The 57,671-nt window shown below is 61.9% G+C and carries 44 protein-coding genes and 1 tRNA gene (2 of these 45 running past the window's edge); 19 read left to right on the top strand and 26 right to left on the bottom strand.

Annotated elements, in window-relative coordinates; all coding sequences use genetic code 11:
* The 3 genes in view from AMK00_RS18570 to AMK00_RS18560 are tightly spaced (at most 48 nt apart) and all read left to right on the top strand, a layout consistent with a single transcriptional unit that may run on beyond the window.
* Nucleotides 1-2,261, top strand: partial view of a sarcosine oxidase subunit alpha gene (locus AMK00_RS18570; RefSeq protein WP_064811347.1) — the 3' portion only. 733 nt of this gene lie to the left of the window's left edge; the window shows 2,261 of its 2,994 coding nt (coding positions 734-2,994); its start codon lies beyond the left edge, outside the window; the stop codon is at nt 2,259-2,261.
* Nucleotides 2,254-2,802, top strand: coding sequence for a sarcosine oxidase subunit gamma (locus AMK00_RS18565; protein WP_064811346.1), 549 nt, complete (start codon nt 2,254-2,256; stop codon nt 2,800-2,802). Before AMK00_RS18570 ends, AMK00_RS18565 begins: the two co-directional genes overlap by 8 nt.
* Nucleotides 2,803-2,850: 48 nt before the next feature.
* A complete protein-coding gene (locus tag AMK00_RS18560) occupies nt 2,851-3,249 on the top strand; it encodes a VOC family protein (protein ID WP_064811345.1) in 399 nt (132 codons plus the stop codon).
* Between the two features lie 16 nt (nt 3,250-3,265).
* Here AMK00_RS18560 and AMK00_RS18555 read toward each other — a convergent pair whose 3' ends face one another.
* From AMK00_RS18555 to AMK00_RS18490, 14 genes are all read right to left on the bottom strand, one after another.
* Complete coding sequence (locus AMK00_RS18555; RefSeq protein ID WP_064811765.1) at nt 3,266-3,754, bottom strand: MaoC family dehydratase; 489 nt, start codon at nt 3,752-3,754, stop codon at nt 3,266-3,268.
* Nucleotides 3,755-3,843: 89 nt separating this feature from the next.
* A complete protein-coding gene (gene glgX, locus AMK00_RS18550; RefSeq protein ID WP_064811344.1) occupies nt 3,844-5,820 on the bottom strand; it encodes a glycogen debranching protein GlgX in 1,977 nt (658 codons plus the stop codon).
* Nucleotides 5,821-5,832: 12 nt separating this feature from the next.
* Nucleotides 5,833-7,464 (bottom strand): alpha-D-glucose phosphate-specific phosphoglucomutase, encoded by a 1,632-nt coding sequence (locus tag AMK00_RS18545; protein WP_064811343.1) that lies wholly within the window; start codon nt 7,462-7,464, stop codon nt 5,833-5,835.
* A gap of 6 nt (nt 7,465-7,470) precedes the next feature.
* Nucleotides 7,471-8,913, bottom strand: a complete 1,443-nt coding sequence (gene glgA / locus AMK00_RS18540) for a glycogen synthase GlgA (RefSeq protein ID WP_064811342.1) — start codon at nt 8,911-8,913, stop codon at nt 7,471-7,473.
* A gap of 3 nt (nt 8,914-8,916) precedes the next feature.
* The gene (gene glgC, locus AMK00_RS18535) at nt 8,917-10,179 is read right to left on the bottom strand and encodes a glucose-1-phosphate adenylyltransferase (protein ID WP_064804961.1); all 1,263 of its coding nucleotides are present in this window, start codon (nt 10,177-10,179) and stop codon (nt 8,917-8,919) included.
* A gap of 18 nt (nt 10,180-10,197) precedes the next feature.
* Nucleotides 10,198-12,405, bottom strand: coding sequence for a 1,4-alpha-glucan branching protein GlgB (gene glgB / locus AMK00_RS18530; RefSeq protein ID WP_064804960.1), 2,208 nt, complete (start codon nt 12,403-12,405; stop codon nt 10,198-10,200).
* Nucleotides 12,402-14,864, bottom strand: coding sequence for a glycogen/starch/alpha-glucan phosphorylase (locus tag AMK00_RS18525; protein WP_064804959.1), 2,463 nt, complete (start codon nt 14,862-14,864; stop codon nt 12,402-12,404). Before AMK00_RS18525 ends, glgB begins: the two co-directional genes overlap by 4 nt.
* Nucleotides 14,865-15,137: 273 nt before the next feature.
* The gene (locus AMK00_RS18520) at nt 15,138-16,358 is read right to left on the bottom strand and encodes a TadE/TadG family type IV pilus assembly protein (RefSeq protein ID WP_064804957.1); all 1,221 of its coding nucleotides are present in this window, start codon (nt 16,356-16,358) and stop codon (nt 15,138-15,140) included.
* 114 nt (nt 16,359-16,472) lie between these two features.
* Entirely contained in the window at nt 16,473-17,351 is an 879-nt protein-coding gene (locus AMK00_RS18515; protein WP_064804955.1) for a transglutaminase family protein, read from the bottom strand.
* 4 nt (nt 17,352-17,355) lie between these two features.
* On the bottom strand, nt 17,356-19,773 hold the full coding sequence (locus tag AMK00_RS18510) for a circularly permuted type 2 ATP-grasp protein (protein ID WP_064811341.1): 2,418 nt from the start codon (nt 19,771-19,773) through the stop codon (nt 17,356-17,358).
* A 39-nt stretch (nt 19,774-19,812) separates the two neighbouring features.
* The gene (locus tag AMK00_RS18505) at nt 19,813-23,136 is read right to left on the bottom strand and encodes a transglutaminase family protein (protein ID WP_064811340.1); all 3,324 of its coding nucleotides are present in this window, start codon (nt 23,134-23,136) and stop codon (nt 19,813-19,815) included.
* 111 nt (nt 23,137-23,247) lie between these two features.
* Complete coding sequence (locus AMK00_RS18500) at nt 23,248-24,630, bottom strand: sensor histidine kinase (RefSeq protein WP_064811339.1); 1,383 nt, start codon at nt 24,628-24,630, stop codon at nt 23,248-23,250.
* On the bottom strand, nt 24,627-25,304 hold the full coding sequence (locus tag AMK00_RS18495) for a response regulator (RefSeq protein ID WP_064811338.1): 678 nt from the start codon (nt 25,302-25,304) through the stop codon (nt 24,627-24,629). The genes AMK00_RS18500 and AMK00_RS18495 overlap by 4 nt, the downstream gene beginning before the upstream one ends.
* A 93-nt stretch (nt 25,305-25,397) precedes the next feature.
* Nucleotides 25,398-27,266, bottom strand: a complete 1,869-nt coding sequence (locus AMK00_RS18490; protein WP_064811337.1) for a TPR end-of-group domain-containing protein — start codon at nt 27,264-27,266, stop codon at nt 25,398-25,400.
* A gap of 326 nt (nt 27,267-27,592) precedes the next feature.
* Between AMK00_RS18490 and AMK00_RS18485 the strand changes: the two genes are divergently transcribed.
* The 5 genes from AMK00_RS18485 (at nt 27,593) to AMK00_RS32630 (ending at nt 32,298) form a co-directional block, all read left to right on the top strand.
* Nucleotides 27,593-28,639 (top strand): ABC transporter substrate-binding protein, encoded by a 1,047-nt coding sequence (locus AMK00_RS18485; RefSeq protein WP_064811336.1) that lies wholly within the window; start codon nt 27,593-27,595, stop codon nt 28,637-28,639.
* Nucleotides 28,640-28,931: 292 nt separating this feature from the next.
* Nucleotides 28,932-29,876, top strand: a complete 945-nt coding sequence (locus tag AMK00_RS18480; RefSeq protein WP_064804945.1) for a Bug family tripartite tricarboxylate transporter substrate binding protein — start codon at nt 28,932-28,934, stop codon at nt 29,874-29,876.
* Nucleotides 29,873-30,364 carry a tripartite tricarboxylate transporter TctB family protein gene (locus AMK00_RS18475; RefSeq protein ID WP_064804943.1) on the top strand — a complete coding sequence of 164 codons (492 nt, stop codon included), beginning with the start codon at nt 29,873-29,875 and terminating at the stop codon, nt 30,362-30,364. Before AMK00_RS18480 ends, AMK00_RS18475 begins: the two co-directional genes overlap by 4 nt.
* A gap of 89 nt (nt 30,365-30,453) precedes the next feature.
* Nucleotides 30,454-31,971 carry a tripartite tricarboxylate transporter permease gene (locus AMK00_RS18470; protein WP_064804942.1) on the top strand — a complete coding sequence of 506 codons (1,518 nt, stop codon included), beginning with the start codon at nt 30,454-30,456 and terminating at the stop codon, nt 31,969-31,971.
* Nucleotides 31,972-32,127: 156 nt separating this feature from the next.
* Complete coding sequence (locus tag AMK00_RS32630) at nt 32,128-32,298, top strand: hypothetical protein (protein ID WP_094299101.1); 171 nt, start codon at nt 32,128-32,130, stop codon at nt 32,296-32,298.
* A 117-nt stretch (nt 32,299-32,415) separates the two neighbouring features.
* On the opposite strand, the gene AMK00_RS18465 is transcribed toward AMK00_RS32630, so the two are convergent.
* On the bottom strand, nt 32,416-33,504 hold the full coding sequence (locus AMK00_RS18465; protein ID WP_064811764.1) for a DUF475 domain-containing protein: 1,089 nt from the start codon (nt 33,502-33,504) through the stop codon (nt 32,416-32,418).
* A gap of 346 nt (nt 33,505-33,850) precedes the next feature.
* Here AMK00_RS18465 and AMK00_RS18460 point away from each other — a divergent pair, with 346 nt between their 5' ends.
* The 3 genes from AMK00_RS18460 (at nt 33,851) to AMK00_RS18450 (ending at nt 35,174) form a co-directional block, all read left to right on the top strand.
* On the top strand, nt 33,851-34,081 hold the full coding sequence (locus AMK00_RS18460) for a hypothetical protein (RefSeq protein ID WP_064811335.1): 231 nt from the start codon (nt 33,851-33,853) through the stop codon (nt 34,079-34,081).
* 25 nt (nt 34,082-34,106) lie between these two features.
* A complete protein-coding gene (locus AMK00_RS18455) occupies nt 34,107-34,310 on the top strand; it encodes a hypothetical protein (protein WP_123876223.1) in 204 nt (67 codons plus the stop codon).
* 150 nt (nt 34,311-34,460) lie between these two features.
* The gene (locus AMK00_RS18450; RefSeq protein ID WP_064811763.1) at nt 34,461-35,174 is read left to right on the top strand and encodes a hypothetical protein; all 714 of its coding nucleotides are present in this window, start codon (nt 34,461-34,463) and stop codon (nt 35,172-35,174) included.
* 1 nt (nt 35,175) lies between these two features.
* Here AMK00_RS18450 and AMK00_RS18445 read toward each other — a convergent pair whose 3' ends face one another.
* The 5 genes from AMK00_RS18445 to cpdR1 all read right to left on the bottom strand — a co-directional run bounded on the left by AMK00_RS18445 (nt 35,176) and on the right by cpdR1 (nt 38,628).
* Nucleotides 35,176-35,670, bottom strand: coding sequence for a hypothetical protein (locus AMK00_RS18445; RefSeq protein ID WP_088396255.1), 495 nt, complete (start codon nt 35,668-35,670; stop codon nt 35,176-35,178).
* 339 nt (nt 35,671-36,009) lie between these two features.
* Nucleotides 36,010-37,032 (bottom strand): porin, encoded by a 1,023-nt coding sequence (locus AMK00_RS18440; protein WP_064811333.1) that lies wholly within the window; start codon nt 37,030-37,032, stop codon nt 36,010-36,012.
* A gap of 693 nt (nt 37,033-37,725) precedes the next feature.
* The gene (locus AMK00_RS18435; RefSeq protein ID WP_237350418.1) at nt 37,726-38,007 is read right to left on the bottom strand and encodes a hypothetical protein; all 282 of its coding nucleotides are present in this window, start codon (nt 38,005-38,007) and stop codon (nt 37,726-37,728) included.
* 99 nt (nt 38,008-38,106) lie between these two features.
* Nucleotides 38,107-38,181 (bottom strand) — tRNA-Val (locus AMK00_RS18430).
* Nucleotides 38,182-38,265: 84 nt separating this feature from the next.
* Nucleotides 38,266-38,628 (bottom strand): response regulator CpdR1, encoded by a 363-nt coding sequence (cpdR1, locus tag AMK00_RS18425; protein WP_003542883.1) that lies wholly within the window; start codon nt 38,626-38,628, stop codon nt 38,266-38,268.
* Between the two features lie 188 nt (nt 38,629-38,816).
* On the opposite strand from cpdR1, the gene AMK00_RS18420 reads away from it, so the two are divergent.
* On the top strand, nt 38,817-39,698 hold the full coding sequence (locus AMK00_RS18420; RefSeq protein WP_064811332.1) for an N-formylglutamate amidohydrolase: 882 nt from the start codon (nt 38,817-38,819) through the stop codon (nt 39,696-39,698).
* A gap of 268 nt (nt 39,699-39,966) precedes the next feature.
* Nucleotides 39,967-40,740: a histidinol-phosphatase gene (hisN, locus tag AMK00_RS18415; protein ID WP_064806333.1), complete on the top strand. Its 774-nt coding sequence runs from the start codon at nt 39,967-39,969 to the stop codon at nt 40,738-40,740.
* Nucleotides 40,741-40,810: 70 nt separating this feature from the next.
* Here hisN and AMK00_RS18410 read toward each other — a convergent pair whose 3' ends face one another.
* A complete protein-coding gene (locus AMK00_RS18410) occupies nt 40,811-41,785 on the bottom strand; it encodes an alpha/beta fold hydrolase (protein WP_064811331.1) in 975 nt (324 codons plus the stop codon).
* Nucleotides 41,786-42,183: 398 nt separating this feature from the next.
* Here AMK00_RS18410 and AMK00_RS18405 point away from each other — a divergent pair, with 398 nt between their 5' ends.
* Nucleotides 42,184-42,654, top strand: a complete 471-nt coding sequence (locus AMK00_RS18405; RefSeq protein WP_064811330.1) for an Hsp20 family protein — start codon at nt 42,184-42,186, stop codon at nt 42,652-42,654.
* A gap of 72 nt (nt 42,655-42,726) precedes the next feature.
* Here the strand turns inward: AMK00_RS18405 and AMK00_RS18400 are convergent, their stop codons facing one another.
* On the bottom strand, nt 42,727-43,731 hold the full coding sequence (locus tag AMK00_RS18400) for a bile acid:sodium symporter family protein (RefSeq protein WP_064811329.1): 1,005 nt from the start codon (nt 43,729-43,731) through the stop codon (nt 42,727-42,729).
* A 92-nt stretch (nt 43,732-43,823) separates the two neighbouring features.
* Between AMK00_RS18400 and AMK00_RS18395 the strand changes: the two genes are divergently transcribed.
* The gene (locus tag AMK00_RS18395; RefSeq protein WP_064811328.1) at nt 43,824-44,678 is read left to right on the top strand and encodes a LysR substrate-binding domain-containing protein; all 855 of its coding nucleotides are present in this window, start codon (nt 43,824-43,826) and stop codon (nt 44,676-44,678) included.
* 47 nt (nt 44,679-44,725) lie between these two features.
* On the opposite strand, the gene AMK00_RS18390 is transcribed toward AMK00_RS18395, so the two are convergent.
* The gene (locus AMK00_RS18390) at nt 44,726-45,778 is read right to left on the bottom strand and encodes a threonine aldolase family protein (RefSeq protein ID WP_064811327.1); all 1,053 of its coding nucleotides are present in this window, start codon (nt 45,776-45,778) and stop codon (nt 44,726-44,728) included.
* 544 nt (nt 45,779-46,322) lie between these two features.
* Here AMK00_RS18390 and gltB point away from each other — a divergent pair.
* The 3 genes from gltB (at nt 46,323) to AMK00_RS18375 (ending at nt 53,564) form a co-directional block, all read left to right on the top strand.
* Entirely contained in the window at nt 46,323-51,044 is a 4,722-nt protein-coding gene (gltB, locus tag AMK00_RS18385) for a glutamate synthase large subunit (RefSeq protein WP_064811762.1), read from the top strand.
* Between the two features lie 224 nt (nt 51,045-51,268).
* A complete protein-coding gene (locus tag AMK00_RS18380; RefSeq protein ID WP_064804925.1) occupies nt 51,269-52,723 on the top strand; it encodes a glutamate synthase subunit beta in 1,455 nt (484 codons plus the stop codon).
* Between the two features lie 214 nt (nt 52,724-52,937).
* The gene (locus AMK00_RS18375) at nt 52,938-53,564 is read left to right on the top strand and encodes a hypothetical protein (RefSeq protein WP_064811326.1); all 627 of its coding nucleotides are present in this window, start codon (nt 52,938-52,940) and stop codon (nt 53,562-53,564) included.
* Between the two features lie 24 nt (nt 53,565-53,588).
* On the opposite strand, the gene AMK00_RS18370 is transcribed toward AMK00_RS18375, so the two are convergent.
* Nucleotides 53,589-54,821 (bottom strand): SGNH/GDSL hydrolase family protein, encoded by a 1,233-nt coding sequence (locus AMK00_RS18370; RefSeq protein ID WP_082240363.1) that lies wholly within the window; start codon nt 54,819-54,821, stop codon nt 53,589-53,591.
* A gap of 91 nt (nt 54,822-54,912) precedes the next feature.
* Entirely contained in the window at nt 54,913-56,136 is a 1,224-nt protein-coding gene (locus AMK00_RS18365; protein WP_064811325.1) for a lytic murein transglycosylase, read from the bottom strand.
* 204 nt (nt 56,137-56,340) lie between these two features.
* Between AMK00_RS18365 and galU the strand changes: the two genes are divergently transcribed.
* Nucleotides 56,341-57,228 (top strand): UTP--glucose-1-phosphate uridylyltransferase GalU, encoded by an 888-nt coding sequence (gene galU / locus AMK00_RS18360; protein ID WP_064804918.1) that lies wholly within the window; start codon nt 56,341-56,343, stop codon nt 57,226-57,228.
* A 57-nt stretch (nt 57,229-57,285) separates the two neighbouring features.
* Here the strand turns inward: galU and AMK00_RS18355 are convergent, their stop codons facing one another.
* Nucleotides 57,286-57,671, bottom strand: partial view of an outer membrane beta-barrel protein gene (locus AMK00_RS18355; protein ID WP_064811324.1) — the end only. The gene runs 1,153 nt beyond the window's last position; the window shows 386 of its 1,539 coding nt (coding positions 1,154-1,539); the start codon falls outside the window, past its right edge; the stop codon is at nt 57,286-57,288.

The following is a 57,671-nucleotide window of genomic DNA, read 5'->3' as shown; positions in this document are numbered from 1 at the left end:
CGACCGCCTTCGGCTACTACAACCATAATTTCGTCGGCCTCGCCGAACGCGTCACCGATCATATCGCCAAACCATCGAGCGATCTGCCGCGCGAGCGGCTGTGGCAGGTCCGGGCCAAGCGGGTGATCCTCGCCACCGGCGCGATCGAGCGGCATATGGTATTTCCGAACAACGACCGGCCCGGCATCATGCTGGCGTCGGCGGGGCGGATGTATCTCAATCATTACGGCGTTGCCGTCGGAAGCAATGTCGGCATCTACACGGCGCATGACTCCGCCTATGAGGCGGCTTTCGATCTGAAACGGGCCGGCGTTTCGATCGCCGCAATCGTCGATTGCAGGCAGGCGCCGGGAGCGGCGGTGCTGGCAGAGGCGCGTTCGCTCGGCATCGATGTTCTCACAGGCCAGTCGGTCGTCAACACGGCAGGGCGGCTGCGCATCTCATCGATGACGGTGGCGCGCAACGGCGGCGGTTCGGCGCGCAAGATCGCGGTCGATGCGCTTCTGGTTTCGGCCGGCTGGACGCCATCCGTGCACCTGTTCTCGCAGTCGCGCGGCAAGGTGGCCTTCGAAGCGGAAAGTCAGCGCTTCCTGCCCGGCACCTATGCGCAGGATTGCCTGTCGGTCGGCGCCTGCAACGGCACCGACGACTTGCAGCGGACGGTCGAGGAATCGCTTGCTGCCGGCGAACTGATGGCGCAGGCCGCCGGCAAGAGCGGCGGCGGGAAAATCACGATCTCGGCCGAGCAGCCCTATGACTGGACGGGCGGGATGATCGGCGCCGCCGAAGGCGCTGGGCCGAAGACGAACGCCAAGGCCTTCATCGATTTCCAGCACGATGTCTGCGCCAAGGATATCCGCCTTGCCGTGCGCGAAGGCATGCACTCGATCGAGCATATCAAGCGGTTCACGACCAATGGCATGGCCTCGGACCAGGGCAAGCTTTCCAACATGCATGGCCTGGCGATTGCTGCGGAAATGCTCGGCAAGGAAATCCCGCGGGTCGGTCTCACCACCTTCCGCGCGCCCTACACGCCGGTGACCTATGGTACGCTGATCGGCCATTCGCGCGGAAAGCTGTTCGATCCGACGCGCAAGACGCCGCTGCACAGCTGGGAAGAAGCCCATGGCGCTGTTTTCGAAGATGTCGGCAACTGGAAGCGCGCCTGGTTCTATCCGCGATCGGGCGAGACCATGCATCAGGCGGTTGCGCGCGAGTGCCGGACGGCCCGCGAGTCGGCAGGCATCTTCGACGCCTCGACGCTCGGCAAGATCGAGGTTGTAGGCCCGGATGCGGCGAAATTCCTCAATCTTATCTACACCAATGCCTGGGACACGCTGAAGCCCGGCAAGGCGCGCTACGGCATCATGACGCGTGAGGACGGCTTCGTTTATGACGACGGCGTCGTCGGCCGCCTGGCGGAGGACCGTTTCCATGTGACGACGACGACAGGCGGAGCACCGCGTGTTCTCCATCACATGGAAGATTACCTGCAGACGGAATTCCCGGATCTGAAGGTGTGGCTGACCTCGGTGACCGAACAATGGGCTGTCATCGCCGTACAGGGGCCGAAGGCGCGCGCGATCGTCGAGCCTCTCGTCGAAGGGGTCGATCTTTCGAACGAGGCCTTCCCGCATATGAGCGTTGCCGAGTGCACGGTCTGCGGCGTACCGGCGCGGCTCTTCCGCGTTTCCTTCACCGGTGAAATCGGTTTCGAAATCAACGTGCCGGCCGATTACGGCCAGTCGGTGCTCGAGGCGGTCTGGGCCAATGCCGAACCGCTCGGCGCCTGCGTCTACGGTACGGAGACGATGCACGTTCTTCGCGCCGAGAAGGGCTATATCATCGTCGGCCAGGATACCGACGGGACCGTGACCCCCGATGACGCGGGCGTCGCCTGGGCCGTTTCGAAGAAGAAGAAGGACTTCGTCGGCATTCGCGGGCTGCAGCGGCCGGACCTCGTCAAGGAGGGGCGCAAGCAGCTCGTCGGCCTCGTCACCAAGGATCCGAAGCTGGTGCTCGAAGAAGGCGCGCAGGTGGTCGCGAGCCCGAACGAGCCGAAGCCGATGACGATGCTCGGCCACGTCACATCGGCCTATTGGTCGGAAAATTGCGGCAGGTCGATCGCCTTCGCGCTGGTCGCCGGCGGCCGGGCGCGAATGGGCGAGACGCTTTATGTGCCGATGCCGGACCGGACGATCGCCGTCGAAGTGACGGATCTGGTGTTCTTTGACAAGGAAGGAGGCCGCATCCATGGCTGATGTCGCAATTCGCAAGCCGGCGCTGGCCGGCCGTCTCGGCGGCTCCGCCACAGTGCGCCTGGCCGTCGCACCGCCCGCAAGCCGAGTGGCGCTGCGCGCGCCGGCAGGGTCGCTCAAAGCACTTTCTTTGGCTCTCGGCCTGTCTGTGCCGACCGCTCCGAAAACGTCCGGTCGCGCCGGTGCGCGCTCGGCGCTCTGGATCGGGCCGGACGAGTGGTTGTTGATCGACGAAGCGGGCGGCGATCTGATGGCGGCATGTTCCAGCTCCGGCGCGCTGCATTCCGCGACAGACGTCTCCCACCGCAACGTGGCGGTCATCGTTTCCGGGCCGGGTGCGGAGGCCACGCTTGCGGCCGGCTGCCCGCAGGATCTGTCGCTGTCGTCCTTTCCGGTCGGCGCCGCCTCGCGCACGGTCTTCGGCAAGGCGGAGATCATACTTTTCCGCACGGAAGAAGACACGTTCCGGGTTGAGTGCTGGCGGTCGTTTTCCGATTACGTCTTCGGCCTCTTGGCCGAGGCGGCGGAAGATGCCGGGCATTGAGACCGGGCTGATCGCGACTGCATAAGTACATGTTCAGGGGATAGGCGAATGCTGCACCATGCCTCCCTCGGTGTTTCCGATATCGAACGGTCGGCGGCATTTTACGATGCCGCCCTTGCCGCGCTCGGTTATGTCAGGGTCTGGGACGATATCAGGCCGGGAGAAGCAGACCAGGCAATCGGCTACGGCCTTCCGGGCGGCGGGGACAAGTTGGCGATCAAGCATCGGCCTGATGGCCAGCGTCCGCCGGGTTCGGGTTTTCATCTGGCCTTTGCCGCACCAAGTCGCCAAGCGGTTGACGGGTTTCATGCGGCGGCAATCGCGCATGGCGGCCGTGACAACGGCGCTCCAGGTCTGAGGCCCCACTATGGCGAGCATTATTATGCTGCCTTCGTAATCGATCCGGACGGACATGCTCTCGAAGCGGTGATCAATTCACCGGAATAGCAAGAGCCGCGATTGCCTATCCGTCTTCCGGGCGGTCCTTCGGATCAAACTGGATGATGGTGATCCATTTTGCCGTCAGCGCCGGCTTCTTCTCGTTTTCGATTTCGATCGCCACGTCATAGGTGGTCATCAGCATGCCGCCGCCGCGGAAGCGGGCGTCGCAGAGCAGGAAGCGGCCGCGCACGCGGGCGCCGCTCTTGACCGGCGTCATGAAGCGGACGCGGTCGAAGCCGTAGTTGATGCCCATGGTCTGCTCGCGTACTTTCGGCAGACAATTGTAATTCATCGCCGACAGCAGGGACAGCGTCAGGAAACCATGGGCGATGGTGCCGCCGAAGGGGCTTTCGGCTGCCGCGCGCTGGGGATCGACATGAATGAACTGATGGTCGTCGGTCGCCCCCGCAAAGGCGTCGATCATTGTCTGGTCGACGGTGATCCAATCCGAAAGACCCGTTTCCATGCCGATCAATCCCCGCACGTCGGAGAGTGAAATTTCCGTGACCATGAATTCCTCGTGAGAAAAGCCGCCGGGCAAAGCCTTATCGTGCATTTATGACGATTGCGACAAGGATTTGCGTGAGTGGGGGAAGGCGGTCATTTTTCTACGAAAAAGGCGACCGAGCGTGGCTCGACGGTCACGCGGGCGTCGGCCTTCTTCGCTCCCTCCGGCGTTAGCTGGCGCCAGCCCGGCTCGTTTTCCGACGGAAGCGTAAAGAGCTGGCGACTCTCCGAGCGATTGAAAAGCACGGCAAGCCGGGTTTTTCTGCCGCGCGAGGAGCGGTCGCCGGTGGCGAGCAGCATGCCGAGGGTCGAGAGCGATGGCGTCTCCCATTCGGCAACGGTCATGGGTTCGCCGGAGAGCGAGATCCATTCGACATCGCCATTGCCGGAGAGGAAGTCGGTTTCGGAAAAAATCGTAAAGCGGCGGCGCAGCCCCGCGACGAACGCGGTATGGGCGATAAGATCCTCGTTCAGCGCCTTCCAATCCAGCCAGGTGATCTCATTGTCCTGGCAATAGGCGTTGTTGTTGCCGTGCTGGCTGCGGCCGCCCTCGTCACCCGCCGTCAGCATGACGCTGCCACGGGTGGCAAAGAGCGTTGATATCAGCGCCATCACGTCATTGATCCGGCGCTTGCGAATGGTGGGATAGAGGGTCTCGCCTTCGACGCCATTGTTCCAGGAATGGTTCTCGTTGTGGCCGTCCCGGTTGTGCTCGCCATTGGCGTCATTGTGCTTGTCGGCATAGGAGACGAGGTCGATCAGCGTGAAGCCGTCATGGGCGGCGAGGAAATTGACGCTGCGCGTCCCTTTGCCGTCATTGCGGGAGAAGATGTCGGAGGAACCGGCAAGCGCCGTTGCGAGCGAGCCGGTCTTCCATTGGTCGCCACGCCAGTAACAGCGCAGATGGTCGCGAACCCTGTCGTTCCATTCAAGAAAGGGGCTGGGGAAATTGCCGAGCTGGTAACCACCCGGGCCGATATCCCACGGTTCGGCGATCATGATGCGGTCGGCAAGCACGTTGTCCGCCAAGATCGCGGCGAGCGTTCCCCCATCGCGCTCGAAGCCGCTCGCGGTGCGGCCCAGCACCGGGGCGAGATCGAAGCGGAAACCGTCGACGCCGGCGTTGAGCACGAAATGGCGCAGGCTGTCGATGACGAGGCGCCTGACCTCGGGATGATCGCAGGCGATCGTGTTGCCGGTGCCGGTATCATTGATGAGTTCGCCGGGGCTGTTCGGGGCGTGGCGATAATAATGCAGGTTGTCGAGGCCGCGCAGCGACAGCGTCGCGCCATAACGATCGCTCTCGCCGGTATGGTTGAAGACGAGATCGAGGATGACGGCGATGCCTTCGGCATGGAGGGCGGCAACGGTCTTGCGCAGCTCGGCCATGCCGCCGGGGACAATTCGCGGATCGAGCGCCATCAAACCGACCGGGTTGTAGCCCCAGCCGTTGGTGAGACCGAGCGGCGGCAAGTGGCGCTCATCGATCCAGGCGGTGATCGGCATCAGTTCGACGGCATCGACCCCGATCCGCTTCAGATGCGCGATCACCGATGGATGGGCAAGGGCTGCGACGGTACCGCGCTCGGCCTCCGGCACATCGGGGTGAAGAATGGTGAAGGGCCGCACCGCCACTTCATAGATAAAACAGCCCGGTTTGAAGAGCGGCTTGCCGATTGCGGCTGGGGTATCGGTGGTGACGATCGCCTTCGGCATCAGATCCTGGCTGTCCTCGCCGTAGAGGCCGAGGCGGGGATCGTAGCGGAACGGCCGGTCGATTTCCCTGGCGTAGGGATCGATCAGCAGTTTGGACGGGTCGAACCAGAGGCCGTTGTCGGGCGCATAGATGCCGTCGGCGCGATAGCCGTAGCGGGCGCCCTGCCCGAGGCCGTCGACGAACAGGCGATGGGTATGGTTGCCATCGCGGGCCATCGGCAGGCGCGCGAATTCCCTGTTGCCGTCATTTTCGAAGAGGCAGAGTTCGATCTGCGCGGCATGATGCGACCACACGGCAAATTCGACGCCGGTCTCGAAGACGATCGCGCCCCGCGCCGAATTGCTGTCCCGCATGTCCCCCCCGGATCAGGTGATCACGGTTGGCTCATCGCGTCCCGTGCGCTCACGAATGCTGGCAATGCTTTCGGCGGCCGCGATTAGATCGGCAAGCGCTTCCTGCGTTTCGATGTTGTGACGAGTCGAATCCGGCTCGTAGCGCTCGATATAGACGCGCAAGGTTGCGCCAGACGTGCCGGTGCCCGACAGGCGGAAGACGACGCGGGAGCCGCCTTCGAAGAGCACGCGGATGCCCTGATGCTCGCTGACCGATTTGTCGATCGGATCATGATAGGCGAAATCATCGGCCTTCTCGACCTTCAAGCTGCCGAAGCTCTTGCCGGACAGGGTGGAGAGCTGGCTGCGGAGATTGTCCATCAGGTCGTTCGCCGCGCCGGTGTCCAGGCCTTCATAGTCGTGGCGCGAATAGTAGTTGCGGCCGTAGGTCTGCCAGTGCTGAGTGACAATGTCGGCGACGCTCTCGCCGCGCACGGCAAGGATGTTCAGCCACAGCAGCACGGCCCAGAGGCCATCCTTCTCACGGACATGATTGGAGCCGGTGCCGGAGCTTTCTTCACCGCAGATCGTCGCCATGCCGGCATCGAGCAGGTTGCCGAAGAACTTCCAGCCGGTCGGCGTCTCATACATGCCGATGCCGCGTTTTTCGGCAACGCGGTCGGCCGCGCCCGATGTCGGCATCGACCGGGCGATGCCGGCGAGGCCGCCGGAATAGCCGGGGGCGAGATTGGCGTTGGCGGCAAGGATCGCCAGACTATCGGAGGGGGTGACGAAGATGCCGCGGCCGATAATGAGGTTGCGGTCGCCGTCACCGTCGGACGCGGCGCCGAAATCGGGCGCGTCCTCTCCCATCATCTCATCGAAGAGTTCCTTGCAGTGAACCGGGTTCGGATCGGGATGATGACCGCCGAAATCCGGCAGCGGCATGAAGTTGCGAACCGAACCCAAGGGAGCGCCGAGGCGATTTTCGAAGATTTCCTTGGCGTAGGGGCCGGTGACGGCGCTCATGCCATCGAAAGCGATGCGGAAACCGAGGCTGATCAGATTGCGGATGGCGCCGAAATCGAACAGTTCTTCCATCAGCGCGGCATAGTCCTCGACCGGGTCGATAACCGAGAGGATCATGCCGCCGGGAAGCTCGTCCTTGCCTATGCGGTCGAGATTGACGTCGGCGAAATCGGCGATCTTGTAGCTGTCGATCGTCTTGGAGCGCGCATAGATCGCGTCGGTGATCTTCTCCGGCGCCGGGCCGCCATTGTTGATGTTGTATTTGATGCCGAAGTCTTCGGTCGGCCCGCCGGGATTGTGGCTGGCCGACAGAATGATGCCGCCGAAGGCCTTGTACTTGCGGATGATGTGGGACGCGGCCGGCGTCGACAGAATGCCGCCCTTGCCGACCATGACCTTGCCGAAGCCGTTGGCGGCGGCCATCTTGATCGCCTTCTGGATGACTTCGCGATTGTAGTAACGTCCGTCGCCGCCGATGACGAGGCACTTGCCCTGATAGCCTTCCAGCGAATCGAAGATCGACTGGATGAAATTCTCCGCATAGTTCGGCTGCTGGAAGACCGGAACCTTCTTACGCAGACCCGACGTGCCGGGTTTCTGGTCCAGATAGGGCGTGGTGGGTACGGACTTGATCATTTTAGGTCACATGCCTTTCGAGACGAGGCTTGAATAGAGGGCAGCGTAGCGTTCGGCGCTCTTCTCCCAGGAGACATCCGATTTCATGCCTTGCTTTTGCAATTGGGTCCAGAGTTTTCGGTCCGCGTAAAAATGCATCGCACGGCGGATTGCCTGTAGCATGCCCGTTTCGGTCACGGGTGAGAATTGTATGCCGGTTGCCACTTTCGCCGCAAGTGCGGCGTGATTGGCGTCGATGACGGTGTCGTTCAATCCGCCGGTGCGTGCGACGATCGGCACGCAGCCATAACGTAGCCCGTAAAGTTGGGTGAGGCCGCAGGGTTCGAAGCGCGACGGGATGATGATGGCGTCGCAGCCGGCCTGCATCAGGTGCGACATCGGTTCGTTATAGCCGATCGAGACGCCGATGCGGCCGGGATGGCGGCTGGCGGAGGCAAGCAGCGCACCTTCGAGCGCTGCTTCGCCGGAGCCGAGCACGACGAGTTTGCCGCCCATGGCGACGATCTGGTCGGCGACGTTGGCGACGATATCCATGCCCTTCTGCCAGGTAAGGCGGCTGATGACGCAGAAGATCGGCGCATCGTCATTGTCGAGATGGAAGAACTCGGCGATCGAGCGGCGGTTTTCCTCACGGTTCTTCAGCGTTGTCGGGCCATAATGGGTGTGGACGACGGGATCGGTCGCCGGGTTCCAGACATCGGTGTCGATGCCGTTGACGATTCCATGCAAATCGTCGATGCGGGTGGCGATGACGCCTTCGAGCCCCATGCCGAATTCCGGCGTCAGGATTTCGTCGGCATAGGTCGGGCTGACGGTCGTGACCGCATGAGCGGTCTGCAGGCCGCCCTTGAGGAAGCCGACCGTGCCGTAATATTCGATGCCGTCGACGGCGAAGGCATGGTCGGGCAGGCGCAGACCCGGAAAGATGTCGGAACCGAACTGGCCCTGGAAAGCGATGTTGTGAATGGTCAGCACGCTCGGCAGTTCCGGCGTCGGATAATAGCGCATATAGACCGAGGTCAGCGCCGCCTGCCAGTCGTGGGTGTGGACGAGATCCGGCCGCCAGCCGGGCAGCAGACCGGCGGCGATCTCGGAAGCGGCGAGCGACAGGGCGGCGAAACGGCGCCAATTGTCGGGATAATCCTTGCCGAGCGGATCAAGATAAGGACCGCCCGGCCGGTCGTAATAAGCGGGCGCGTCGAGGACGAGCAGATCGAGGCCCTCGTGTTCAACCTCGAGCACGGTCGCCCGCTCACCGAGCAGGTCCGGGAATTCAAGCCTGACGACTGGGTCGCGAATGACCTTCATGACGGCGGGATAGCCGGGCAGGAGGGTCTTGGTCTCGACCTCGAAGTCTTTCAGAGTAATGGGCAGGGCGCCGGACACATCGGCCAGGCCCCCTGTCTTGATCAAGGGGAAGACTTCGGACGAAACCGAAAGAACTTTCATAAGTCAAATATCCAGCTTGTCGATCATCGGCTGAGTGATCAGGCAGATGCCGCTTTCCGTCCGTCGGAAGCGCTTGGTGTCGAGCTCGGGATCCTCGCCGACCACAAGACCCTCCGGAATGACGACGCCATGGTCGATCACCACGTTCTTGAGCTGGGCGCGCCGTCCGATCTTCACATTCGGCAGGATGACCGCTCCCTCCAGCTTGGAAAAAGAATTGGCCCTGACGCCGGTGAAGAGCAGGCTCTTGTTGAGGCTGGCGCCTGAGATGATGCAGTCGCCCGAGACGACGGAGGACGTGGCCGATCCGCGGCGGTCGTCGTCGTCATGGACGAACTTCGCCGGCGGGGTGATCTCGGCATAGGTCCAGATCGGCCAGGACTTATCGTAGATATCGAGTTCCGGGACGATGGCCGTCAGGTCGATATTGGCCTGCCAGTACGCGTCGATCGTGCCGACGTCGCGCCAGTAGGGCTCGTGCTCGAAATCGGAACGGACGCAGGACTTGGCGAAACGGTGGGCGACCGCCTTCCCGTTTTTGACGATATAGGGGATGATATCCTTGCCGAAATCGCGGCTCGAGGTCGGGTCGGCGGCGTCGCGGCGCAGCGCATCGAGCAGGAACTTGGTGTGGAAGACGTAGATGCCCATCGAGGCGAGCGCGAAATCCGGCTTGTCGGGAATGCCGGGCGGATCGGCCGGCTTTTCGATGAAAGCGAAGATCTCATCCTTTTCGTTGACATGCATGACGCCGAAGCCGGTTGCTTCCATGCGCGGCACTTCCAGGCAGCCGATCGTCACGTCCGCGCCGGAATCGACATGCTGCTGGAGCATGTATTCATAGTCCATCTTGTAAACATGGTCGCCGGCGAGAATGACCATGTACTCGACGCCGTAATCCTCGATAATATCGATGTTCTGATAAACGGCGTCGGCAGTGCCTTCATACCACTGCGTTTCGGAAACGCGCTGCGAGGCAGGCAGGATGTCGAAACTTTCGTTTCTTTCCGGGCGGAAGAAGTTCCAGCCGCGTTGCATGTGACGGATCAGCGAATGCGCCTTGTACTGCGTCGCAACGCCGATGCGGCGAATGCCTGAATTCAGCGCGTTCGACAGGGCGAAATCGATGATGCGGGCCTTGCCGCCGAAATAAACAGCGGGCTTGGCGCGTCGGTCGGTGAGTTCCTTGAGACGGCTCCCCCTGCCGCCCGCCAGAACATAGGCCATTGCATCGCGGGCAAGTGGCTGAATACGCTTCTCTACCATTTTCTCCTCCCACCAGTCTTAATTTTCAGGTTCAAGCATGATTGTCGCCAAGGGCGGCAGCGTGATCGAGCAGGTGATATTGCCGCCGGCATCGACGGCCTGCACGCGCCCGCCATTGCCCTTGCCGCTGCCGCCATAGATGTCGGCATCGGTATTCAGAATCTCGCGCCAGCGGCCTGCGGAAGGCAGGCGTAACAAGTAGTTCTCGCGGTAGACGGGCGTAAAGTTGGTGATGACGACGATCGGCTTCTGGCCCGGCGCCTTGCGCTGCCAGGCGAAGACGGAATTCTCGCCGTCGTCGGCAATCAGCCATTCGAAGCCTTCGCCCTCGCAGTCACGCTCATGCAGGGCGGGTTTGCTGCGATAGGTGAAGTTGAGGTCGCGCACCAGGCGCCGCATGCCCTCGTGCATACGGTATTGCAGCAGGTTCCAGTCGAGCGACCGATCCTCGCTCCATTCGCTCCACTGGGCGAATTCCTGGCCCATGAACAACAGCTTCTTGCCGGGATAGCCCCACATATAAGCGTAATAGGCGCGCAGATTGGCGAACTTCTGCCAGTCGTCGCCCGGCATCTTGGCGATCAGCGAGCCCTTTCCGTGGACGACCTCGTCGTGCGACAGCGGCAGGACGAAATTTTCCGAATAGGCGTAGAGGAGACCGAAGGTGAGCTCATTATGGTGGTGCTTGCGGTGCACCGGGTCGCGCTTCATGTAGCTCAGCGTGTCGTGCATGAAGCCCATGTTCCATTTGAAGCCGAAGCCGAGGCCGCCTTCATGCACGGGTTGCGAGACTTTCGGCCAGGAGGTCGATTCCTCGGCAATGGTCATGACGTTGGAATGCTGGCCGTAGATGCGGATGTTGAGGTCCTGCAGAAAGCGGACGGCTTCGAGATTCTCGTTGCCGCCATATTCGTTCGGGATCCATTCGCCATGCTTGCGGGAATAATCGAGATAGAGCATCGAGGCGACGGCATCGACGCGCAGGCCGTCAAGATGGAACTTCTCGGCCCAATAGAGGGCGTTGTTGACCAGATAGGAAACCACTTCAGTGCGGCCGAAATTATAGATTGCCGTGTTCCAGTCCGGATGGAAGCCCTTGCGCGGGTCTTCGTGCTCGTAGAGCGCCGTGCCGTCAAACCAGCCGAGGCCGTGTTCGTCGGTCGGGAAATGTGCCGGCACCCAGTCGAGAATGACGCCAATACCGACCTTGTGGCAGCCGTTGACGAAACGGGCGAAGCCTTCCGGCTCGCCGAAGCGGGCGGTCGGCGCGTAAAGGCCGGTCGTCTGATAGCCCCAGGAAGGGTCGTAGGGATGCTCTGTGATCGGCAGGAATTCGATATGAGTGAAACCCATGTCGACGCAGTAGGGGATGAGACTGGAGGCGAGCTCGTCCCAGGACAGCATGGTGCCGTCCTGCCGGCGCTGCCAGGAGCCGGCATGCACCTCATAGATCGAGATCGGCTGACGGCGCTTGTCAGTTTCGCGCCAGTGCTTCAGATGGGCCTCGTCCTCCCAGACCTGCTCCAGTTCGGCAGCGGCGATCGAGGCGGTCTTGGGTCTGAGCTCGCTGCGGCGGGCGAAGGGATCGGCCTTCAGCGGCAGCAACACGCCGTCGTGGCCGCGAATCTCGAACTTGTAGGCGACGCCGAGCGGCACATCGGGAGCGAAGATTTCCCAGATGCCGCTGTCGGCGCGGAAGCGCATGACATGGCGGCGGCCGTCCCAGCCGTTGAAATCGCCAACCACGGAGACGCGCTGGGCGTTCGGCGCCCAGACCGCGAAGTGGATGCCCTGCGCGCCGTCATGCTTGATGAGATGGGCGCCCATCTTGTCGAACAGGCGCAGATGCGAACCTTCGCGGGCGAAATAGTCGTCCATCGGCCCGAGCACCGGCCCGAAGCTGTAAGGGTCGGTGACTGCCCATTCGGCGTCGCCGCGCCGGGCGCGGTAGCGCACCGGCTGCAGTTTGGCGAGTGAAACCGGCCCGGCGAAGAGGCCATCGGCGTGGAGTTGATTCAATTCGCCGACAATCCCGCCATCGAGGGTCATGGCGGTCACTTCCTCCGCGCCCGGGATGAAGCACCGGGCAACGAAAGCCTCGCCGGCCTGGTGCACACCTAGGACGGCAAAGGGATTGGAATGCGAGCCGGCAAGGATCGCCGTGATTTCATCTGCCGAAATTTCCCAGGAAAGCTTTACTTCAGGGACGGTTTTCGGCGTTTTCATCCGGCTCTCCAGATTTCGTCTGCATATTGCCTGATCGTGCGATCGGAGGAGAACCAGCCCATCCGTGCCGTATTGTTGATCGTCTTCGTGTACCAGGCGGACTGGTTGGTCCAGATCTGATCGACGTCGCGCTGGGCCTGGGCATAAGCGTCGAAATCGGCGGCGACCATGAACCAGTCATGCGAATAGATCCCGTCGATCAGCGCCGTGTAGCGATTGCGGTCGTCGGGCGAGAAGACGCCGGAGCCGATGGCTGAAAGCGCCTGGGAGAGTTCGCGGGACCCTTCGATAATGGCGCGTGGATTGTGGCCGTCGCTGCGGACTTTGGCGACCTCATCAGCTCTGAGGCCGAAGATGACGATGTTATCTTCGCCGACATTGTCGCGCATTTCGACATTGGCGCCGTCGAGCGTGCCGATCGTCAGCGCTCCATTGAGACCGAACTTCATGTTGCCGGTGCCGGATGCTTCCATGCCGGCGGTCGAGATCTGCTCGGAAAGGTCGGCCGCCGGAACCATGACTTCGGCGAGCGAGACATTGTAGTTGGGCACGAAGACGACCTTCAGCAGCCCGCGCACCGCCGGATCGTTGTTGATCGTGCGGGCGACGTCATTGATCAGCTTGATGATCAGCTTGGCATTGTAATAGCTCGGCGCCGCCTTGCCGGCGAAGAGTTTCACGCGCGGCACCCAGTCCAGCTCCGGATGCGAGCGGATCTGGTCGTAGAGGGCGACGGCTTCGATGATGTTCAGAAGCTGGCGCTTGTATTCGTGGATGCGCTTGATCTGGATGTCGAACATCGCCGACGGGTCGAGCTTCACGCCCATGCGGCTGGCGACGAGATTGGAAAGCGCTACCTTGTTGGCCCGCTTCACCGCCGCGAACTTCTGCTGGAAGGTCGGATCGGAAGCATGTGCCTCGAGCGGGCGAAGCTTTTCGGCATCATCGAGGAACGCATCGCCGATCGCCTCGCGGATCAGACCGGTGAGGCCGGGATTGCACTGCTGCAGCCAGCGGCGCGGCGTGATGCCGTTGGTCTTGTTGTTGATGCGGTCGGGATAGAGCTTGTGCAGGTCGGCAAAGACCGTGACCTTCATCAGGTCGGTGTGCAGCGCCGAGACGCCGTTGATCGAGTGCGAACCGATGAAGGCGAGATTGCCCATGCGCACGCGGCGGTCGCCGCTTTCCTCGATCAGCGAGATCGAGCGGATTTCGCTGTCGGAGAAGTTCTTACCCTTGCGGGCTTCGAGCAGGATCTTGGCATTGATCGCGTAGACGATCTGCATGTGGCGCGGCAGCAGGCGCTCGAACAGCGGAACCGGCCAGCTTTCCAATGCTTCCGGCAGAAGCGTGTGGTTGGTGTAGGAAAAGGTGCGGCGGGTGATATCCCAGGCTTGGTCGAAATCCATGCCGTGCACGTCGCAGAGCAGACGCACCAGTTCAGCGACCGAGACGGCCGGATGGGTGTCGTTCAGCTGAATGGCCACCTTGTCCGGCAGCGAGGTAAAGTCGTCATATTGCTGCAGGTGGCGGCGCAGAATGTCCTGCAGCGAGGCCGACGAGAAGAAGAATTCCTGGCGTAGCCGCAATTCCTGACCGGCAGGGGTTGCATCGGCAGGATAGAGGACGCGGGTCAGGCTTTCGGCCTTGTTGCTTTCGCGCAGCGCGCCGATGTGGTCGCCGGCGTTGAAGGCATCGAGCAGGATCGGATCGATCGGCTGCGCCGACCAGAGGCGCAGCGTGTTGACGCGTTTTCCCCGCCAGCCGACCACCGGCGTGTCGAAGGCGGCAGCGATGACGCGCTCGGCCGGCTTCCAGACGTAGCGCGGCTGGTCGTCATGGGTGGTGATGAATTCGACGGCGCCGCCGAAACCGATTTCATAGGCGCTCTCGCGGCGCTCGAATTCCCAAGGGTTGCCGTGGGCGAGCCAATTTTCCGGCAGTTCCACCTGCCAGCCGTCGGCCATCTGCTGACGGAAGAGGCCGTGGACGTAGCGGATGCCATAGCCATAGGCCGGAACATCGACCGTCGCCATGCTTTCCATGAAACAGGCGGCGAGACGCCCGAGACCGCCATTGCCGAGCGCGGCGTCCGGCTCCAGGCCGGCGATGACGTTGACGTCGACGCCGAGGGAGCTAAGAGCATCGCGCACCTCTTCCATCAGGCCGAGGTTCGAGACGGCATCGCGCATCAGGCGGCCGATCAGGAACTCGAGAGATAGATAATAGACGCGCTTGGCTCCGGTCGCATAGACCTCACGGGTGGAGGCCATCCACTTGTCGATGATGCGGTCGCGCACCACCAGGATCGTCGCCGTCAGCCAGTCATGCGGCTTTGCCACCTTGGCGTCCTTGCCGATGCGGTAGGTCAGGCGTTCGATGATTTCTTCAGCGAGAATTTCCGGCCTTGAGCTGCGGGGAGCGGGAGAGGGGATAACCGGCTTGGAAACGGTATTCATGGTCAGATCTCGCCAATTTTAATTTGGTATCAGGGTGTTATGCCCGATTTAATCGATTTGTCGCCTGCGCTTGCGACAGTTTATGCATCGTTAGGAAGCACTTGCAACAAAGGATTTGGACAAACGAAAAATTTGCGAAACCTTCATATTCACATTGACCGGGAGGATTGATTTCAATCGCCTTTCCCGATCTGAAGGCCGGCAGCAACAGCGAAAAGCCGCGCCGGTTTGTTCCGGCGCGGCTTTTCCTTTGCCCTTTGTCGCGGCTGTAGCTCAGTTCGTCAGACGTGTCAGCTGAGCGGAGGCCTTCGCACCGATCGCCTGAAAGGCGGCAAGGAGGTCTTCCATTTTTTCAGCCTGGAAATAATGGGAGTCGTCGGAGGCGCAATAATGCAGCAGCGCCTGCCCGCCTGCGGGTGCCATAAAGGCAATCGTATAGATTTCGATGCCTTTCGCTTTCGCGTCGTCGCATGTCTTCTTCGTTGCAGTGTCGTAGGAACGGCCGCCGCTGCTATCATTGTTGTTGTCGCCGTCCGTCATGAAGACGATGTACTTCTTGGGCACTTGCCCGGTTTTTTGCTGATGGGCGGCGTTTTCGACGTCATTCCCGGCAGCGTTCTTAGCTGTCAGAGACAAATAGGCCGTGTTCATTGCGCCGCTGGAGTTCGTGCCGCCTCCTGACTGAAGCGCGTTGACGTAGTTTGAGGCAGCGGCGGTCCCCCAGGCGAGACTGCTGGCGGGGTATTCAACGATATCGTAGGATACCGCGCCTGTGCGTACATATTCGGCATTGGGATCCGCGCTATTGAGCTGACCGAAGAGATTGCCGGCGGCGAGCTTCAGCGCTTCTATCTTTGTGTAGTAACGCGTACGCGTGCCGGTGCAGGTGTCGTAGACTGTCCTGCCGCCATTGTTCAGATGAGGATTGCACTTGTAGGTGAAGGATTCCGTCGTGACAGTGGTGGTCGGATCTCCCATCGACCCCGATTTGTCGAGGGCGAGGAACATGGAGATCGAGCCTTGGGTCTCTGAATGACCACCGACCGTCGTGCCGGTGGTCGAGAGATGCTGCGTGCTGAAGCCGACTGCCTGCATGAGCGGATTGACCGTGAGGTCGTAACTCGGCGAAACCGTTACTTGGTAGGATGTCGATTTGCCCGATGTCGTTGTTTGGACATTGACGCTCGTCGTGCTCTTGATGTCGGTACCGCTCTGCAGATAATTCGCCATCTGCCCGGCGACGAAATTCCGGGCGAAGGCTTCGGCCTCAGAGGTTTGGATCGTGCCATTCGCCAGTGCGGTGGCGGTCGCAAGCGCCGCCGAATCGGCTGCTTCCTGCAATTGCTGTTTCGAGAGCAGCATATCACCGACCTGGATCGCCATGCCGGCAGCGCCGAGAAGAACCGGCGCCAAAATCGCCGTCATGATACCGAAATTACCGCCTCGATCGCTGAACATGCGACGCAGGCAGGGACGCAAAAACGAGGTGCTCATCATGTTCACCCAACTGGAAACCCTGTGAGGTGATTTACGCACGCTGCCTCTTTACGCAGTCCTTACTGCGTCAATAGAATTTTAACGAATCGGCTAATTTTTCCAGTTTTGGGATTATTTCAGCGGGATGACATCGACCGCCTGAACGGCGCGCTGGCCGCCATAGCTTTTCAATACGCCGATGACGGGGACGACATCGGAATAGTCCCGTCCATAGGCGACGACGATATGGTCCATACCGGCGGGAATGTTGTTGGTCGGGTCGAGCTCGATCCAGCCGATCGTCTCGCCGCACCAGACCCGCACCCAGGCATGCATGGCGTCTGCCCCTTCCAGCCGTTCCTTGCCGGGGGGCGGAATGGTGCGCAGGAAACCGGAGACGTAGCCGGCCGGAATGCCGAGGCTTCTGAGCGCCAGGATCATGATGTGGGTGAAATCCTGGCAGACGCCGTGTTTCAGCCTGAACGCCTCGAGCGGGGTCGTGTCCACTGTCGTCGCGTCGGAATCGTAGGTGAAATCCTTATGGATGCGGGCGCAGAGCGCATGAGCGATCTGCATGGCTGTCAGCTGGGGCGTGACGCAGCTTCGTGCATAATCGCCAATCTCGCGCGCCTGCGTCAGGCGCGGGCTGTCGCCGAGAAAGTGATGCGGCGAATCCGGCGCCAGCGACCAGACGTCTGATATTTCTTCCGGCAGGTCGGCAAGCAGCGGAGAGAAATCGGCGGCGATCGGCTGGCTTTCGACCTGCACACGGGCCTGCATGCGAATGTCGAGCGTCTCGTGCGGCGTCCGCAGCATGAAAGAGGTGGCGGGATGTTGAAAGAAATCGACGAAATGCGACTGCTCGTCCGGTGTCGGCGAGACGGTGATCGAGCCGGCGACCAGGCGTTGGCGGTTGCTCAGCGACAGCGGCATCAGTCGCATGATATGGCGAGCGCCGGAGGCCGGCACGTCGTAGCTGTAACTCATGCGGAGCGAGAGATCGTAAAGCACGCCGTCACCCGAGATAGGTCTGGGCGAGCAGATCGGAAAGCTGCTCCAATTCGCGTTCGAGCCGCTGGTAGACCTCGACTCCCATGCCCTCCGGCGTCATCACCGCCAGGCCGGAATGAAGCCGCATCGCCTCCCGGTAGAAGGGCGACATCTGCCCATTGATCAGGGCGTTCGGCAATTGCTCGACCTCATGGTGGATCTCGTTCACCTGGAAGAGGACCGAGCGAGGATTGAGGGGATCGAGCGCCAACAGGTCGGTGACGGTCAGCCGCGCGGTATTGACGTTGTAGCGGCGACGGTGGGTCATGACGCTGTCGCCGATCTCGAGCAGCATGTCGAGCGCGCCGTCGGGCGCTTCCGGGCCGGACATGTGGCCGAGCAGGCGCGTCATGTGCAGGCCACGCTCGATATAGCGGCCGAGCGAGAGGAAGCGCCAGCCCATGAAGCGGTACATGTTTTCGTGCACGAGGCCGGCAAAGCCCGCGAGCTTGCGCAGGAGGATCGTCATCGCATGGCTGGCGTCATCGCCGGCCGTGACGGTGGCGTGAAACCGCCGGGCGGTCTTGGCGAGATCGTTGAGGGCGAGCCAACCATCGGGCGAGAAGCGGTCGCGGATGTTGCTGGCCGAATAGACGGCGCTGTCGATGTTGCGCAGGAGCCTCTCGGGCACGGGCTCGGCCGTATCGATATCGACGGCCGCGAGATAGGCTGAGACATCGGCGAGCAGCGGCTGGCTCGGATCGGCAGCTTCGGCAAAACGCGCATGCCAGGCGCGCAGGATGCGCAACGCTCCTTCGGCGCGTTCGATGTAGCGGCCGAGCCAGAACAGATTGTCGGCCGCCCGGCTCGGCAGGCTGCCCGGCATGTTGCGGGTGAAGCTGCCTTCCGCCGGCAGCAGGGTGTGACGCTCGACCGGCTTGTCGCTGACGATCCAGACGTCGGCGGCCGCTCCGCCGGACTGCATGGCGATCGCCGAGACGTCGGCGCCGGACCCGATGCGGGCAAAACCGCCGGGCATGATCTGCCAGCCGTTTGCCGTGCGGGCGGCGAAGACACGCAGCGACATCGGCCGCGGCACGAGCTTGCCGTTCACCCAGGCGGGCGTCGTCGATAGCGTGACGACCTCCTGTCCCACAAGTTTCGGGCCGTCCGAGTTCAGCCAGTCGGCAATGGAGTCCTTGGCGGTCGCCCGCAGCGACGAGCCGAGGACAGATTCGCCGTTGTCATCGAAGAAGGGGGCGCGGGAATAGGCCGGGCCGATCACCATTTTCTCGATATTCTTGGCGACCTGCTCGCGCTCTTCCTTCTGGCCGCACCACCAGGTGGCGATCGACGGCAGTTTCAGATCCTGCCCGAGCAGATGCCGGCAGATGGTCGGCATGAAGGCCAGAAGCGCCCGGGTTTCGAGAATGCCGGTGCCGAGCGCATTGACGATGGTGACGCTTTCGGCGCGCAGCGCCTCCACCAGACCAGGCGTGCCGATATGCGAATTCTGGTTCAGCTCCAGCGGGTCGGCAAAGGCCGAATCGAGGCGGCGCCAGAGCACGCCGATCGGCTTCAGGCCAGCGACGGTGCGCACCATGACGCGGCCCTTGACGACGGCGAGATCCTCACCCTCGAGCAGCATGAAGCCGAGATAGCGGGCGATGTAGGCGTGTTCGTAATAGGTCTCGTTGGCGGGACCTGGCGTGAGGACGGCGATGCGGTCGTCGCCCGAATGTTTCATGTCCTGCAGCGCATCGCGGAAGGCGCCGAAGAAGGAGGCGAGGCGGTGGACGGGCGTTTCGGCGTAGATATCCGAGAAGGCTCGTGTCGTCGCGACGCGGTTTTCAAGCGCAAAGCCGGCGCCGGAGGGAGCCTGGGTGCGGTCTGCCAGCACCCACCAATTGCCGTCAGGCCCGCGGCCGATCTCGAAGGCGCAGAAGTGAAGATAGTGGCCGGATGCCGGCCGGATGCCGGCCAGCGGGCGCTGAAATTCGGGATTGGCGGCGATCAGCGCCGGCGGCAGGAATCCTTCCTCCACCAGCCGGTTCTCGCCGTAGATATCGGCAATGATCGCCTCCAGCAGGTCGGCGCGCTGGACGAGGCCTGCCGACAGCGCCTGCCATTCGCGCTCATCGATCAACACCGGGATATGCGAGATCGGCCAGGCGCGTTCGCCGGTACCCTTGCTGCCATAGGCACGGTAGAAGACGCCGGCGTCTCTGAGGTACCGGTCGGCGCGGGCGAAGCGCTCCGCGAGATCCTTTTCCGGCATTGCGCCGAGATGCGAGAGGAAACGCTGCCAGACGGGGCGGACCCCGCCTTTATTGTCCACCATTTCGTCGGCGGTGCCGGGAAGCGGCGCATAGCCGAAGGCCGCATCCTTGCCGATGCTGCTCTCCGCCTCTTCCCTGCGCTCCACTGCCGGTCTCTTACCCATCAAACCCCAACTTCAACCCTCGGCCTCTAGCCCCGGTCCTCAAATGCCGGCGGGCCGCCTCAGATCCAGCGTCAGCGGGAATTCCGGCGAACCCGTCTCGGCGCGCGGGATAAAACCGCCCGCCGTATGCCCCCACGGCTCGAAGCGGGCGAGCCGCCTTGCTTCCGCCTCGTTGCCGTTGACCGGGAAGGTGTCATAGGTCCGGCCGCCCGGATGGGCAACATGATAGATGCAGCCGCCAATCGAACGTTTCGACCATGTATCATAAATATCAAAAGTCAAAGGTGTGTTGACCGGCAACACCGGATGCAAGCCAGAGGCCGGTTGCCATGCCTTGTAGCGGACGCCGGCGACCGATACGCCCGACGTGCCGGTCGGCGTCAGCGGCAGGACGCGGCCGTTGCAGGTGACGGTGTAGCGCGCGGTATTGCTTGTTTCGAAGCGTAGCTGCAGGCGTTCGACGGACGAGTCGACATAGCGCACCGTGCCGCCGATCGCGCCTTGCTCACCCATGACGTGCCAGGGTTCCAGCGCCTGGCGCAGTTCCAGCTTCGATCCTTCATATTCGACCTCGCCGCAGAAGGGGAAGCGGAATTCGAGCTGGGCTTTGAACCATTCAGGGCTGAGATCGAAGCCGTTTTCGCGCAAGTCCGCCAGCACATCGAGGAAGTCGGCCCAGACATAATGCGGCAGCATGAAGCGGTCGTGCAGCGAGGTTCCCCAGCGTACAAACTTGCCGTCGGCCGGATTCATCCAGAAGCGGGCGATCAGCGCACGCACCAGCAATTGCTGGGCCAGCGACATGCGGGCATTCGGCGGCATCTCGAAACCCCGGAATTCCACGAGACCGAGGCGACCTGTCGGGCCATCGGGCGAGAAGAGCTTGTCGATGCAGATTTCGGCGCGGTGGGTATTGCCGGTCACGTCGATCAGCAGGTTGCGGAACAGGCGATCTACGAGCCAGGGCAGCGGCGGTTGGCCGCGGCCGGGCGCGGGGATCTGCGCCAGTGCGATTTCCAGCTCGTAGAGGCTGTCGTGACGGGCCTCATCGATGCGCGGCGCCTGGCTGGTTGGGCCGATGAACAGGCCGGAGAAGAGGTAGGACAGCGACGGATGGCGTTGCCAGTGCAGCACCAGGCTCTTCAGAAGGTCGGGGCGGCGCAGGAAAGGACTGTTGTTGGGGTTGCTGCCGCCGACGACGACATGGTTGCCGCCGCCGGTGCCGGTGTGGCGGCCGTCGATCATGAACTTGTCGGCGCCGAGACGGCTCTGGCGAGCCTCCTCGTAGATGGCAGTGGTGATGTCGACCGTCTCTTTCCATGTCGAGGACGGATGAATGTTGACCTCGATGACGCCGGGATCCGGGGCGACGCGGATGACGTTGATGCGCTCGTCCTGCGGCGGCGGATAGCCTTCGATGTGAACGGCGAGGCCGAGGGCGGCTGCCGCTCGTTCGGTGGAGGCAATGAGATCGAGATAATCTTCGAGCGTTTCTGTGGGCGGCATGAAGACGCAGAGGCGGCCGTCGCGCGGCTCGACGGAAAGCGCGGTGCGGACGTGGCCGCCGATCTCGTTCAACGATTGGGGTGCCGCCGGCTGCTGGTCGGTGAAGGGCTGGAAGTGCGCGGCTTGCAGCGGACGCCCGCTATCCTCGCCGAAATCCGGCAGTTCCGGGCGCTGCACAAACGGATCCAGCGGGTTGATATAGGGATATTGCGAGGGCGGGATATAGGCGAGCGAGTTGAGCGGCAGACGATAGCCTACGGGACTGTCGCCCGGCACGAGGAAGATGCGGCCGCGCCGCGTCGACCACTTCTCGCTCGTCCATGTGCGGCCGCTGGCGCGCGCGTTCCAGGCCTGAACAGGCAGGACATAACCGGTCGCGCGGGTCAGTCCGCGATCGAAGACACGGGCGATACGGCTGCGCTCCTCGGCGTCCTTGAGCTTGGAATTCGCCGGATCGACATTCTCCGGCAGGTTCGCTTCCTTGGTGAGCCATTCGGCGGGATCCTCGAAGGCCGGCGCGACATATTCGGGGGAAACATCCAGCTCGCCGGCAATCGCCGTCAGCAGCCGGCCGGCATCATCCTCCGTGACCTCATAATTGCGGCCCTCGGTGGCGACGAGATTGTCATCGGACCAGATCGGCAAGCCATCCTTGCGCCAGTAGAGCGAGAAGGTCCAGCGTGGCAGGCTTTCGCCCGGATACCATTTGCCCTGGCCGTAATGCAGGAAACCGTTCGGGGCGAAGCGGGTGCGAAGCCGGCGGATGAGCGCGTCCGCCTTTTCGCGCTTGGTCGGGCCGACGGCCTCGGTGTTCCATTCGGCGGATTGAAAATCGTCGATCGAGACGAAGGTCGGCTCGCCGCCCATGGTGAGGCGCACATCCTCGGCTTCGAGGATGCGATCGACCTTCTCGCCGAGTTCGTTGAGTTCGTTCCAGCTGTCATCGGAGAAGGGCTTGGTGATGCGCGGATGCTCGGCAACGCGCGAGACCTTCATATCGAAGGCGAATTCGGTTTCGGCCTCGCCGAAATAACCGCCGGAAATCGGAGCGGCGTTGCGATAGTGCGGCGTTGCTGCAAGCGGGATATGGCTTTCGCCGGTTAGAAGGCCGGAGGTCGGATCGAGGCCAACCCAGCCGGCACCGGGCAGATAGACCTCGGCCCAGGCATGCAGGTCGGTGAAATCGACTTCGGTCCCGGAGGGGCCGTCGAGCGCCTTCAGGTCAGGCGTCAGCTGGATGAGGTAGCCGGAGACGAAGCGGGCGGCAAGGCCGAGGTGGCGCAGGATCTGGACGAGCAGCCAGCTGGTGTCGCGGCAGGAGCCTTTGGCGTTTTCCAGCGTCTCTTCCGGCGTCTGCACACCGGCTTCCATGCGGATGACATAGCCGATCTGCCGCTGCAGGCGGGCATTCAGGCCGACGACCATATCGATCGTCGGCTGGCCCGGCGACCAATCGAGCGTCGGCAGCAGCGCCTTGAGACGCGGGCCGGCCGGCTCCGGCGTCATGTAGATCGACAGATCCTCCCGGATGGTTTCAGGATAATCGAACGGCCACTTGGTCGCCTCCTCCTCGACGAAGAAATCGAAGGGATTATAGACCGTCATGTCGGCGACGAGGTCGACCTCGATCTTGAATTCCGTCACCGGGTCCGGGAAGACGAAGCGGGCGAGGTAATTGCCGTAAGGGTCCTGCTGCAGATTGACGAAGTGGTTGGAGGGGGTGACCTTCAACGAGTGGCTGAGCACCTGCGTCTTCGAATGCGAGGCCGGTTTCAACCGGATGATCTGTGGGCCGAGCCGGACCGGTTTGTGATAGGTATAATGCGTCAGGTGATAGATGCTGGCTTTGATCGACATATTTCTCTTTTTTATCCGGCGCGCATCATTGTGCGGCTTGCTGTTCCCGAAGCCAGTGTGTGCAATGCAGCGAAAGAAAGCAAGGGCGGAAGGCCGAGGACCCGGCGGCTTTTACGCCGCCTTGGCGAAGGTGACCCCCGCCTTCAGGCCCTTGCCGCCCGCGCCTGGCTCCAGCGTCAAGGCGGCGTTGAAAAGATTGGCGATTTCCTCGACGATCGGCAGGCCGAGGCCAGCGCCGGGCGCGCCGGAATCATTGCCGCGCGAAAAGCGCCTGCGGACTGCCTCCAGCTTCTCGTTAGGAATACCGGGACCATTGTCCTCGACTTCGAGGCGAACCGTGTCGGCGGCTGCGATGATGCGGACGGTGACCTCAGCCCCCTTGCCGGCATAGGCGATGGCGTTGCCGGCGAGGTTGCGCAGCATCTCCCCGATCAGCAGGGGCTCGGCGCGGATCATGGCCGGGCTTTCGCCCTCGAAGCCGAGATCGATGCCGGCGACGGCGGCCGCCGGGATCTGCTCGCCGGTGATTTCCTGGGCGATTGCCGCAAGGTCGATGGCGGAGGCGGTCAGCGCCTCCTTGGCCGTGGCGGCGTCGATCTTCGCCATTAGGAGAAGCTGGGCAAGGATGCGTTCGGCGTGCGCCACGGCCTGGTCTCCCTTCAGCGCTGCCGCCTGGGCTTCATCAAGCGTGCCGGCGCGGGCCGAAAGGGCGAGCTGGGTACGGATGATCGCCAGCGGCGTGCGTAGCTGATGGCTAGCATTGCCGGTGAAATTGCGCAGCGCATCGAGGGCCGACTGCAGGCGGACCATGAAAGAATTCACCGTATCGACCAGCGGCTCGACCTCGCTCGGCACGGTTTGTTCGATCGGATGCAGATCGTCAGGACTGCGTTCGCCGATGGCGTCGCCGAGCTTGTAGAGCGGGCGGAGCGCCACCGTGACCGATATCCAGACGATGACCGCCGCGCCCAAGATCATGAAGGCGAGACGCAGCGCCGAACGCACGAGAATCGCCTGCGTCAATTGCCGGCGGGCGATGGTGGTTTCGGCGACCGTCACGACGAAGGGCACGGAGCGGATGCCGGTCGAAGCCGAACGCTCGAGGGTGGCGATGCGGATCGGCTCGCCGCGAAAGCTGTCGTCGGCAAAGGCCGCGGCATTGCCGGGCGTCTTCTTCAGGACCGGCAGGGATTGATAGCCGGTGATGAATTGGCCGGGAGGACCGTCAACACGGTAGAAGACCCGGTCCTGCGCCGCCGAGGTCAGCATTTCAAGGGCGACATAGGGAATGTCGACCTGCAATGTCCCGTCTTCGGCGACGACGACGCGTTCGGCAATTGCCAGAGCAGAGCCGGCGAGCACGCGGTCGGAGACGATATTCGACGTCTGAACCGCCTCACGATAGGTATCGGCGAGTGCCACCGTGCCGATGACTGCGGTCGAGATGAGCAGCCAGAAGAGCAGCCGGCGCCTGAGGGAGTAGGCGACTTTCATGAGGCCTCGGGCAGCTTGTCGAGATAGTAGCCGATGCCGCGGGCAGTCTTGACCGTCAGGCCGTACGGCGAGAGGCGCTTTCTGAGCCGGCTGACATATTGCTCGATCGCGTTTGCGGAAATGTCGTCGTCAAAGGCCGTCAGCGACTGGATGATCGCCTCCTTGGCCACGACCTTGCCAGCCCGCATGAAGAGGATTTCGAGCAAGCCGAGTTCGCGGGCGGGAATATCAAGCGGGATGTCGCCCGATGAAAAGGTGCGGGAATTGAGGTCGAAAGAAATGCCGCCGAAACCGACGGTCGCCGAACGCAGCCCGGCCTGGCGGCGCAGCAGCACGCGTACGCGGGCCTCGAACTCGGCGATATCGAAGGGTTTGATCAGATAATCGTCGGCGCCGAGATCGAGACCCTTCACCCGTTCTTCCGGCGTGCCGCGCGCCGTCAGGATCAGGACGGCTGCCTGGTTCTGCCGGGCGCGCATGGCGCGCAGCACGTCGAGCCCGTCCATCTCGGGCAGGTTGAGGTCGAGAATGACAAGATCGAAATTTTCAGCCGCGATGACCGCATTGGCGGATGCGCCGTCATGGACGACGTCGACGGCATGGCCCGTGCCGCGCAGGATCGCCGACAGGCCGTCGGCCAGCGCGATATTGTCTTCTGTGAGCAGGATGCGCACGGATGTTCCCTCTGTTTTCAAAGGAGATTACAGAGGTGGCGGAGCGATGTCATAGCGATTTTCAAAATTCGGTGAATGGCCGAGAACGGGATTTCAGCTCCCGGTCCTCTCGATCCGCTCACGTTCCGTCATTGCGGTCGCCAACAATTTCCGGAAGCGAGGATCGTCGCGGATGTTGTCGAGGTCGGAATCATTGTTGAACCATTTGATGTGATAGACGGAGCTGTGCGGCAGCAGCTTCTCGAGCAGGTCGATTGCTCGGTCGGTATCGCCGAGGACGGAATAGACGCAGGCAAGATTATACTGGGCGACGATGTCGTCGGGATCGATGGCGATCGCGCGGGCGGCCCAGTCGCGTGCCCGCGTTGCATCGCCGAGATGGGCAAGCGCCAGCGCGCCGCGATGGGCCGGTCCGGAGTTTTCGGGATTGAGGTTCAGCGCACGTTCGGCGCGCAGCAGGCCGAGTCGCGCCCAGTTTTCCGTATCCACCGGACGGCCGAGCGAGCGGTAGGCCGACATCAGATGGATCGGCGAGACGTAGTCGTCAGGGCGGATTTCGGCGGCGCGGGTGAAATATTGAACGGATTCGGCAAAGTTGCCGCGCATGAAGAAGAACCGGGCGTAATGGAAATTCGCCTCGAAGAGGTTCGGGTCGAGCGTGAGGGCACGTTCGAAGGCGGCCGCCGCCCGATCATCGAGGCCGCTTTGATGCAGCGCCAAGCCATGCGAGGCATGAGCTTCGGGAAGATCGGGATCGAGCTGAAGCGCCCGGGCGCTCATTTCGAGGATGCGCCTCAGCGGCACATCGTCGGGCGCCCAGTCGCGGATCGCAGCGTCGCAATCGGCGATGCCTGCATAGGCCCGGGCATAATCAGGGTCGAGTTCCACCGCCTTGCAGAACATGCGCCTTGCGAGCTGCAGGTAGGATTTCGTCCAGCTGTGGGAGAGCTGGCGGCCCCTGAGATAATAGGTGTAGGCCTCGACATTGGCCGTCGGTTCGTTGGCGATCGCCTTCTTCTCCTCCGGCAGCAGGCGCACCTTCAGCTGGCTGACGATCGCCTGTGTGATTTCGTCCTGAATCGCAAAGATGTCGGTGAGATCGCGGTCGTAACGCTCGGCCCAGAGATGGTCGCCATTGGCAGTGTCGATCAGCTGGCCGGAGATGCGTACGCGCTTGTCGAAGATGCGCACGCTTCCTTCGAGCACATAACGCACTCCGAGTTCCTGGGCGAGGCGCTTCAACTTCACCGATATGCCCTTGTAGGTAAAGATGGTGTTGCGCGGCACGACGTGCAGGCTCGAGATCTTCGAGAGATCGGTGATGATATCTTCGGTGATGCCGTCGGAAAAATAATCCTGATCGGCGTCGCCGCTCATATTTGTGAAGGGCAGCACGGCAATGAAGCAGGTATTGCGGTTCTGTGCCACCAGTCGGGTCGATGAGGGCGGCGCCAAGGTGACGGTGTAGACGTGAACGGGCTGCCTGATATTCTTCAGCATGTGCTCGCCGATGAATTCGAAGCCGAGATTGAGGCGCGAGCCGACCTGGTCGCGCACGGAGGCCGACACGGCGATGCCGCCCGGTGCTGCGATACGCTCGAGCCTTGCGGCAAGATTGACGCCGTCACCGAATATGTCGCCGTTCTCGACGACGACATCGCCGAGATTGATGCCGATGCGGAATTCAACGCGCTCGTCCTTCGGCACGTTCTCGTTGCGGGCGGACATGCTGCGCTGTATTTCGGCGGCGCAGGCGACGGCATTCACCACGCTCTGGAATTCGGCAAGGATGCCATCGCCGGTGAGTTTGACGATCCGGCCCTTGTAGTCCGAAATACGAACGTCAACCAGCTCGCAGCGATGACGGTTCAGCGCCTGCAAGGTGCCTGACTCATCAATGCCCATCAATCGGCTGTAGCCGACGACATCCGCAGCGAGAATAGCGCTCAGTCGTCGTTCCATGACCCCTCCCATGGGTCTTCCCAGAATAGTTTAGCTTTTTTAGAGTTTTTTGTCGCGTATAGTCGTCTCCCGAAAAAGTAAATTCGGGCGGCTTCGACGTTTTGACGCGGCAGCGCACCCTATATCGTCCCCAATCTTCATCAATACTCAAAACGGGTGAAGGATGACGGGGAATCATAATCATTTATGGTCAAAGGGATGTCGGACCGACACGTTGGCTGCTGCGGTTCCGTCGCAATACTGGCGACGCTCGCTGCAGGTCCGATCACGCCCTTGCTCCTCTCTGTATGCTCAGGCATTGTTGCTGCATGAGGAGAATTTTCATCTTGCTGCTGGCGTTCTGGCCGGGTTGCGTGCTCGCCGACCAAGCCTTTTATCCGGCGAAGTCGGGCAATACAGCCGCACCGGTGCTGACGGTCTATTCTTCGCTCGACGAGCCCTTGGCACAGCCGATGATCCGGGGGTTCCAGGAGGCCAATCCTGATGTCGCGGTCAGATATGAGGATATGCTGACCGGTGAAATCTACGACCGGATCGTCAGGGAAACGGATGCCGGCGGCAAAACGGCGGATTTTGCCTTTTCCTCGGCGATGGACCTGCAGGTGAAGCTTTCCAACGACGGCTATGCGCAGATCAGCGACCTGCCGATGAGTGCTGCCTGGCCGAAATGGGCGAATTGGCGCAATACCGCCTATGCGCTGACCTTCGAACCGGCGGTGTTCGTCTATCACAAGCCGAGCTTCGCGCACGAGTCGGTGCCGAGCTCGCGGGCGGAACTCGTCGACTATCTGAAGCGTAAGGGCAATGCGGTCTATGGCCGGATCAGCACTTACGATATCGAGCGCTCCGGTGTCGGCTTTCTCTTCATGGCGCGCGACCAGGAGCAATTCGGCGACATCTGGTCGGTGATCGGCGCGATGGGCGCGGCCGGCGTCAAACTTTACTCGACGAGCTCTGCGATCCTCGAACGCGTGGCCGACGGGCGCTTCGTGCTCGGCTATAATATTCTCGGTTCCTACGCCGCTGACTGGGCTTCGCGGTACCCCGATGTCGGCATCGTGCTGCCGAAGGACTATACGGTGGTGATGTCGCGCATCGGGCTGGTGCCGCAGGCTGCGGCCGAGCCGGAACTCGGGCGCCGCTACCTTGCCTTTTTCATGTCGAAGGTGGGCCAGACAATCATGGCGCGCGAGCTGCAGATCCCGGCCGTCAGCCCAGAGGTGGCGGGGGAAAACACTGCCAATACGCTGCAGGAGCTGCTCGGCGCCCAACTTCGACCGGTGCCGGTCAGTCCCGGGCTGATGGTCTATCTCGACCAGGTAAAGCGTGCGCGGCTGATCGCGCACTGGAACGAGGTTCTGCGGGCGCAGTGAAGAAGGCCAGCTTTCGGCCGGTTCATGATCTCAAGATCTGTTACACCTCGGCGGGCTGCTGGCCCAATTACGGCAAAAAAGTGGCTTCTCCTTCTGGATATCTTGCCGATGTCAGCTAGATGACAGGTTGTTGTGGTGGCTTTGGCTACTTCTTCTCCGTGGAGGCGGAGAATTGAAGCCTTGGGAGGCATTCCGCTCGTCATTCAGGACAACTGCGTCCGCTGGCCGGCCACCCTCCCGATTCACTCGAGAATAATAGGCGGTTCGCTCAGCCGCCCACGGAGGACACATCGTGAAGCATACGTTCATCGCAACCATTCTCGCAGCCGCCATCGCGCTGCCGGCCTATGCGGCCGACTACACCATCATCGCGCCGGCCGCTCCCGGCGGCGGCTGGGACCAGACGGCCCGTTCGCTGCAGGCCGCGCTGCAGCAGGAGAAGATCGCCGGCAACGTGCAGGTCCAGAACGTTCCCGGCGCCGGCGGCACCATCGGCCTTGCGCAGTTCAGCAGCCAGGCTGCCGGCAATCCGAATTCACTGATCGTCGGCGGCTACGTCATGGTCGGCGCCATCCTCACCAACAAGTCGCCGGTGACGCTGAAGGACGTGACGCCGATCGCCCGTCTGACCGGCGAATATGAGGCCGTTGTCGTTCCCGCCTCGTCCGATATCAAGACGATGGCCGATCTGGTCGCGGCGCTGAAGAAGGATCCGGGTTCGGTTTCCTGGGGCGGCGGCTCGGCCGGCGGCACAGACCACATCACCGCAGGCCTGATCGCCAAGGCTTCCGGGGTCGACCCGACGAAGATCAACTACGTCGCCTTCTCCGGCGGCGGTGAAGCGCTGGCCGCCATTCTCGGCAACCAGGTCACAGCAGGCATTTCGAGCTACAGCGAGTTCGAATCGCAGGTAAAGGCAGGCATGCTCCGTCTCCTCGCCGTCTCCAGCGACAAGCGTATCGACGGCGTCGATGCCCCGACGCTGAAGGAAGCCGGCACCGACGTCAGCATCCAGAACTGGCGCATGGTCGCCGCAGCCCCCGGCCTGTCGGACGACGAGGTCGCCAAGATCACCGCCGATTTCGAGAAGCTGCACAGCTCCGCCACCTGGCAGGAGACCCTGAAGACCAAGGGCTGGGCCGACACCTATCTGTCCGGCGATGCCTTCAAGGCGCAGCTCGAAAAGGACGTCTCCGCCACCGAGGGCATTCTTAAAGAGATCGGACTTGTTCAATGAGCGAGGATAACACCTCCTCGGCAACCGAGCGCCGCCCTGATCGGGCGGCGTTCATCATTGCCGTTTTCCTCTTCGTCATCGCGGGTGTGATGGCCTGGGATGCAACGCATCTGAAAACGATCGCACAGTATGCCCGCATCGGTCCGGCAACCGTGCCGGAGGTGGTGGCGTTCGGGCTTTTCTGTCTTGGCGTCTGGACGGTCGCCGAAGCCTGGCGCGGCGAGTTTCCGGAACGCGATCGGCAGGAAGTGGCGCCGGTCATCTGGATCGTTGCCGGCCTTGTCGGACAGATGCTGCTTCTGCGCCTTGCCGGCTTCTCGATCGCCACCGGTGTGCTGTTTGCATTCACGGCACGCGGCTTCGGCAAACGCAAGCTCTGGATCTCGCTGCCGTTCGGCATCGTCTTCAGCTTCGTCGTCTGGGCGATCTTCTCGCAGCTGCTGCAGCTGACGCTGCCGGCCGGCCCGCTCGAACGCCTGTTCTTCTGACAGCGCGCGGGACGCGCTGTCAGCTCTTTTGATTTTTCGCGGCGACCGATTGCGAAGGCACGGACGGGAACGCCGCCTGGGACACCAAGATGAGCACATTCGAATTCCTATGGCAGGGGATCCTGGTTGCGATGCAGCCGATGAACCTGGTTTATGCGCTGGTCGGCGTGACACTCGGCACTGCCGTCGGCGTGCTGCCCGGCATTGGCCCTGCGCTCACCGTGGCGCTGCTGTTGCCGGCCACCTACAAGCTCGATCCGGGCGGCTCGCTGATCATGTTCGCCGGCATCTATTACGGCGGCATGTATGGCGGTTCGACGACGTCGATCCTGCTCAACACGCCGGGTGAAAGCGCCTCGATCGTCACCGCGCTCGAGGGCAACAAGATGGCGCGCGCCGGGCGCGGCGGACCGGCGCTGGCGACGGCGGCGATCGGCTCCTTCGTCGCCGGGCTCATAGCGACGCTCGGGCTCGCCTTCATCGCGCCCTATATCGTCAAGCTGGCGCTGGTCTTCGGGCCGCGTGAATATTTCGCGCTGATGGTGCTCGCCTTCGTTACCGTCTCCTCCGCCTTTGGGGATTCGGCGCTGCGAGGCCTGACCGCGCTGTTCATCGGTTTCGCGCTTGCCATGGTCGGCATCGACCAGCAGACGGGGCAGGCCAGGCTTTCCTTCGGCATCCCCGACCTGCTCGACGGCGTCGAGGTGACGACGCTTGCCGTGGCGATGTTCGCGATCGGCGAGACGCTCTATATCGCAGCGCAGGGCAACCGGGCCGCGGAGCAGGTAGAGGCGGTCAAGGGTTCGCTCTGGATGAACGCGCAGGACTGGTCACGCTCCTGGAAGCCCTGGCTTCGCGGCACGCTGATCGGCTTCCCGATCGGCGCGATGCCGGCCGGCGGCGCTGAAATCGGCACGTTCCTGTCCTACTCGACCGAAAAGCGGCTGGCGAAGAACCCGGAAGAGTTCGGCCATGGCGCGATCGAAGGCGTGGCCGGACCGGAGGCGGCGAACAATGCGTCCGCCGCCGGCACGCTGGTGCCCCTCCTGACCCTCGGCCTGCCGACGACGGCGACGGCGGCAATCATGCTCGCCGGCTTCCAGCAATACGGATTGCAGCCGGGGCCGCTCCTGTTTGCCACCAATCCGCAGCTCGTCTGGGGGCTGATCGCCAGCCTGCTCATCGCCAATGCGATGCTGCTCGTCCTGAACCTGCCGATGATCGGGCTCTGGGTGCGGCTGCTGACGATACCGAAGCCGTGGCTCTATGCCGGCATCCTGCTGTTTGCGACGCTCGGAACGATCGGCGCCAATCCTTCCGTGTTCGAGCTCGGCATGCTGCTCGCCTTCGGCCTGCTCGGCTATGTGATGCGGCTCTTCGGCTATCCGATCGCGCCTGCCGTCGTCGGCCTCATCCTCGGGCCGCTGGCCGAGCAGCAGCTGCGCCGCGCGCTGGCGATCAGCCAGGGCGACGTGACGACGCTGGTGATGTCGCCGATCGCGGCAGGCCTGCTCATCGTTGCGGCGGCCGCTTTCCTGATCCCGCTGATCCTGCGCATCCGCGGTCGGGGCCAGGTGCTGTCGCAACTGGCGGCAAACGAAGACTAGAAGAAAAAGACAACCTTACCCCTGCCTCAAGGCCGGCCTGGAAACATGCGCCGGCCTCTTCTTTTTGCATGGCTGCGGTGATTTTACGTGCATTGTCGATGCGACAGCGCACTGCCATCTATGAGTGGTCAATTATAGAGTAAGAGGAACAGGACAATGTCCGCCATCCGCAATTCAGTCCACGCCGGTTTCCTGGGCCGCGCATTTGCTGCGCTGAGCGCCGCCAACGCCGTCAGCGCTGCTGTCGAAGCCGGTCGCCGTCCGCGCGCCCGCGACCTCAAGGAGCTTGGCATCGATCCGGCTTCCTTCGGTCAGGTCATCCGCTAAGCCGTTCAAGCCATGCAGGAATGAAACAGCCCGCAACCGGATGGTCGCGGGCCTTATTTTTGTCCGAGTGACAGCCGCGACGCTGAGGCGCGTCGCGACCTTCAATTGTCTGCCACGTCAGGCATGTAGTTCTTCCCGCCGGTCGGCGTGATCTTCCCGCTCGCGCTTGTTGTGGCGGATCGACGACCAGAGCGACAGGCCGATCAGAGCCGCGCCCCCGAGACCGGTGATTACCTCGGGAATGTGCACCAGGGTCTGCGCATACATGATCACTGCGAGGATCAGGATGGCGTAGAAGGCGCCATGTTCGAGATAGCGGTATTCGGCAAGCGTTCCCTTCTCCACCAGCATGATCGTCATCGAGCGCACGTACATGGCGCCGATGCCGAGGCCGATCGCGATGACGAAGAGATTCTGCGTCAAGGCGAAGGCGCCGATGACGCCGTCGAAGGAGAAGCTGGCATCCAGCACCTCCAGATAGATGAAGGCGCCGAGACCGCCCTTGGCGGCAGCGCTCATCGTCTGCTGCGACGCATCGAGCAACTCGCCGACGACCTCGACCGCGAGAAAGGTCAGCAGGCCGTAGATGGCGCAATGGACGAAGACGCTGGCCTCCTCCTCGCCAATCAGCCAGGAGAAGACAAGCATCAGCGCCAGCACGAAGGCGATCTCGATGCCCCTGATGGTCGCCGAGCGCGCCATCACCTTCTCCAGGCCGCGAAGCCAATGGATCTTCTTCTCATGGTCGAAGAAATAGCTGAGGCCGACCATCATCAGGAAGGTGCCGCCGAAGGCTGCGATCGGCAGATGCGCATCATTCATGATGCGGGCATATTCCTCGGGTTCGCGGGCGGCCAGCACCAAGGCATCCCAGGGGCCGATGCGCGCGGCTATCGCGACGATCGCCAGAGGGAAGACGATGCGCATGCCGAAAACGGCAATGATGATGCCCCAGGTGAGGAATCGTTTTTGCCAGATCGGGGTCATCTCCTTCAGCTTGTTAGCGTTGACAATGGCGTTGTCGAAGGAGAGCGAGATCTCCAGCACCGCAAGCACGGCACAGATGAAGAAGACGGTCGCCATGCCGCCGATCGTGCCGGTTGTCTGCCAACCAAGCACAGCGCCGAGAACAAGGCCGATAGCCGTGACGATGAAGGCCCAGCGGAAATAGCCGAGCGAGGATTTGGTGGTCTGGGACTGATTCATGGCCGCACCTCGCAGCAAGGCTTGCTGGAGAGGGTAGAAATAGTGGAAAAACGCGGCACGCCACAACGGGCATGCTGACGAGGCATGGTGAGCTTTTTCATCGATGAAAAATCCGCCGGCTGAGTTGCAGGCGGTACCGACATCACGAGAGCGCCGTAAAAACTCTCGCCAGAGGGGCCCGGCACCAATGTTCCCCGTAGCCGATGTCTGGAAGGCTGCGGGATAGGCCTTAGGTAATCTACTTCCCAAACCAGTCAAGGCCAAACGCCCCACGTAAAACCGCATAATTTCGGGAACCATCTGCCCCCCCGCTCGTTAAACCCTGGTTGAGCTGAAAAGGATGCGGATGATGCACACTTCGACCCATATTCCCGATAAACGTACAGAGGCATCCGACCGCATGAAGCGGGCAAAGCCAAACCGCATGCAGAAGGCACAGGTGCTGCCGCCGCATCACGTCGACCTGACGCTGACCCCTGGCGTCTACCATGACATTCACGTGCCGGCACATGTGAGCGGTGCGGACCTCTCCAAGGGTGGTCCCGACATCAAAGCCCATGCGAAAACCAAGAAATAACGGCTATTCCGGAGGCCGCTTCGGCGTGCTGATGGTCGATTCGAAACAGGGTGAAAAACATATGACAATGAACTTTGTGCCCCGAGATATTGTTATTCGGCACGAAAATGAATGGCAGGCCATCCGCGAGGGGGCCGACAAGCGCATCGAGATCGGCAAACGCAAACAGCCGATCAGCGGCGCGGCATCGGCCGGAAAAAACGAGCCTTCGGCCGTCAATCCGGAATAAGCGGAAGATAGTTTTGGAGAGATAGGCGCCCGGCGATGCCGGGCGTTTCGCTGTCTAGCGAATCGACACGCCGTCAAAGATAACCGGCTCACGCCAACCTTTCGGAAAGGATTGGGCAGCGATAATCCCGGCCTCACGGGATTCGAACAGATGGCCAAGACAGCGACACGCGGCCGCCGGAAGGCGCCGGCGAGAGGAAAGAGCAGAGCGCGCAGCCGCGGCGGATTGCTGCCCTGGGCAGTGATCGGCATTGCCGCGATCGGCGGCATCGTCGCTCACGACAATTGGAAGAGCCTTCGGCCTATGCTTGAACGGCAGTCGGCGCCGATCGCACGGGAAATGGCGGAGCCGAGACCTGTCGCCAGGAAGGATGTGCCGCCGAAGCAGGTGGCGCTTGCCGCACCGACTCCGAGAGCCGCGCTGCAGCCGCAGCCGCTGCCGCCGGCCGCAATCCCGACGCCGGCCATCCAGCCGGTCAAGGCGGTGCCGGCCTCGGCCTCTCCCGGGGCTCAGCAGACGGCGACGGGCGCCTTCGGCTATTGCGGGCAGGGCGCGCATATCAATTGCGTCGGCGACGGCGGCGTCTTCTGGTACAAGGGCGAAAAGATCGTCATTGCCGATATGGCAAGCCCGGTGGCCGACCAGGCGCGCTGCGATGACGAACGCAGGGTGGCCTTTGCCGCGAAGCTGCGCCTACTGGCGCTTCTGAACGCCGGCCCCTTCACCATCGATGCCGCCGGAAAGACCGAGGCCTCAGGCGCGCCGCGGATCGTTTCGCGCGACGGGCGCTCTTTTGGCGTGCAGCTGATCAAGGAAGGGCTGGCGCGCCAGCCGGGGGGCGGCGGCGCGTGGTGCGCCGCCTGAGCTATTTCCCCTTTTTCACCAGCTTGCCGCCGGTGCGGAAGCTGCCGGTGAAGGAGGAGTCCTTGCTTTCGGCGGTGCATTCGATCGCGATCGGCTCGCCGGCGTAGGGATTGCCGAAGGTGCAGAAGCCGGCGACCTTGACCTGGCCGGTCATCTTGTTGCCGACGCCCGTCGTGACGAGGCTCAACGGCAGGCGAGCATTGCCGTTGGAGGCTGGCTTGATGCCGCTGCCATCGCCCTGGAAGCCGAGCGCCTTTCCATCTGAAGTGAAGATGAAGGTCACCGAACCGTTGGCCAGCGTGACGCTGGCAAGCTCGTTTTTGCAGCCCTTGGTGGCGTCAAACTTGGCGACGACCAGTCTGGCGCATTTGCCGGAAAGCGTAATGACGCCAGGAGCGCCGGGAAATGTCTCAGGCGGGGAGGCCGGCGCGGCGGAGGCTGGCAAGGCGAGGACGGCGGCAACAAAGCCGGCGGCAACAAGCGCGGATAACTTCATTTCGATCTCAAGTCCCATGTCCTGGCGAGGCGAATCACCGCTTCACCTTCGATTCGCCATGGCATGGCTCTGTGTCCGAAATTTGGTTCCGTGCAGCATAAAGATTCCGCCGATCGCCGACGGGCCGAACGTCGGCTGAGCTTGCTGGCATAATTTGCGGGACATCGGCAAGGGAGCGATGTGACGCCCAATAATGGCGGCGCTCATCAAGCGCCTGCCGTCTTGGACTTCTGGTCAAGGGGGAATGGGCCTAGGCAGGGAAGTCCAGGCCCATTCTTTCCCGATCGGAGGTCAGTCAGATCAGGAATGAATAGCTGCCGGTCTGACCGGCAGTCTTGATTAGAACGAACGCTGCAGGCGGAAGTAGCCCGAGGTGGAGTCGTCGCCGTCTTCCGGATCGAGGTACTGAACCGAAGCCTTGGCGTAGAAGTTGTCGACGATCTGGTAATCAACCGTCAGGCCAACCTTCCAGGCATCTCCGTCGTTGAATTCGCCAGCGGTGACACCGTAGTCGCTGTAGTACTGAACACCAGGGGTGATCTTGAGCTTGTCGGTTGCCTTGATGGCGTATTCGGCAGCGATCGCCCATTCAGCCTTGTTGTAATAGGCGTTGGGATTGGATGCATAGACAACTGCGAGGCCGAGCGTGCCCGGACCAACAGCAACCGTACCCATGGCGCGGACGGCGCCTTCTTCGTTGTCGGTGTCGTAACCGGCAGTGATCTGGTAGCTGAAGATACCTGCCTTGCCGCCGAGACCGACGGCAACGCCGACGTTGTTGGCGGTTTCGTCGTTGTAGAACGGGCCGTCTTCCAGTTCGTCGACGCTGATGCCAGCGTAGAAGGCGTCGGTTTCGTACTGATAACGGATGGAGTTATGCAGCGTGACCGGAGAACCGATGTCGTCGGTTTCGCCCGAGAGACCGTCGTCCCACCAGCTGTAGAACAGACCAGCGCGGAAGCCGGCGATGTCGAGGTAAGCGGAGTCGAGCTTGGCGCCCTGATCCGAAGCGTTGTCAGCATTGAACTGCATGACGATAACGCCGGTCAGCGGACCATATTCGGTGTCGCTCTTGGCCGTGAACTGAACCTGACCGCGGGTACGGGCATCCCAGTCGCTGTCGTTGCTGTCGGAGCCGTTGAGCGGCTGATCAGCAACGTCAACCTGAAAACGGATGTAGCCGTTGATCTTCAGGCAGGTTTCGGTGCCAGGGATGTAGAAGTAGCCGGTGCCGTAAGCGTCGCAGACGCGAACATATTCGACCGGTTCCGGTTCTGCGGCGACGATAGCGTCAGCGGCCTGAGCGCCGGATACTGCTGCGAGAGCAGCAGCGGAGCCGAGAAGAAGGCTCTTGATGTTCATGGAATAACCTCCAGTTCAGATGCGAGAGGATGAAGACCGTTGCCATCGGCAGTCCCTACGTGTCTTCACCCCGTGTGATCGAAGCGGCACCTTTTTAGCTCGGTGTCTGCCTCGCCGCGGAAGTTACATAAGGGTTGTTGCACCGCAACATGATTGTCGATCATGACAACACGCTGCATCGCTATGTTGCTGAAATCACACGCGTTTTGTCACAAACTCGTCATCTGTTTGTCACAAAAATCATACTTTTGAACTCCGAGCAACGAGGGGCTGAGCACTCAGCAATGGTATGCAATTTATGCTGGCGTGAGCACATCCTTATATGCGGGCGCGCCGCAGCCGCCCTCTGCATGACTCGGGTAAAACCGGACAGTTGCTTGCCTTTTCCACCGGTCGCTATGGTGAAGATGGAAGTGAGGCCGCAGTGGGGTGACGGCTTGCAAGTTCGTTCGTGCAGCACTTCGTGGGCGCAGGTGCCTTGGAAGCCGGCGAGGCGAGGGGCGGAAAAACTGCGGCGCTGCCGGTCGAGAATTAATCCCTGCCTTTGATCCCACCCGCTTGCGAGAGTCGAATGCCCCATACGCCGGATCGGCAAAAATTCACATGGTTCAGTGACCGAATTTGGCTTGGCCACTCTCAGGAGGTGCATCCCTGTGGGGCAAGGACGGTGGTCAACCATCCATACCCTGCAAATCACTCCAGAATAGCTTCCTTGCGCGCCACATTGCCGCTCACATCGATGTCGCTGCCCAGCATCGCGCTGCCGGTCAGATCAACGCCGTAGTCCAGGAGGTTTTGTCGCGTCAGATGGAGCATCACCCGGCCAGCCTGCTCGACCGGCCTGCCTCGCAGGTGAGATACGACATATTCGGCAGTGACGGGGTAGCGTCCCTGGGGAAGGCTGACACCTTTTGCCAGCGAAATCTTGTCGTTGGACACCACGAGAGTTTTGCGTCGTTTAATGACCTGCGCCACGCTGAGAACTCCTATTGGCAGGTTTATCGAACCTGCGGGCCACTATGTAAAAAGGCCTCTCGATTTCTCGAAAGGCCTTTGCTTTTCAGCGAATTAGGATGGTGGGCGTGACAGGGATTGAACCTGTGACCCCTACGATGTCAACGTAGTGCTCTCCCGCTGAGCTACACGCCCATCCGATGGCGGCGCATAGATCACAAAACCTTCGGAGCCGTCAATAGGCTTTTTTCAGTTTTGTGACGCGCCGCCCGACAAGCCTTACGCGGCAAGCATTTTATTGACCTCGTCGACGAGGTCGCGCAGGTGGAAAGGCTTGGAAAGGACCTTGGCATCCTTCGGCGCCTTCGAATCGGGGTTCAGCGCCACGGCGGCAAAACCGGTGATGAACATCACCTTCAGATCGGGATCGAGTTCGGTGGCGCGGCGCGCCAGCTCGATGCCATCCATTTCGGGCATGACGATATCGGTCAGCAGCAGGGAAAACGGCTCCTCGCGCAGCCGGTCGTAGGCGCTGGCGCCATTGTCGTAAGAAAGGACCTTGTAGCCGGCCTTTTCGAGCGCTTTCACCAGGAAACGGCGCATATCATTGTCGTCTTCGGCGAGAAGTATCTTCTGAGTCATCAATCCAGACCGCTAATCAATAGGTTTTGGGTGGGCTGCCAGCCGTCTACACTAGTCTTTGCCCGGTAAACAACCGGTGAATTGCCTGTGCGTGATGGTCATCCCTTCTACATAGTATGGACTTGAGGGCGGGCAACTGGCAACATGAACGAAGCAGTCAGTTCAGGACATGGTAAAGAGGGCCGAAAGTGCCGGAAATCCGCGAATACGAGCTTTTTGAGGTTCATGAGCCCGTGTCGCAGACCATTCCCTTCGTCTACAACTCCCCGCATAGCGGCCGCATTTATCCACCGGAATTCATCGCGCAATCGAGGCTCGAAGGCATCGCCATCCGCCGTTCCGAGGATCATTACGTCGATGAGCTCTTCGGCTCTGCCGTCACTCTCGGCGCACCGCTTCTCGCCGCCAACTTTCCGCGCGCCTATCTCGACGTCAACCGCGAGCCCTACGAGCTCGATCCCAGGATGTTCGACGGGCTGCTGCCGCCCTATGCCAATGTCAATTCGCTGAGGGTCGCCGGCGGGCTCGGCACCATTCCGCGCATCGTTGCCGAGAATATGGAGATCTATGCGCGGCGCCTGCCGGTGCAGGAGGGGCTGGATCGGGTCGAAGCGGTCTACAAGCCTTACCATGCGGCGCTGCGCCGACTGATTGCCCGCACCCATGTGCAGTTCGGCTTCGGCGTGCTGATCGATTGCCATTCGATGCCCGGCAATGTGCGCGTCGCCGGCTGCACCGGACGGCCCGATTTTATTATCGGCGATCGCTACGGCACCAGCGCTTCGGCCGAACTTTCGCGCGCCGCCATCGCTATCCTTGAGGAAATGGGCTTTGCGGCGATCCGCAACAAGCCCTATGCCGGCGGTTTCATCACCGAACATTACGGCCGCCCCTCGCGCGGCCTGCATGCATTGCAGATCGAGGTGAACCGGGCGATCTATGTCGACGAGGTGACGCTGGAGAAGCGCGAGGATTTTGCCGCGGTGGCCGAGGCCGTCACGGCCTTCATGCAGCAGATGGCGGGTTACGTCGAAAAGTTCGCCGGTGACCGGGCGCTGGCCGCCGAGTAAATCTGCAATTTCCTGATTCTCCGCTTGCCTCCCCAGGCCAAAAAAAACCGCGCTTGTCAGCGCGGCTAAGTCTAGGGAGGAAACACCCAAGGAGGGTATTTACAGTCAGAAGACTGTAATGATGACGCTACTATTGCGTTGCACAAATGTCAAGCAATATATTGCGCTGCGATATCTTTGGGCAATTCGCCTGAAGTTGCCCGCTTCGTTTGCATTCCCGCTCGTTTTCGCTATGAAAGCGCATTCCCGCCAGCCAAACGGTGTCATCATGCTTCCTGACCGTTCATTCTTCAATCGTCTGGCAGAGGTCGCCCGCGCCGAGACGCTGCCCCGCTTCCGATCCGGCCTCGACGTCACGAACAAACTTTCTTCCGGCTTCGATCCGGTGACGGAAGGCGATCGGGCGGCCGAGCTCGCCATCCGGGCGCTGATCGAGGAGAATTTTCCCGACCACGGCATTCTCGGCGAGGAGCACGGCGATGTCGGGCTCGACCGGGACTATGTCTGGGTGATCGATCCGATCGACGGCACGCGCGCCTTCATATCGGGCGTGCCGGTTTGGGGAACGCTGATCGGTCTGCAGAAGGAAGGCCGGGCGATCATGGGCATGATCGAGCAGCCCTTTACCGGCGAACGTTATTTCGCCGACGAGAACGGCTCGATCTATACCGGCCCGGAGGGTGAAAGGCGGCTGGTGACCCGCCAGTGCGAGGCGCTTTCGAGCGCCATTCTGTTCACGACCTCGCCACATCTCTTCGCCGGCGGGGAGATGGAGAAATACCGCGAGATCGAGGATCAGGTGCGGCTCTTCCGCTATGGATGCGACTGCTATGCCTATGCGCTGCTTGCCGCCGGCCATATCGATCTCGTCATCGAAAACGGACTGAAACCCTATGACGTCGGCGGCATCATTCCCGTCATCGAGGGGGCGGGCGGCATCATCACCACCTGGGACGGCGGACGCCCTGAAAACGGCGGCTCGATCATCGCCGCCGGCAGCCGCGCGGTCTACGAGCAGGCAATCGCCATCCTGCAGCGCTGAACCCGGGCTCGGCAAAGCCGATGCCCCGGGTCGGCAAAGCCGATTCTGCTGGCGGCTCGGTTGATCCGGCTCAGGTGCCGAGGGCGGCGACATCATGGTTTTCCTCGGCATCGCTGCCGGGAATGAAGGCGTGGAACGCCGCCAGCGCCGCGGCACGATAGATATCCCGTTCCTGGAAGATCTCATGGCGGGCGCCGTTGATCGGCACCAGCTGGCCGGCGCGGAAATAACGCGAGAGCCGCTCCTGTGCCGTGTAGGGCACGACGCCGTCACGTGTCGGGGCGATGACGATGGTCGGGATGGTGATCGAGAAGAGGTGGTTGGGCGAGGTGACCCGGTCCATGGTCCGGAAGGCTTCACTCAGCCAGCGGGCCGTCGGCGGCCCGAGCGTCAGTTCCGGATGGGCCTTCATCATCGCAACATTGCGCTCGAAGCGGGTTTCGTCCGAGGTCAACGGATTGTCGCGGAAATCCGGCTCCTTCAGCTTCGAGGTCAGCGGCATGAAGCCGAGGCCGGCGGCCGTCAGGGCGCCGGCGAGGGTGCGGATGACGCGGGGCGAGGCCGACTGGCCGGTCAGGCCGATGAAGGGAGCCGATAGCACCATGCGGTCGATGCGGGTGGTGAGATAGGGGGCGGCCGACAGCGCAATCAGGCCGCCGGTGGAATGACCGAGCAGGTAGAAGGGCAGTCGGGTGTCCGGCAGCACTATCTTTTCGAGGAAGGTGTCGAGGTCGCGCTCGTAATCGGAAAAGCGGCGGATATGGCCGTGATTGCGGCGCTTGAGGAGCCGCGACGAACCGCCCTGACCACGCAGGTCGAAGGTCGCGACCCAGAGGCCCTTGCTTGTCAGGTCTCGGATCGTCTCGAAATATTTTTCGATATATTCGTTGCGGCCATGGATGATGACGACCGTGCCCTTGGCGACCTGGGCGCCAGAACGGAAAACGGCGTAACGCAGCCGGTGGCCGTCATGGGTTTCGAAGAACCCTTCGGTGCGGTTTTCCGGGGCAGGATTGTCGGGCGTCGAATAGAGAACCTGATCCATGACTTGCCAATGCGCCGCTGCTGAATGCTTCCCTATCAGGGATAGCGCATGGCGCCCGGCTTGGAAAGCGGGGGAAAAAGGGCCGGCGGAAGCGTGAGGGCGCTCGCGGCCGGCCCAAGTTTAGACTGAAGAAGAAGGGACGATGCACTTCAGCCATCGGGGCCAGTGTCACCCGACATCGTCATTTCTAGGCAGGCATGTCTGAACGCCTACCGAACCGGCCGTTCACGCGCGGTTCACGGCCGGTCGAGGGGATTTCGAAAGGTCTTGAACTCCCCGAATCGCATCACCATCTCCATCCTGCGGGTGCCAAAAGGGCCCGCGCAACCGTCCCGAGACCGCCAAGATGGGGTTTCAGGGCATTTTATCGCAACACGTCGCTTCCCTAGGAGGACATCATGCGTCACGTAGACTTCTCTCCCCTTTATCGTTCGACGGTCGGTTTCGACCGGCTCTTCACCATGCTCGACAGCCTTGCTCAGCCGGAGCAGGCGCAGACCTATCCGCCCTATAATATCGAGCGCACCGGCGAAAATACCTATCGCATCACCATGGCGGTCGCCGGTTTCGACGAGACCGAGCTTTCGATCGAAGCTCATGCCCATGTGCTGTCCGTTAAGGGTGAAAAGAACGAGGAAACCGCCGAAGGCGGCGAATTCCTCTACCGCGGCATTGCCAAGCGCGCCTTCGAGCGCCGCTTCCAGCTTGCCGATCACGTCGAGGTGTCAGCCGCTTCGCTGAAGAATGGCCTGCTTCACATCGATCTTCTGCGCAACATTCCCGAGGCTATGAAGCCCCGTAAGATCACGATTGCCGCCGAGCCGGTCGAGGCTCCGAAGGCGATCGAGGCGCAGGTCATCAACGATTAACAGCTGTTCCTCAGGGACAATGGACGGCGCTCCGATCGGGGCGTCGTTTTTTATTGCCGTTCATCTTATTGTTCAGGCCGGGCTGGCGGCATCCTTCATCTGCTGTTCCGTTACCCGCCGGGCTGCCGCTGCGGCATATTTCTGGGCGATGACGGCGCAGACCATCAGCTGAATCTGGTGGAAGAGCATCAGGGGAAGCACGATCGCACCAATCGATTGGCCGGCGAAGATGACGTTTGCCATCGGCACGCCGCTTGCCAGGCTCTTCTTCGAGCCGCAGAAGGTGATGGTGATCTCGTCAGACTTGTCGAAGCCCAGCCAGCGGCTGCCGAACATCGTCAAAACAAGCACAAACGCCAGAAGCACGACGTCGGCGACGACGACAACGGCAATGTCGGCAATCGAGAAGGTGTGCCACAGTCCTTCGACGATCGCCGTCGAGAAGGCGAGATAGACCACCATCAGGATCGAACCGCGGTCGACCGGCATCAGAATCTTCTTCTTGGCGCGAATCCAATCGCCGATCCAGGGCTGCAGGATCTGGCCAACGATAAACGGGGCAAGCAGCTGCAGCAGGATCTGCTGAAGCGCGTCGAAGGAGAAGCCGCCATTGCCGCCGACGGAAAAGAGCAGGCCGACCAGCAGGGGCGTCAGGAACATGCCGAAAATGTTGGAGGCTGAGGCCGAGCAGATCGCGGCGGGCACGTTGCCGCCGGCCATCGAGGTGAAGGCGATCGACGACTGCACCGTCGACGGCAGCACGCAGAGGAAGAGAATGCCGAGATAAAGCGGCCGTGGCAGGATCGCGTCGGGGATGAAGCCGAGCCCGAGCCCGAGCAGCGGGAAGATGCCGAAGGTCGTCAGCAGGATGATCAGATGCAGCCGCCAGTGCAGCAGACCAGCAATGACGACGTCACGAGAAAGGCGCGCGCCGTGCAGGAAAAACAAAGCCGCGATGGCAATATCGGTGGCGATGCCGAAATAATCCGCAAAACTGCCGCTCGCCGGAAACAGGGAGGCGAGGATGACGGTGCAGACGAGCAGGATCGTGAACGTATCTGGCAGAAAGCGGCGCATGACGGTCTCGCAGCAATAAGGCAACTATTGTTCTGTCGTCCATTATGATCCAGGATGCAAGAAATAACAGTTATCAAGACACTGGATTTTCTATGCTGGACCTCTCGCAGTTGCGCAGTTTCGTCGCCGTCGAACAGATGGGTAGCTTCACGCTTGCCGCGGAAAGGCTGGGCCTCGGGCAATCGACGGTCAGCCAGCATATTCAGCGGCTGGAGGCGGCGCTCGGACGCAAGCTGCTCGCGCGCGACACGCATAAGGTGATGCTCACCGGTGACGGCGAGGCGCTGCTTTCGCATGCGCGCGCCATGCTTTCGATCGAGGGGCAAGTGCAGGCGCTGTTCAAGAGCAACAGCCTGCGCGGCAGCCTCCGGCTCGGCGTGTCGGAAGATTTTGTCACCAGCCAGCTGCCGGCGGTGCTGGAGGATTTCGTTCGCTCGCATCCGTCCGTCGACCTGGAACTGACGGTGGCGCTTTCAGGCGTGCTTTATGAGATGCAGGACAATGGCGAAATCGATCTGGTGCTCGCCAAGCGCCGGCTTGGCAATGCGCGCGGAAAGCTTGTCTATCGCGAGCCGCTCGTCTGGCTGGCGCGCGATCCTGAACGAGTGCTCGCCTCCGGTCCATTGCCACTGATCGCTTTTCCACCGCCGAGCGTGACGCGGGCGATCGCCCTGGAAGCACTTGGGCGCAATGGGGTGCCGTGGCGGATCGTCTGCACTTGCGGCAGCCTGAGCGGACTGACGGCGGCGGCGCGGGCCGGAATGGGCGTGCTGGTGCAGCCGCGCAGTATGGCTCCCTCCGGACTGAAAAAAATTGCTGCGGGAAAATTGCCAGTGCTCGAGGATGTGGAATTCGTATTGGTGCCGCGCAAGGGTGCGGATCAGGCGCTGGTCTCGGCGCTTTCGGACGATATTCTGCAAAAGGTGAGGGGGCTGAGGTCGGCATGACCATCGCCGTCACGGAGGAGCCGGCTGGAAATCCTTCTGGTCGGCGATCAGGCGGTCAGGCACCTCAGGAAACCATCCACGTCGGCCACTGTCGTCGCGAAGCTGGTGACGAGGCGGATCAGGGTTTCGCTTTCGGAAACGAGTTCCGACGTTGCCGCAGGCACCGGCCATTCGTAGAATTTCGCGCCCTTTTCCTCTGCGGTTCTTGCTGCACTCCTGCTGATGACGGCAAAGACCTCATTGGAAGCGGTCGGCCAGGCGAGGCGTCCGGCGCTGCTGGCCCCAATACCGGCGCGCAGCCGGTCAGCCATGGCGTTCGAATGGCGGGCGAGGTCGAGCCAGAGGCCATTTTCGAAATAGGCGTCGAACTGGGCGGCGATGAAACGCGACTTGGAGAAGAGCTGGGCGGCGCGCTTGCGGATGAAGGGCATCTCCCGAGCCCGCTCCGGATCGAAAAAGATGATCGCCTCCGCGCACCAGCAGCCGTTCTTGGTGCCGCCGAAGGACAGCATGTCGACGCCGCGCTTCCAGGTCATCTCCGCCGGGGTGGCATCGAGTGCGATCAGCGCATTGGTGAAGCGGGCGCCATCCATGTGCAGCGGCAGATTGCGCTTTCTCGATATGGCGGCTATCTCGCCGATCTCCGGCAGTGAATAGACGGTGCCGATCTCGGTCGACTGGGTGATGGTCACAGCGCTGGCGCGGCCATGACGGAGGGCGTCCTCGGGGAAGTGGGCGATCTTTGCCGAAAGTTTGGCGGGATCAATCTTGCCGGATTCGCCGTCGACGGCAACGAGGCGGGCGGAGCCGGAGAAGAATTCCGGCGCGCCGCATTCATCCTCGATTACATGGGCCTCGGAATGGCAGAAAGTAATGCCGCCCGGGCGCTGGACGCTTGCCAGGGACAGGGAATTGGCGGCCGTGCCGGTGGCGACGAAGAAGACGGACACCTCCCGTTCGAAGATTTCGCAGAAGCGGGTCTCGACTTTTTTATCGAGATCGCCGGCACCATAAGCCGGAGCAAAACCGGCCGATTCCTTCAGCAGGCGTTCGGCAATGGATCTGTGGGCGCCGGCCCAATTATCGGAAGCAAAGAACATAGCGCGGACCGTGGGGAGCGAAACAGGTTGGAAGGTTCGCAGCGGACATTACGGCAATCTTTTACGGGATCAAGGCTATTGCCCATAATCCATCACGAAAATTGAACGGCGCAATCAATTAATAAAATATCCGTCCTTCACGTAATTTTATTTCGTGGTTGCGACCGATTTGGTAATCTTCCTTCGCAAAATGACGATTTTTGCCGTGGCGCACTTGCGAAGCCAAAGGCTTTCTGGCATAGAACAGATGAATTAGGACAGTGTTACTGTCCTAATTTGGCCTTTGCGGCCGAAGAAGCGCCGAAAGCCCTGGAACAGGCCCGCTTTCACGCTATAGTTCTTCCGAGCGCCAAGCCCCAGGACGGGCGGCGCGCGGAGGCGAATGGCAGGCGCGGGACGCGACGGTTTGCTTTCCTTTGAAGCAGATGTCTGCGGCGATCTTCACAATGCAACAGCGCTGTCATGCGCCGAACCTATCTTCGGGTTGCGGCGCGCGACGAAAAAGCCGCCCGCGGCCCCGCGGGTTTCGACAGGAGGAAAGACGATGACGAAGACGCCATCCATGGAATTTGACCGATTTGCCGCTGCTAAGACGCGCGCGACGGCCAATATGTCCAAATCCGCCTCCGGCCTGCCGAAGAAGCAGGGCCTTTATGATCCCCGCAACGAGCATGATGCCTGCGGCGTCGGTTTTGTCGCGCATATGAAGGGCGAGAAGTCGCACCAGATCGTCAAGGACGGCTTGTTCATTCTTGAGAACCTGACGCACCGCGGCGCCGTCGGCGCCGATCCGCTGATGGGTGACGGCGCCGGTATCCTGGTGCAGATTCCCGACCGCTTCTTCCGTGAGGAGATGGCCGGGCAGGGGATCACCCTGCCGCCTGCCGGCGAATATGGCGTCGGTCACATCTTCATGCCGCGTAATGAAAAGCAGATCGAGCACTTCAAGAAGGTGATCAAGGACGTCATTGAAGAGGAAGGCCAGGTCCTGATCGGCTTTCGCGACGTGCCGGTCGACAATTCCTCTCTGTCAAAGGCGCCCGATATCGCCGCGACCGAGCCGCATCACGTGCAGGTCTTCATCGGCGCCGGTGAGGATGCCGAGAACAATGACGAGTTCGAGCGCCGGCTATTCACGCTGCGCAAGGTGATCTCCAACCGCATCTATGACGAGTTCGAAGGCGAAGAGAGCAATTTCTATCCGGTGTCCCTGTCGTCGGCGACGGTGGTCTACAAGGGCATGTTCCTGGCCTATCAGGTCGGCGCCTATTATAAGGACCTGTCGGACCCGCGTTTCGAAAGCGCGGTCGCCCTCGTGCACCAGCGTTTCTCGACCAACACCTTCCCGTCGTGGAAGCTCGCTCATCCCTATCGCATGGTCGCCCATAACGGCGAGATCAACACGCTGCGCGGCAACGTCAACTGGATGGCGGCGCGACAGGCCTCGGTGTCTTCGCCGCTGTTCGGCGAAGATATTTCCAAGCTCTGGCCGATTTCCTACGAGGGGCAGTCGGACACGGCCTGTTTCGACAATGCGCTGGAATTCCTGGTGCGCGGCGGCTACTCGCTGGCGCATGCCGTGATGATGCTGATCCCGGAGGCCTGGGCCGGCAACCAGTCGATGGCGGCCGAACGCAAGGCCTTCTACGAATATCATGCGGCGCTGATGGAGCCGTGGGACGGGCCGGCTGCGGTCGCCTTCACCGACGGCAGGCAGATCGGCGCGACGCTCGACCGCAACGGCCTCAGGCCGGCGCGTTACCTCGTGACCGATGACGACCGCGTCATCATGGCGTCCGAGGCTGGCGTTCTGCCGGTTCCGGAGGAGAAGATCATTCAGAAGTGGCGCCTGCAGCCGGGCAAGATGCTGCTGATCGACATGGAGGAAGGCCGTATCATCTCCGATGACGAGGTGAAGTCGCAGCTTGCGACGGCGCATCCCTATCGCAGCTGGCTCGACCGCACCCAGCTCATCCTCGAAGACCTGAAGCCGGTGGAGCCGCGGGCGCTGCGCCGCGACGTATCGTTGCTCGATCGCCAGCAGGCCTTTGGCTACACGACCGAGGACACCAAGATCCTGATGTCGCCGATGGCGACGACCGGTCAGGAAGCGATCGGTTCGATGGGCACCGATACGCCGATCTCGGCGATGTCGGAAAAGCCGAAGCTGCTCTACACCTATTTCAAGCAGAACTTCGCGCAGGTGACGAACCCGCCGATCGATCCGATCCGCGAAGAGCTCGTCATGAGCCTGGTCTCGTTCATCGGCCCGCGTCCGAACATTCTCGACCATGAAGGCATGGCGAATGCCAAGCGTCTCGAAGTGCGTCAGCCGATCCTGACCAATGGCGATCTCGAAAAGATCCGCTCGATCGGCCATACGGAAGACCGTTTCGATACCAAGACGCTCGATTTCACCTATGACATCGAGCGCGGCGCTGCCGGCATGCCTGAGATGCTCGACCGGCTCTGCGAGCGCGCGGAAGCGGCCGTCAAGGGCGGCTACAACATCATCGTGCTCTCCGATCGCCAGATCGGACCTGATAGAATTGCCATTCCGGCGCTGCTCGCAACGGCTGCCGTCCATCATCACCTGATCCGCAAGGGGCTTCGCACCTCGGTCGGCCTCGTCGTCGAAACCGGCGAACCGCGCGAAGTGCATCATTTCTGCCTGCTCGCCGGCTACGGCGCCGAGGCGATCAATCCCTATCTCGCCTTCGACACGCTGCTCGACATGCATGCCAAGGGCGAGTTCCCGAAGGAAGTGGATGCCTCGGAAATCGTCTACCGCTACATCAAGGCAGTCGGCAAAGGTATCCTCAAGGTCATGTCGAAGATGGGCATCTCGACCTACCAGTCCTATTGCGGTGCGCAGATCTTCGATGCGATCGGCCTGTCATCCGACCTGGTCGACAAGTATTTCTTCGGAACCGCGACGATGATTGAAGGCATCGGCCTCGAAGCGATCGCCGAAGAGACCGTCGCCCGACATACTGCCGCTTTCGGCAAGGATCCGCTGCTGGCGACGACGCTGGATATCGGCGGCGAATATGCCTATCGCATGCGCGGCGAAAGCCATGCCTGGACACCGGATGCGGTCGCAGCTCTTCAGCATGCCGTGCGCGGCAATGCCGAGGATCGCTACCGCGAATTCGCCGAGATGGTGAACAATTCGGCGCTGCGCATGAACACGATCCGTGGGCTCTTCAACATCAAGAGCGCCGAGGCGCTCGGCCGCAAGCCGGTATCGATCGAAGAGGTCGAGCCGGCCGCCGATATCGTCAGGCGGTTCTCGACGGGAGCGATGTCCTTCGGCTCGATCTCCCGCGAGGCGCATACGACGCTGGCGATCGCCATGAACCGGATCGGCGGCAAGTCGAACACCGGCGAAGGCGGCGAGGAATCCGACCGCTATATGCCGCTCTCGGATGGTTCGATGAACCCGGAACGTTCGGCGATCAAGCAGATCGCCTCGGGCCGCTTCGGCGTCACCACCGAATATCTGGTCAATGCCGATGTGCTGCAGATCAAGGTGGCGCAGGGCGCCAAGCCCGGCGAAGGCGGCCAACTGCCCGGTCACAAGGTCGATGCGACGGTCGCCAAGACCCGTCACTCGACGCCGGGTGTCGGCCTGATCTCGCCTCCGCCGCACCACGACATCTACTCGATCGAGGATCTGGCGCAGCTGATCTACGATCTGAAGAACGTCAACCCGACCTCCGACGTCTCGGTCAAGCTCGTCTCCGAAGTCGGCGTCGGCACGGTTGCCGCGGGCGTTGCCAAGGCGCGCGCCGATCATATCACCGTCGCCGGCTTCGACGGCGGCACGGGTGCGTCGCCGCTGACCTCGCTCAAGCATGCCGGCAGCCCGTGGGAAATCGGTCTTGCCGAGACCCAGCAGACACTGGTGCTGAACGGTCTGCGTTCGCGTGTTGCACTGCAGGTGGACGGCGGCCTCAAGACCGGCCGCGACGTCATCGTCGGGGCGCTGCTCGGCGCCGACGAGTTCGGTTTCGCCACCGCGCCGCTGATTGCCGCCGGCTGCATCATGATGCGCAAGTGCCATCTCAACACCTGTCCGGTGGGCGTGGCGACGCAGGATCCGGTGCTGCGCAAGCGCTTCAAGGGCACGCCGGAGCATGTCATCAACTACTTCTTCTTCGTCGCCAACGAAGTGCGCGAAATTCTCGCGTCGCTCGGCTTTACCCGGCTCGACGAGATCATCGGCGCTTCGGAACTGCTGGAGAAGGACGAGATGCTGGCGCATTGGAAGGCCAGGGGTCTCGACTTCAGCCGCATCTTCCACAAGGTCGATGCCGCCAAGGAGGAAACCTTCTGGACGAGCCGGCAGCAGCACCCGATCGATGACATTCTCGACCGCGTGCTGATCGAGCAGGCACAACCGGCGCTGACGGACAAGACGCCTGTCGCCTTCGAGGTAGGCATCAAGAACGTCGACCGTTCGGCGGGAGCGATGCTCTCCGGCGAAGTCGCCAAGCGCTTCCGCCATCGCGGGCTGAAGGAAGACACGATCAATGTTACTCTTCGCGGCACGGCAGGTCAGAGCTTCGGCGCCTTCCTGGCACGCGGCGTCACCTTCAACCTGATTGGTGACGGCAACGACTATGTCGGCAAGGGGCTCTCGGGCGGCAAGATCATCATTCGGCCGCCGGAAAATTCGCGGATTGTCGCCGAAAACTCGATCATCGTCGGCAATACCGTGCTTTACGGTGCGACCGAGGGCGAGTGCTACTTCCGCGGCGTGGCGGGCGAACGTTTCGCCGTGCGCAATTCGGGAGCGATCGCCATTGTCGAGGGCGTCGGCGACCATGGCTGCGAATATATGACCGGCGGTGTCGTCGTCGTGCTCGGCGCCACCGGCCGCAATTTCGCGGCAGGCATGTCGGGCGGTGTCGCCTATGTGCTCGATGAAGCCGGCGATTTCGCCAGCCGCTGCAACATGGCGATGGTCGAACTCGAGCCGGTGCCGGAGGAGGACGATATGCTGGAGAAGCTGCATCATCATGGCGGCGACCTCATGCACAAGGGACGTGTAGACGTCTCTGGCGATATGACGCGCCACGACGAGGAGCGCCTCTATCAGCTGATCTCCAACCATCTGCACTATACGGGCTCGGCCCGCGCCAAGCAGATTCTCGACAGCTGGGCCGACTACCGTCCGAAGTTCCGCAAGGTCATGCCTGTGGAATACCGCCGTGCGCTCGAGGAAATGGAGCGTAGCAGGATGGGCATCGCCGCGGAATGATTTGAACCGGAGCATCCGCCACCCGCCGATTGCAGATGGCGGATGACGGAAACATCTCGACGACCCGTAGCGATGACGACGGCGAAAGGCCGCCGGGATCGCGCGTTGTCCTTCAGGAGATCTGTTCCAATGACGGTCAAGACAAGCAACCCGCCCGGGACTCCGGGGACTGACGACACACAACTGGCCGCGGTGAGGCGGTCATGAGGGTAAGGGACGAAGATATGGGTAAGGTTACAGGATTTCTGGAAATCGACCGGCAGGTGGCGAAGTATCAGCCGGCGTCGGATCGCATCCGTCATTTCCGCGAGTTCACGATCCCGATGTCGGACCCGGAAGTACAGAAACAGGCCGCGCGCTGCATGGACTGTGGCATTCCCTATTGTCACGGCCCGACCGGCTGCCCGGTTCACAATCAGATTCCGGACTGGAACGACCTCGTCTACAACAACAACTGGGAAGCGGCGATCCAGAACCTGCATTCGACCAACAACTTCCCGGAGTTCACCGGCCGCGTTTGCCCCGCCCCCTGCGAGGAAGCCTGCACTTTGAATCTCGAGGATGCGCCCGTCGCCATCAAGACGGTCGAGCAGGCGATTGCCGACAAGGCCTATGAACTCGGTTTCATCCGGCCGCAGCCGGCGACGGTCCATACCGGCAAGAAGGTCGCGGTCATCGGCTCCGGCCCCGCTGGCATGGCGGCCGCCCAGCAGCTCGGCCGCGCCGGCCACGAGGTGCATGTCTATGAGCGCGAGACCAAGCCGGGCGGCTTGCTGCGCTACGGCATTCCGGATTTCAAGATGGAGAAGAACTTCATCGACCGCCGCGTCGAGCAGATGAAGGGCGAGGGCGTCACTTTCCATTGCGGCGTCAATGTCGGCGTCGACCTCAAGATCGAACAATTGCTGGCCGACCACGACGCCGTCCTTTACTGCGGCGGCTCCGAAACGCCGCGCGAGGCGGGCATTCCGGGTACCGACCTTGCCGGCGTGCATGATGCCATGCCCTATCTGGTGCAGCAGAACCGTCGCGTCGGACGCGAGAATATCGACAGCGTCGGCTGGCCCTCGGATCCGATCCTGGCCGGCGCCAAACATGTGGTCGTCGTCGGCGGCGGCGATACGGCTTCGGACTGTGTCGGCACAGCCTTCCGCCAGGGCGCCGTCAAGGTCACCCAGCTCGACATCCGGCCGCAGCCGCCCGAGAAGGAAGACAAGCTCGCCGTCTGGCCCTTCTGGGCGACGAAGATGCGCACCTCCTCCTCGCAGGCCGAAGGTGCCGTCCGCGAATTCCAGGTGGCGACGCTCGAATTCATCGGCGAAGACGGTGTGCTGACAGGCGTCAAATGCTGTGAGGTCGATGAGCGCCGGCGGCCGGTTGCGGGCACGGAATTTGTCATCCGCGCCGATCTCGCCTTCATCGCCATCGGTTTCCGCGGCCCGTTCACGACAAGCGTGCTGAAGGAACTCGAAGGCAAGCTGACGCTCAACACTGACAAGCGCGGCTCGACCAACGTCGTCGCCAACGACCGCGACTACAAGACCTCGGTCGACAAGCTCTGGACGGCGGGCGACGTGCGCCGCGGCCAGTCGCTGGTGGTCTGGGCGATCCGCGAAGGCCGCCAGGCAGCGCGCGCCATCGACGAGGCGTTGATGGGCTCGACCGTCCTGCCGAACTGATCGCATCTCATAGAGGCTGACGAAGACACGAACTCCGCCTTTCCGGCGGAGTTTTTTATTGCGTGCGGCGCGTCCGGCGGGACTTCTTTTTGCCGGTGCGACCGCTTGACGCGCCTCGGTGGGACGCAAGCCTCAAGCAATGCCGGGCGGTGAGGCTTATGCCCGACGCGGGCTCAGGAGGAGCCGCCGCGAATGATCGACAAGGGTTATTCAAATGGTTTCTGCACTCGATAATACCAGGATGGTTTCGGCCCAATACGCCTTGAAGAATCTTCGTAGCTCCGACGAAAGCTCGGAGGATACGCAGAGTTCGTCGGCGGCAAGCATTCTGAGCAGCTACGGACTCGATTCGAGTTCCCCGTCGCTTCTCTCCAATCAGGCGCTGTCGGGGCTGCTCGACACGCTTTCGTCCAAGGACGACACCTCCGACGAGACCGACACGACCGGCGACAGCGCCGATGTGACCAGCGCCTCCTTCATGTCGATGCTGAAGCAGCAGTTGCAGGAAGCGGCCGCGGCCGAAGGCGAAAGCGGCAAGGCTCACGACATGCTGGCTGCTCTCGAAGCAGGCACGCTCACCATCTCCGATCCGACGCAGGGCGTGTCGATCCCCGCCTGGGACGTCGATGATCCGGATGAGGCCGACACGGAAAGCAAGGCCGGCGAGGCGATCGATATCAGCGGCTGGAGCGATTTCCTCGATGCGCATCTGGAGCGCGGCTCCGACGGCGCCTTTGTCAAGGAGAACGGCAGCTATGTCGACCAGACGAACGACAGCAATGCCTTCTTCGGGCTGATCGGCTCGAACTACTATTATCTGAGCTGGCCACAGGCGGCGTAAGAAGGCCGCCTCGCGTAGCCTTTTTCATTTCACCGAGACTTCGGCCGGCGTCTTGGCTGCCGGCATGCGGTAGTCGTCGACGCGACCGACAGGTGCCGGCGTCATCTCGCCCTGCTCGACCAGGAGGTCGCGCGGCGATTTCGTCAGCGTCACCGGTGGCGGTCTTGCGCCAAGGAGCTCGGCGCCGCCGTCGAGATTGGGATCGGAGAGGCTGATCGGAACGGTGTGCTCGACCGGATTGGTGGGAAGGCCGAGACCTGGCAAATTGCTTTCGTCGAGGCGCACCAGATCGGGGCTTGCCTGGGTGCCGAGAATCCGGCGGGCGGGCTTTTCCACATAGAAGGCAAGCTTGCGCCGGCCGGCCTGGGTAAGGTTGATGCCGTCGGAGGTGCGCAGGCGCACCTGCTGGCCGTTCACGTCGGAACCGGTGACGATGAAAGTGCCGTTTTCGTCGACGAACCCATCCCAGATATCGACGAATTCGCCGCCGATGCTCTCGACCTGGTTGCGATAGAGCTGGTTCATCTGGACAGCATCGGCCGTCATCTGATCGGATTCGAAGGCGGGAAGACCGACCCAGAGCAGCGGTATCTTGCGGCTGGTGACTTCCTTGCCGAAAGAAAGGACACGGCTGCGATATTCGGCAAACCAGCCATCGGTGCGGAACTTCTCCTTGGCGGTGTCGGTCACCATCTGCTGGCGGTCATTGGCGCCGATCATGACGACGACCATTGCCGGCTTCAGCTCGTCGATCATCTTCGGCAACTGTTCCGGCCAGTCGTAATAGTCGTCGCGGACAAGGCCCGAGGAAATGTTGCCGCGGGCGTCGACGATGACGCCCGGCGAGGTCTCGAAGGCGGCGGTAAGCCCGTCGCCGAGGCCGCTGGCAAGGAAATCGCCGACGATCAGGATTTTCCGGGCGTCGCCAAGCTTCTGCACGACCGGCTCTTCCTGCACGGGCGGCCGCACAGGCGATGCGGTGCGGGTATTGATCACGGCTTTCTGCGCCGGCGGGCGCTTGCGCTGCTGGCGTCTCGGCTGCTGGACATCAGGGGCCTGCGGCTCGTCGTCGAGATAACGTCGGCCCAGGAAGAAATCGAGAATCGAGCGACGCTGATAGCGCTGCTCCTGGGCTTCGGCGACACGAACGGGTGCAAGCGCGCCGAAGCATAGCGCAGCCGTCGTCAAGGCGAGCGCGAGCCGGCGGATTGGAGTTCGATCAGTTTTCGTCATAGGCAGTTCCGCATCTGCCGGCATCTTGCACGCAGGGCAGGCCAGCATCCACTCCGCTTATTATTTAGGTCGCGGTTCTGCCGCTTCCAATCAGATTATTGTCCGGCGTCCGCGCCTAGCGGCGAAGTGCGTTCAAAAGCGGCAGCGAGGGCTCGCCGTCTGGCTGCATGCCGATGCGCTCCTGCACGGCCGATATCGCCGCTTTCGAACCCGAGCCGAAATTGCCGTCAACCTCGCCATTGTAATAGCCGAGCGTCTTGAGACGAGTTTGCAGCTCGAATTTCTCGGTGATGTCGAGCGCGCCGTCGGGACGCGGCCAGCGCTGCTGCATGCCGCCATAGCCGGCGATCTGGTCGGCCAGCAGGCCGACGGCAAGCGCGTAGCTGTCCGACGCATTGTAGTTCTTGATGGTGAAGAAATTTGCCGTCATCAGGAAGCCGGGGCCGCCGGCTCCGGCCGGCATTTTCAGCACGGCTTTGGTGCCGCCGTCGCGGAAGGCCTTGCCGTTCGGCCGTTTCAGGCCGAGCTCCGCCCATTGGGCGAGCGTATGGGTCTTGCCGGCCTGCTTGGCGGCTGCGGCGGGAACGACGACCTCGTAGCCCCAGGTCTTGCCGGTATCCCAGCCGTTCTTCATCAGCAGATTGGCCGAGGTCGCAAGCGCGTCCGGCACCGAATTCCAGATATCGCGATGGCCGTTGCCGTCGGCATCGACAGCGTAGAGCAGGTAGCTTGTCGGGATGAACTGAGTGTGGCCCATGGCGCCCGCCCAGGAGCCGGTCATCTGACGTGCCGGCACATCGCCGCTCTGCAGGATTTTCAGCGCCGCAACCAGCTGCTTCTTGGCGAATTTGGCCCGGCTCGGATCGGCATAGGCAAGAGTAGCCAGTGCGCGCGGCACATAATGCAGCCGGTCGTCCTTGTCCAGGATCGCGCCGTAATTCGATTCCATCGACCAGATCGCGAGCAGAATCGTCTTGTCGACGCCGAAGCGCTGCTCGATCGCATTGAGCGTGCGCGCATGCTTGACGGCCATTTCGCGGCCGATCCTGACGGTGTAGGGATTAACGCGGGAATCAATGTAATCCCAGATCTTCGAGGTGAATTCCGGTTGATAGGCCGCCTTTTCGAGCACGGTCGGGTCGGGTTCGCTCACACCGGAAAAGGCCTTTTGATAGGTTGCCTTACTGATGCCACTCTCAGCGGCTGTTTGGTAAAAATCCGCGATCCATTTCTGGAACCGGGAATCGGCTTTCGCGTTGTCGGGGGCCAGCCCTACCTGGGCGGCGACAACGAGGGCGAGAGCAAGACCACGAAGGGAGTTTTTGTGATTCTGGATCATCGACAGTCGTATCCGTCATCTTCAGTTTTTGGGTGCAGCAGGGGCATCATGTCCGCCCAGACCCGAGACTACAGGAACAGAGTCAACAAATTCTTTACCATGGCGGCCCGCGGCGGTCACCATTGCAAAACAGTCGCAATTCTATACTAGTCAGACGTGAACGGCTTTATTTAAAAGGCGATTTAGTCAAAGCAGGAGGCCTGTGTGGCGCATCACAATAAAGTTCGTAAGGCAGTTTTTCCGGTGGCAGGGTTGGGAACGCGTTTCCTGCCGGCAACGAAGGCTGTTCCGAAGGAAATGTTGACCGTTGTCGACAAGCCTATCATTCAATATGTCGTCGATGAGGCGCTGGAAGCAGGAATCGAGCATCTGGTCTTCGTCACCGGACGCAACAAGCATGTCATCGAAGATTATTTCGATATTCATTTCGAGCTGGAACAGACGCTGCGCGAACGCGCCAAGAAGGCCGAGATAACCCTTCTTGCCCAGCAATTGCCGAAGGCCGGCACGGTGAGCTTCACCCGCCAGCAGGAACCGCTCGGCCTCGGTCACGCCGTATGGTGCGCCCGCGAGATCGTCGGCGACGAACCTTTTGCGCTGCTGCTGCCGGATATGATCATGAAGGGCGACAAGGGCTGCATGAAGGGGATGATCGACCTCTACGGCCAGAGCGGCGGCAATATCATCGCCGTCGAGGAATGTGCCCCCGATCAGGCTCATAAATACGGTATCGTCGGCGTCGGCGAAGCGATCGGCGAAGGCTTCCGCATCACCGGCATGGTGGAAAAGCCTGCCAAGGGAACAGCGCCCTCGAATTTCTTCATCAACGGCCGCTACATCCTGCAGCCTGAGATCTTCAGGATCCTCGAAACCCAGGAGCGCGGCGCTGGCAACGAAATCCAGCTTACCGACGGCATGCTGAAGCTGCTGAAGGAACAGGATTTCGCCGGCTACCATTTCCGTGGCACGACCTACGACTGCGGCGCCAAGGATGGCTTCATCCTGGCCAATGTCGCCTACGCCCTCGAACGCGCCGATATCCGTCCGTCGGTCGAAGGCGGCTTCAAGGAATTGCTTGCCGGCCTGAATTAAGGTTTGCGAACAGCTATGAATGATCGAGCGCCGCGCCTCCCACCGGAGGCGCGGCGCTTATCTTTTCAGCTTGAGGCCGACGCCGGCGCGGAATTGCTGCGAGTCGTCGCCGTCCTTGCGCGTGGTCAGCTCGTAGCCGAGCGTGCTGGTGAGATCGAGATAGCGGTTGATGTTCCAGGTCAGGCCGGTCGCCGCAGTATAGACGAGCTCGTCGTTGATGGTGCTGTCGGTGGGATAATCGCGCCATATGACGCCGCCGATCATGGTTCCGACCAGATTGTCGCGCAGCTGGTGGGTGACCGTCGTCGTCAGCGCATGCGAGACGTAGCCGCTCTCGCCGGCGGTGGTCGAGGGCTGGATGCTCGTCTGCAGGTCGAGATTGACATCGGTGCCGCGGATCGGCGACCAAAGCAGGCTCGCATCGAGCGTGGCCGTATCGATCG

The organism is Rhizobium sp. N621 (assembly GCF_001664325.1).
GTDB lineage: Bacteria > Pseudomonadota > Alphaproteobacteria > Rhizobiales > Rhizobiaceae > Rhizobium > Rhizobium esperanzae.
The sequence above is the reverse complement of the archived record's forward strand: the minus strand, read 5'-3'. Positions and strand labels throughout refer to the sequence as shown.

Excerpts from the sequence above, each read along its gene's own strand:
- AMK00_RS18565 (WP_064811346.1), top strand. The coding sequence starts at position 2,254 with ATGGCTGATGTCGCAATTCGCAAGCCGGCGCTGGCCGGCCGTCTCGGC.
- AMK00_RS18560 (WP_064811345.1), top strand. The coding sequence starts at position 2,851 with ATGCTGCACCATGCCTCCCTCGGTGTTTCCGATATCGAACGGTCGGCG.
- AMK00_RS18555 (WP_064811765.1), bottom strand. The coding sequence starts at position 3,754 with ATGGTCACGGAAATTTCACTCTCCGACGTGCGGGGATTGATCGGCATG.
- glgX (WP_064811344.1), bottom strand. The coding sequence starts at position 5,820 with ATGCGGGACAGCAATTCGGCGCGGGGCGCGATCGTCTTCGAGACCGGC.
- AMK00_RS18545 (WP_064811343.1), bottom strand. The coding sequence starts at position 7,464 with ATGATCAAGTCCGTACCCACCACGCCCTATCTGGACCAGAAACCCGGC.
- glgA (WP_064811342.1), bottom strand. The coding sequence starts at position 8,913 with ATGAAAGTTCTTTCGGTTTCGTCCGAAGTCTTCCCCTTGATCAAGACA.
- glgC (WP_064804961.1), bottom strand. The coding sequence starts at position 10,179 with ATGGTAGAGAAGCGTATTCAGCCACTTGCCCGCGATGCAATGGCCTAT.
- glgB (WP_064804960.1), bottom strand. The coding sequence starts at position 12,405 with ATGAAAACGCCGAAAACCGTCCCTGAAGTAAAGCTTTCCTGGGAAATT.
- AMK00_RS18525 (WP_064804959.1), bottom strand. The coding sequence starts at position 14,864 with ATGAATACCGTTTCCAAGCCGGTTATCCCCTCTCCCGCTCCCCGCAGC.
- AMK00_RS18520 (WP_064804957.1), bottom strand. The coding sequence starts at position 16,358 with ATGAGCACCTCGTTTTTGCGTCCCTGCCTGCGTCGCATGTTCAGCGAT.
- AMK00_RS18510 (WP_064811341.1), bottom strand. The coding sequence starts at position 19,773 with ATGGGTAAGAGACCGGCAGTGGAGCGCAGGGAAGAGGCGGAGAGCAGC.
- AMK00_RS18505 (WP_064811340.1), bottom strand. The coding sequence starts at position 23,136 with ATGTCGATCAAAGCCAGCATCTATCACCTGACGCATTATACCTATCAC.
- AMK00_RS18500 (WP_064811339.1), bottom strand. The coding sequence starts at position 24,630 with ATGAAAGTCGCCTACTCCCTCAGGCGCCGGCTGCTCTTCTGGCTGCTC.
- AMK00_RS18490 (WP_064811337.1), bottom strand. The coding sequence starts at position 27,266 with ATGGAACGACGACTGAGCGCTATTCTCGCTGCGGATGTCGTCGGCTAC.
- AMK00_RS18475 (WP_064804943.1), top strand. The coding sequence starts at position 29,873 with ATGAGCGAGGATAACACCTCCTCGGCAACCGAGCGCCGCCCTGATCGG.
- AMK00_RS18470 (WP_064804942.1), top strand. The coding sequence starts at position 30,454 with ATGAGCACATTCGAATTCCTATGGCAGGGGATCCTGGTTGCGATGCAG.
- AMK00_RS32630 (WP_094299101.1), top strand. The coding sequence starts at position 32,128 with ATGTCCGCCATCCGCAATTCAGTCCACGCCGGTTTCCTGGGCCGCGCA.
- AMK00_RS18465 (WP_064811764.1), bottom strand. The coding sequence starts at position 33,504 with ATGAATCAGTCCCAGACCACCAAATCCTCGCTCGGCTATTTCCGCTGG.
- AMK00_RS18460 (WP_064811335.1), top strand. The coding sequence starts at position 33,851 with ATGATGCACACTTCGACCCATATTCCCGATAAACGTACAGAGGCATCC.
- AMK00_RS18450 (WP_064811763.1), top strand. The coding sequence starts at position 34,461 with ATGGCCAAGACAGCGACACGCGGCCGCCGGAAGGCGCCGGCGAGAGGA.
- AMK00_RS18445 (WP_088396255.1), bottom strand. The coding sequence starts at position 35,670 with ATGAAGTTATCCGCGCTTGTTGCCGCCGGCTTTGTTGCCGCCGTCCTC.
- AMK00_RS18440 (WP_064811333.1), bottom strand. The coding sequence starts at position 37,032 with ATGAACATCAAGAGCCTTCTTCTCGGCTCCGCTGCTGCTCTCGCAGCA.
- cpdR1 (WP_003542883.1), bottom strand. The coding sequence starts at position 38,628 with ATGACTCAGAAGATACTTCTCGCCGAAGACGACAATGATATGCGCCGT.
- hisN (WP_064806333.1), top strand. The coding sequence starts at position 39,967 with ATGCTTCCTGACCGTTCATTCTTCAATCGTCTGGCAGAGGTCGCCCGC.
- AMK00_RS18410 (WP_064811331.1), bottom strand. The coding sequence starts at position 41,785 with ATGGATCAGGTTCTCTATTCGACGCCCGACAATCCTGCCCCGGAAAAC.
- AMK00_RS18405 (WP_064811330.1), top strand. The coding sequence starts at position 42,184 with ATGCGTCACGTAGACTTCTCTCCCCTTTATCGTTCGACGGTCGGTTTC.
- AMK00_RS18400 (WP_064811329.1), bottom strand. The coding sequence starts at position 43,731 with ATGCGCCGCTTTCTGCCAGATACGTTCACGATCCTGCTCGTCTGCACC.
- AMK00_RS18395 (WP_064811328.1), top strand. The coding sequence starts at position 43,824 with ATGCTGGACCTCTCGCAGTTGCGCAGTTTCGTCGCCGTCGAACAGATG.
- AMK00_RS18390 (WP_064811327.1), bottom strand. The coding sequence starts at position 45,778 with ATGTTCTTTGCTTCCGATAATTGGGCCGGCGCCCACAGATCCATTGCC.
- gltB (WP_064811762.1), top strand. The coding sequence starts at position 46,323 with ATGACGAAGACGCCATCCATGGAATTTGACCGATTTGCCGCTGCTAAG.
- AMK00_RS18380 (WP_064804925.1), top strand. The coding sequence starts at position 51,269 with ATGGGTAAGGTTACAGGATTTCTGGAAATCGACCGGCAGGTGGCGAAG.
- AMK00_RS18375 (WP_064811326.1), top strand. The coding sequence starts at position 52,938 with ATGGTTTCTGCACTCGATAATACCAGGATGGTTTCGGCCCAATACGCC.
- AMK00_RS18370 (WP_082240363.1), bottom strand. The coding sequence starts at position 54,821 with ATGCCGGCAGATGCGGAACTGCCTATGACGAAAACTGATCGAACTCCA.
- AMK00_RS18365 (WP_064811325.1), bottom strand. The coding sequence starts at position 56,136 with ATGATCCAGAATCACAAAAACTCCCTTCGTGGTCTTGCTCTCGCCCTC.